Genomic DNA, 55,439 nt, shown 5'->3' with positions numbered 1-55,439 from the left:
GCGCATAAGCAAAGCGACCATATGCCGGGGTTTTTCACCTGTCAACACTCCACCAAGCTCCGGCTTTCCTCTTTCTGCAACGATTCTGATGCGCTTAAGTTCACTATTGACAGTTTCCTCGATGTCACCGCATAGTGACGGCCACGTGAACACGGCTCTCCCCCGAACGGAGCTCCCATGCGAGAACGACTTCCGGGCCTGCTCACCGGCTGCGCGAGCGCCGCCCTCGCCGTCGCGGCGGCCGCGGGATGCGCGGCCGGACCCGCCGAACCCGCCTCCGAGAAAATCAAGATCACCGTCGCCGACATGCCCCCGACCACCCAGGAGAACGTGCGGCGGCAGTTCCTGGAGCAGGTGGCGGCGTTCGAGAAGGCCAACCCGACGATCGACGTCGAGCCCAGCGAGTCCAAGTGGGAGGCCAAGACCTTCGCCGCCAGGCTGGCCGGAGGCCGGCTGGAGACGGTCTTCCAGGTCCCGCTCACCGAGCCCGCCGGCCTGGTCAAGCGGCGCCAGCTCGCCGACATCACCGAGGAGGTGAAGAAACTGCCGCACGCCGCCGAGTTCGACGAGCGCGCGCTCGCCCCGGCCAAGGACCCGACCGGCCGCGTCTACGGGCTGCCCGTCAGCGAGTTCGCCCTCGGCCTCGTCTACAACCGGGAGCTGTTCGCCAAGGCCGGGCTCGACCCGGAACAGCCCCCGTCGAGCTGGGATGACGTCCGCGCGGCGGCCAAGGCGATCACCGCGAAGACCGGGGTGCCCGGCTTCGCCGTGCCCGCCACCAACAACACCGGCGGCTGGATCTTCACCGCGATGACGTACACCTACGGTGGCCGGCTCCAGAAGGAGGAGGGCGGGAAGGTCGTCGCCACCTTCGACACCGAGCAGTCCCGGGCGGTCCTCGGCCTGCTGAAGGCGATGCGCTGGCAGGACGACTCGATGGGGACCCAGCACCTGCGCAACGCGGCGGACCTGGCCAAGGACTTCGCCGCGGGCAAGATCGGGATGATGATCGCGACGCCGAGTTCCTACACCGAGTTCGCCACCCAGTTCGGCGGCTCCCCGGAGGCGTTCGGCATGGGGGCCCTGCCCTCGGCCGGCACGCCCGCCACCCTGCTCGGCGGGAAGGTGGCGGTGGTCAGCCCCAAGGCCACCCCGGCCCAGCGCGCCGCCGCGGTCAAGTGGATCGACTTCTTCCACCTCAAGCCCAGATACGACGCGGCGTTCGCCGGCCGGACCGCGGCGGCCCGGGCCGCCGACAAGGTGCCGGTGGGCTTCCCCTACGTCTCGCTGTACGGCCCGGCGGTCGCCGGTCCGGTCCTCGCGGCCGAGCGCGAGCACGCCAACGTCCCGGTCGCCCATTTCAAGCCGTACGAGACCGGGGTGGCCGCCCAGCAGTTCGTCACCGAGCCCGCGGTCGCCGGCCAGGACGTGTACGCGGCGCTGGACACCGCGGTGCAGGCGATCCTCACCCGCGAGGACGCCGACCCGGCCGAGGAACTGGGCAAGGCGGAGGACAAGGTCACCGCCGCGCTGGACCGGGCCCAGCGGTGACCGGCGGACGAGGGTGCCGCCGATGACGACGCTGCACCGGCACGACGTCTCCGGCCGGCCCGCCACCGAGGCGGCCGGCCGGGCCCCGCGACGCCCCCTGCCACCGCTCCGCTCCCTCGCCCCCCTCCGCTCCCCCCGGCGACGGGGGATCGGCGCGACCGGGTGGGCGTTCCTGCTCCCCACGATCCTGGTCTTCGGCTACTTCGCCTGGTGGCCGATCGCCCGCAGCGTGGTGCTGAGCTTCCAGAGCACGAACCTGGTGGATCCGCCGGAGTGGGTCGGGCTGTCGAACTTCGTCCACCTGTTCCAGGACCCGCTGCTGTGGACGACGGTGCGCAACACCGTGTGGTTCGTGCTGCTGGCCCTGGTGCTCGGCTTCCCGCTGCCCGTCCTGCTGGCCGTGGTGATGTCGGAGCTGCGCCGGTTCGGCGGCCTGTTCCGGGTCCTCGTCTACCTGCCGGTGGCGGTGCCCCCGGTGGTGGCCGTGCTGATGTGGAAATGGTTCTACGACCCGGACTTCGGCCTGTTCAACCAGGTTCTCGGCCTGGTGGGGCTGGGCCCCCTGCCCTGGCTGCAGGACACCGCCACGGCCATGCCGAGCCTCGTGCTGGAGGCCACCTGGGCGGCCGCCGGATCGACGGTGCTGATCTACCTGGCCGCGCTGACCTCGGTGCCCTCCGAGCTGTACGAGGCGGCGGAGATCGACGGGGCCTCGATCTGGCGCAAGTTCTGGCACGTGACCCTGCCCCACCTGCGCGGCGTGCTGCTGATCATGCTCCTGTTGCAGATCATCGGTACGTTCCGGGTGTTCACCGAGCCGTTCGTGCTCACCGACGGCGGCCCGGAGGACTCGACCGTGACGATCCTGCTGCTGATCTACCGTTACGCCTTCGTCCACGGCGACTACGGCATGGCCGCCGCCCTGGGCGTCCTGCTGGCGGCGGCGCTCGGCGTCGTGTCGGGGGTCTACCTGCGCGTGACGAGGAGGTGGAGCAACGCATGAACGACGACGACCGCGGTCGCGGGCTGGTCTCCGACGTCGACCGGCGTCGCGTCGGCGTACGATGGTCGCTGCGCCTGACGCAGGGCACGCTGCTGCTCGCGACGCTGCTGGCCGGGCTGGGCCCGATCCTGTGGACCGCCAAGGGGGCGCTCTCCCCCACCCAGGACCTGCTGCGCGAGCCGCTGCGGCTGTGGCCCTCCTCGGTGCAGTGGCAGAACCTCTCGGCGGCCTGGTCGGAGCTGCAGATCGGCCGCTACCTGCTCAACACCGTCGTCCTGGTCGGCGGGTCCTGGGCCGTGCAGCTCCTGGTGGCGGCCACGGGCGCGTTCGCCCTGTCGGTGCTCCGCCCCCGGTACGGGCGGGTGGTCTACGGCGCGATCCTGGCGACGCTGTTCGTCCCGGGAACCGTGTCGCTGGTCGCCCTCTACCTCACGGTGCTCGACCTGCCGATCACCGGCGGGTCGATCGCCGACACCCCGTGGGCGGTGTGGCTGCCCGCGGGAGCGCACGCCTTCAACGTGCTGATCATGAAGCAGTTCTTCGACGCGCTGCCCCGGGAGCTCTACCAGGCCGCCCAGGTCGACGGGGCGGGGCCGGTACGGCTGTTCTGGCAGATCGTCATGCCGATGTCCCGGCCCATCCTGGCGGTCGTGTCGCTGCTGGCGGTCATGGACGCGTGGAAGGACTTCCTCTGGCCGATGGTCGCCATCTCCGACACCGAGGCGCAACCGCTGGCCGTCGCGCTGCCGCGCCTGGCCGAGACGGCGGAGCAGAACCAGGTCATCGCGGGCATGCTTGTCGCGATCATCCCCCCGCTCCTGCTCTTCCTGGTCTTCCAGCGCCACATCGTCCGGGGCATCGGCTTCACCGGGCTCAAGGGCTGAGCCCGGCCTGGGAACGGCGCCGCGGACGGCGGCGCCTCAAGGGATAGGAGGATAGGACAAGCGTGAACCATCCTGTACGGCGGGCCCCTCGCGGGCCCGCCGCCCCGTTTTCCGGCGGACGCTCCCCCGCGTCCCACTGTGCGGGTAAGGTGCGCTCGTGAAGAGGGCGACCATCGCGGACATCGCGCAGCGTGCGGGGGTCTCCCAGGGTGCCGTCTCCTATGCGCTCAACGGCCGCCCGGGCGTCTCCGAGTCCACCCGCGCTCGCGTCCTGGCCGTCGCGAACGAGCTCGGCTGGCGGCCCAGCGCCGCCGCGCGGGCCCTGACCGGCGCGCACGCGGGCGTGATCGGCCTGGTGCTGTGCCGCCCGCCCAGCATCCTCGGGGCCGAGCCGTTCTTCATGGAGCTGTTCAGCGGCATCGAGGCGGAGCTGAAGCCCCGCTCGTGCGCGCTGATGCTCCAGATGGCCGACGACCAGGACTCCGAGATCGAGGTCTACCGCCGCTGGCGGGCGGAAGGGCGCGTCGACGGCGTCATCGTGGTCGAGGTGGACGTCGCCGACCGGCGGATCCCCGCCCTGGAGGAGCTCGGCATGCCGGCCGTCGTGATCGGCGGGCCGCCGGGCACGGGCTCGCTGGCCTCGGTGCGCTCCGACGAGAGCGTCCCCGTCCACGAGACCGTGGAGTACCTGGCGGCGCTGGGCCACCGCCGGATCGCGCGCGTCGCGGGCCTGCCGCACCTGGTGCACACCGCGGTGCGCGACGAGGCGTTCGCCGCGGCCTGCACCCGGCTGGACCTGCCCGGATGCGCCACCCTGCACACCGACTACACCGGTGAGGAGGGGGCGCGGGCCACGCGGAGGCTGCTCAGCTCTCCGGCCCGGCCCACCGCGATCGTCTACGACAACGACATCATGGCCGTCGCGGGCCTGTCCGTCGCGCAGGAGATGCGTCTCCGCGTCCCGGACGAGCTGTCCCTGGTCGCGTGGGACGACTCGCAGCTCGCGCAGGTGGTGCGGCCGGCGCTGACCGCGCTGCGCCGCGACGTCCCGGCCATGGGCGCCGCCGCCGCCCGGCATCTGCTCTCTCTCGTCCACGGTGAGCGGCCGCCCGATGTGGAGACCGAGCCGGCCAGGCTCACCCCTCGCGGAAGCACCGGTCCCGTGTCCGGATCCCGCTGAGCGACGACCTCGCGGGAGGGCGGTTCCACGGAACGACGGGCCCCGCGGACGGAACGTCCGCGGGGCCCGTCGCCGTCCCGCGTCAGCGGGTCGCCGGGGCGGCGCCGTTCAGGTGGACCTCCTCGATCGTCTTGTTCGTCTCGCGCATGATGTCGGTCATCTCCGTGTAGGGCTGGTCCTGCTGGTTCAGCAGGCCGAAGTTGTAGTTCTCCCCGTCGCCGGGCCGTCCCGTGACGGCCTGGTCGTAGTAGACGAACCAGCCGGATCCCACGAACACCGGGCTCTTGGCCTGCTCCTGGAGGAAGGACCGGTACTTCTCACCGCGGTTCGCCACGCTCGTGCACTTCACCGCCGTGTTGATCGCGCGCATGCCCCGCTCGTGGCAGTTGAAGGAGTACTCCAGGTTCAGCACGGGCTTGTCGTAGGGCTCGAAGTCGGCGAGGTAGGCGGCGCTGTCGCTGTAGACATCCAGCGAGATCGCGTCGAGGTGCTCGGCCCCGCCGACGATCCACTCGGTGCTGGAGCGCCAGCCGGGCACGAGGGCCGAGCCGAGGAACAGGTGGTGCGGATCCTCCTCCCTGATCGCCTGGCGGACCGCCGCGTAGTACCGGTCGGAGGCGAGCTTGATGAACGCGCTGAGGTCACCCGCCGGCACCCGGTTGACGTCGATCTTCGTGGCCGTGAGCTCGGCGAAGGACGCGGCGCTCGTGCCGAGGATCTCGTTGACCCTGCCGAGGTCCTGCCCGTAGGTCGCGGACATGTGGTCGGTGAAGGCGCGCTTGGCCGGCAGGGACGCGTCCTTGCTCAGCGCCTCGGCCACGACGTCCTTGTTCCAGCCGCGCTCGTTGTCGAAGAAGTAGCCGATCAGCCAGTGGTGGTGGCGGAAGCGCCGCACGTCGACGTGCCTGCTCAGCTTCGCCTGGAACTCGGGGTCGAAGGGGTCGAGCGCCCACAGGATGCGGATCGCGTCGGCCGGCGCGGTCACCTGCTGGATGTAGGGGCCCTGGATCTCCTCGTCGCGGGTCCACTTGCTGTACGCGTTGAACCCCCAGTCGATCATCCGCTTCCTGGTGACCTCACGCCAGGCGTCCTTGTAGTCGGCGCCGTACTTGCGCGCCAGGTTGGCCTTGAGCAGGCTCACCACCCCGCCGTGCTGGGAGGTGCCGTAGGCGTCCGGGTGGACCGCCGGGTCGGGGAGCTCCTCGAAGACGTCGCGGAGGCTGCCGTCGGGGTTCTTGTAGAGGGTGCCGTACCCCCACTCCTCGTCGGAGGCCGAGTCCACTCCCTTGAGGAAGAACAGGTGGCCGTGCGGGGTCACGAACCACCAGCGGCCGTTCACCTTCTCCAGCCGGAAGTAGCCGGTGGCCCGGTACTTGCCCAGCGCGCGCACGCCGCCGTACAGGTCGTACTTGCCCCAGTCCCAGCGGACCTTGGCCAGGCGGGCGGCCTCGGCCGTCGCGTCGTCCTTGAGCTGCTGGTCGGAGGTGACCTTGCCCGGCCAGTCCTGGTAGAGGTACTGGCCGTAGCGGTCCACCATGCGGGTGTACCGGGCGAGCTCGGCGCGCATCTGCTCGACGGTCAGCGGCGGCGCGGGGTCCTGGCCCGGCTCACCGGCGCCCACGTGGAACTCGATCTCGTTGAGCGGGATGTGCAGGTACTGGTTCCTGCGGTAGAGGTCGATCCGGACGAACCGCGCCCGGGCGTTCTTCATCGGGACCGCCAGCTGGTAGTCGGTCTCCGTCCTGGCTCTGGTGCCCGTGTGGGCGATCGCGTACGTCGCCCGGGACTCGGGGCGGTAGGTCACGGTGATCTCGTCGAACCCCCAGTACTGGTTCGGCGACCTGCTGAAGATCTTGATCGTGTCGAGCGGGACGTCCCGGAGCAGGTCGAAGACGATCGAGACGCTCTTCTTGGCGTCCGCGCTGCCGCGCCAGCCGACGGCGTTCCCGGCCTGGTCGCGGTCGAACAGCGCGCCGTACGGGAAGGACACGAGCCCTCCCGACCGGTCGGGGACGCCGTCGTCCGGGGTGATCCCGTGGTGGTAGTTGCCGGCGTCGACCATGCCGGGCCGGGGGATCTGCCGGACCGGCTTGCCGATCTCGGCCCGCAGCTCGTCGGCGGAGAGCGGGGGCGCGGGGTTCTGGCCGGGCTCGCCGGCGGCGGGATGGAAGGAGACCTCGTTGAGGGCCATGTGCTGGTACTCGTGCAGCCGCACGATTTTCACGATCACGTAGCGGGCCGTCCGGCCGGCCAGGTCGACGTCGAGGGAGTTGGCCAGCGGCACGCCCTCCGGCAGCGGGCTGGCCGTGCCGTACCAGGTCCGGGAGAGGACCGAGGTGTAGTCCGGCTCGGCCTCCGCCCGGGCCCTGACGGAGACGGACTTGATGCCGTAGAACCGGTTCGGGGCGTTGGCGACGATCCTGATGCGGTCCAGCGGATGGTCGCGCAGCAGGTCGAAGACGACCGAGACCTCCTTGTACTTGATCGTCGCGCCCCCGTTCCACTGGGCGTTCGCGGTCACCGCCGCGTCGGCGAGAACGCCCTGGCCGAAGGCGAGCAGCCCGGTCTGCCCGGCGTCGGAGGCGGCGCCGGCGTTCGGCGCCTGGTCATAGGCGTAGTTGCCCGCGGTGAGCGCGGGCTGCGGGTTGCCCCACGCGGGGGTGACGGCCAGGAGCGGCAGGAGCATCAGGAGGATGGCGGCGAGGGAGAGGCGATGGCGCCCAGGTGACATCGAGAAAAACCCCTTCAGTTCGGTGGAGCGCCACCGGAACCCCATCAAGAAAACGGCAGGACTCTCCCCCGAAGAACTCCTCATTCCCTCCGCAGCCCGGCGTCTTCGCTGGACATGCTGGTGGAGTCACCGAAGCGCACCCCATCGAGGTCTACTTCTTCTTGAAGACACAATTACGAAACACGGACGTCATGTCAACGGCTTGGGAGAATCTTTCTTAAGCGCTAAAGTTACGTGGACCGGAGGTGCCGGGCGACCCTGGCGAGATGCGACGACGTGCCGGATCCCGGAGATCCGCGCTCGCGGGCGCGGGTCCCGCGGGGAACACCCGCCCGCCCCCGGTTCGGGGCTCCCCGGCCTCCGACCGACATCCGAGAGGACCCGCCATGAACGATCGGCTCCAGGTGACGCACGCTCCGGACGAGGTCGTCGTGTCCGTGGACGGCACCGACCTCGTCCGGTACGTCTACCGGCCCGAGACCGCGCCGGCCGAGTCACCCAAGCCCTACATCCATCCCCTGCGCACGCTCGCCGGGGACGTGGTCTCCGTGTACCGGCCGCACGACCACCGCTGGCACCGGGGGCTGCAGATGACGGCCTCCCACCTGTCGGGGGAGAACTTCTGGGGCGGCGGCACCTACGTCCACCGGGAGGGCGGGTACGTCCAGCTCGACAACAACGGGAGCGTCCTGCACGAGTCGTTCGACCGCCTCGACGCCGCCGGCGGGCGGCTGGACCTGGTGGAGAGGCTGGCCTGGATCAGCTCCGGCGGGGAGAGATGGCTGGACGAGCTACGGGAGATCACCGTGCACCGGGTCGATCCCGCCGCCGGTTCCTGGGAGCTCGGCTGGACCACGACCCTCACCGGCCGACGCGGGGAACCCCTCCGCTTCGGGAGCCCGACCACCCACGGCAGGCCGATGGCGGGATACAGCGGCCTGTTCTGGCGCGGGCCGCGCTCGTTCACCGGCGGGCAGGTGCTCGGCCCCGGCGACCGGGGCGGCGAGGCCATGATGGGAACCCGGGCCGCCTGGCTGGCCTTCGTCGGGCTGCACGACGAGGTGGACCGCGCCTCGACGCTGGTGTTCACCGGCCCCGCCGACCACCACTGGTTCGTGCGGAGCGGCGAGTTCGCGGCCGTCAACCCGTCCTGGGCCTTCCACCGGGAGTTCGAACTCGCCCCCGGCGAGACCAGGACGTGGCGCTACCGCGTCGTCGTGGCCACCGGCGCGTGGGACCGGGACGCCGTCGAAGGCTACCTGAAGGAGCACCCGTGGTGACGCCCTCCCCCGGCTCCCCTGGTCTCCCCGACTCCCCCGGCTTCCCCGGCCTTCCGGCCGGGGATCGGGGTCAGGAGGACTTCGCGGGCCAGTACTCGTCGCGGAGCAGGCGCTTGTAGAGCTTGCCCGTGGGGTGGCGGGGAAGCTCCTCGCGGAAGTCGACCGACCGGGGGCACTTGTACGCCGCGAGCCGGGAGCGGCAGTACTCGATCAGCTCCGCCTCCAGCCCCGGGCCCGCCAGGTCCATGGAGACCGGCTGGACGACGGCCTTGACCTGCTCGCCCATCTCCTCGTCGGGTACGCCGAAGACCGCCACGTCCGCCACCTTCGGATGGATGGCCAGGACGTTCTCGGCCTCCTGCGGGTAGATGTTGACCCCACCGGAGATGATCATGTAGGAGCGGCGGTCGGTGAGGTAGAGGAAACCGTCCTCGTCGACGTAGCCGATGTCGCCCAGGGTGGTCCAGCCCCGGCCCAGCGGGTCGCGGGAGGCCCTCGTCTTGTCCTCGTCGCCGTGGTAGACGAACTCGGGGCCGTCGGAGAAGTAGACGGTGCCGTGCTCGCCCGGTGGCAGCTCGGTGCCGTCCTCGTCGCAGATGTGCACGACCCCGAGCAGGGGGCGGCCGACCGTGCCCCGGTGCCGGAGCCAGTCCTCCGAGCCGACGTAGAGGAAGCCGTTGCCCTCGGTCCCGGCGTAGTACTCGTGGATGACGGGACCCCACCAGGCGATCATCTGCTCCTTGACCGGGACCGGGCAGGGGGCGGCGGCGTGGATGGCGCACGTCAGCGAGGAGAGGTCGTACCGCGCGCGGGTCTCCTCGGGCAGCTTGAGCATCTTGATGAACATGGTCGGCACCCACTGCGAGTGCGTGACGCGGTGCTTCTCGATGAGCGCGAGCGCCTGCTCGGGGTCGAACCGCTCCATGACGACGATCGTGGCGCCCAGGCGCTGGAAGCTCAGGCAGTAGCGCAGCGGGGCCGCGTGGTAGAGCGGCGCCGGGGAGAGGTAGACGCTGTCGGCCGAGGGCGCGAAGAGGAACTGGATGAGCTGGAGCAGCGGTCCCGGCGTGTCCAGCGGCGCCTTGGACAGCGCGGGCTTGACGCCCTTGGGCCGCCCGGTGGTGCCGGAGGAGTAGAGCATGTCCACGCCCTGGCACTCGTCGTCGATGGGCGTGGCGGGATGGGCCGCGACGGCCTTCTCGTAGGAGTCGAAACCGGGGGCGGCGCCGTCCAGCATGAGCCTGAGTTCGACGCCCGGGGTGGCGTCCGTGATGGAGGTGGCCACGTCGGCCAGGGCGGCCGAGGAGATGAAGACCCTGGCCTCGCAGTTGTCGACGATGTAGGCGAGCTCGTCGGCCTTCAGGCGCGAGCTGATGGCGGTGTAGTACAGGCCCGAGCGGTGCGCCGCCCACGCGACCGCCAGGAACAACGGGTGGTTCTCCAGCATGAAGGCGATGTGGTCGCCCGGGCGGAGCCCGGCGGCGCGGAGGAGATGGGCGAGGCGGTTGGACTCCTCGTCCAGCTCACGGTAGGTCACGACCCGCCCGGAGCCCGCCATGATCACAGCGGGCTTGTCCGGCGAAACTGCTGCGATGGCTCCCGGGTGCATGAAACCGAACGTTACTCGGTTTGGTGTGCGCTGAGAAGTGCCCACTTATCCGGCGGGTCCGCGCCCGCGGCCGCCCGCCCGGCGGGCCGCACCCCGCCGGGAACCGAGGCCACACCGCGATCACTTTCCGGATCGATCCGGAGATGCCGTAACCGATCAGTGGTGTGGCCCTCGGACGCCGGATGTCAGCCGACCGCGGAGACGACCGCGCCCTTGTAGGTCTGCTCGATGAACTGCTTCACCTCGGGCCCGGAGAGCAGCTCGGCGAGCTTGACCACGCGCGGGTCCTTCTCGTTGCCCGCGGCCACGACCAGGCCGTTGGCGTACGGGTTGCCCTCGGCCTTCTCCAGCACCAGCGCGTCGGAGGCCGGATTCAGGCCGCCCTCCAGGGCGTAGTTGCCGTTGATCACCGCGGCGTCCACGTCCTGCAGCGAGCGGGGCAGCTGCGCGGCCTCCAGCGGCTGGAACTTCAGGCCCTTGGGGTTGCCGGTCACGTCACGCTCGGTGGCCGCGGTGCCGACGCCGTCCTTCAGCGTGATCAGCGAGTTGTCGGCCAGCAGCTTCAGCGCCCGGCCCAGGTTCGTGGCGTCGTTCGGCACGGCCACGGTCGCCCCCTGGCCAAGCGCGGCGACCTCGGTGACCTTCTTGGAGTACAGCCCCAGCGGCTCCAGGTGCACCGGCTGGACGAAGGTCAGCTTGGTGCCCTTGGAGGCGTTGAAGTCGTCCAGGTACGGCTTGTGCTGGAAGTAGTTGGCCCCGAGTTGCCCCTCGTCGAGCTGCACGTTCGGCTGGACGTAGTCGGTGAACTCGACGATCTCCAGGTTCAGGCCCGCCTTGGCGGCGAGCTTGTCCTTGACGAACGTGAGGATCTCCGCGTGCGGAACCGGGCTGGCGCCGACCTTGAGCGCCTCCCCGGCCGGGGCGGCGCTCGCGCCGGTCGTACCGGTGGAGGCGGGCTCGCCCGATCCGCAGGCGCCGAGCGCCAGGACCAGCGCGGTCACGATGGACGCGACAGCCGACAATCTACGCATGATGCGCTCCTTATGGGTGTGAGAAACCGCGGGACCGCGCTTGTGGCCCGGTCCCGGGGGGAAGGAAGGGGAAGATCAGTTACGCGCGAGGCGGCGGGCGACGGCGTCGCCCAGGGTCTGCACCAGCTGGACGACGACCACCAGCACCACGACCGTGACGATCATGAGCGTGGTCTCGAAGCGGTGGTAGCCGTAGCGGATGGCCAGGTCCCCGAGCCCGCCCCCGCCGATCGCCCCGGCCATCGCCGAGTACGAGATCAGCGCGACCACGGTGACGGTGAGCCCCGCGACCAGGCCGGGCATGGCCTCGGGCAGCAGGACCTTGGCCACGATGGTCGGGCGGCCGGCGCCCATGGCCTGAGCCGCCTGCACCTTGTCCCTGCCCACCTCGCGCAGCGCGGTCTCCACCAGGCGGGCGAAGAACGGCGCGGCGCCCAGCGTCAGCGGGACCACCGAGGCGGTGGCGCCGATGGTCGTGCCCACGATCAGCCTGGTCAGCGGGATCACCGCGATCATGAGGATGATGAACGGCAGCGAGCGGCCGACGTTGACGACGAGCCCGAGCACCCGGTTGAGCACGGGCGAGGGGAACAGCCCGCCCCGGTCGGTGGCGACCAGCGCCACCCCGAGCGGGAGCCCCAGGATCAGGGTGAACAGGGTCGACCACAGGACCATCCCGACGGTCTGGCCGGTCGACTCCAGCAGCAGCGGAAGCATATCGTCCCAGGTCATCACGCCTCCTGAACCAGCAGGCCGCGATCGGCCAGGTAGGTGAGCGCGGCGGCGCGCTCGTCACCGGTGAGGCGCAGGCGCAGGCGCCCGGCGGAGACGCCGGCCACCTCCTCCAGCGCCCCGCCGAGGATGTTGACGTCGACGTCGAACTTGCGGACCATCTGGGAGACCACCGGCTCGTCGGCCTGCCCGGTGAAGGTGATCGTGACGGTGCCGGGTTCCGGCTCCGGGAGCGGGAACAGCTCGGCGGTGAGCCGGGATCCGGGCCTGGCGATCAGTTCGGGGATGGTCCCGGACTCCTGGATGAGGCCGTCACGCATGATGGCGGCCGAGTCGCAGATCGCCTTGACGACGGACATCTCGTGGGTGATCAGCAGGATCGTCAGGCCGAGCTCGCGGTTGAGGCGCTTGAGCAGGGCCAGGATCGACTGCGTGGTGCCCGGGTCGAGCGCCGAGGTGGCCTCGTCCGAGAGCAGGACGGCGGGGTTGCCGGCCAGCGCGCGGGCGATGCCCACCCGCTGCTTCTGCCCGCCGGACAGCTGCCCGGGGTGCGCTCCGGCCTTGTCGGCGAGCCCGACCAGCTCCAGCAGCTCGGCGACGCGCCGGGTGCGCTCGGCCTTGCCGACCTTCATGACCTCCAGCGGGAACGCCACGTTGCCGGCGACCGTCCGGGAGGAGAGGAGGGCGAAGTGCTGGTGGATCATGCCGATCCGCCGGCGGGCCGCGCGCAGGTCCTTCTCGCCCAGCGCGGTCAGGTCCTGCCCGGCCACCGCGACGGTGCCGGCGGTGGGCCGTTCGAGAAGGTTCACGCAGCGCAGCAGCGTGCTCTTGCCCGCGCCGCTCTGCCCGAGCACGCCGAAGATCTCCCCCTTGCGGACGCGCAGGTCGACGCCGCCGAGGGCGACCACCTCCCGGCCCCTGTCCTGATAGACCTTCCGCAGGCCTGACACTTCGATCACTGCTGTCTTCCCAACATCGACGACATCGACGGACTCTCGGCATGGTTTCCGGCAGGCGGGGGCCTACCGGGTGCCGGGGGGAAACGGCAGGTGGCTCAGGCGTCGCAGGACGAGGTGGTCCGCGGGGCAGGTCATCGGTCTCGGGCCTTCGTGGGGAGGGAACGGGCGGTGGCGGGACTCAGCGCGGGGGACACGCGCGGGTCATGGCGCGCATGCCGGGCATCTCCGAGCAACGGCACATGCACATGCGACGGCCCACGACCCGGCCCTGCGGGGTCATGGAGATGTCGTGTGCCACGTTCACGCCTTGCCTCAACACGGTCCTCCTTCCCCCTATTCCCGACACTTTATATGGCATAGATCACTTTTCCCTCATGGACCGTCACCAGCGGGAGGGGTGGGGGCTCCTGTCTTTCGTACGTTCGCAGAAGAGCTCCGCTGAGATCTTCCAGCGGGCGCAGGATCACTACTTCCGCACGGAATGCGAGATCAGCCTGGACATCGAGACACACGTCTACCGCAAGCCGGCCGGGGCGGAGTAGGGACGCCCCTTCGCCTCCCCGTACCGGTGGACGGCCCGCGCCCGGAGAACCGGGGGCGGGCCGTCGTCGCGGGTGGCCCGGGTCAGGCGGCGGTGCGCTCGGCGACCTTGGCCGGGGTGAGCGCGATCTCCAGGACCTCGCGCACGTCGCTCACCGTGTGGATGGTGAGCTCGTCGCGGACGGACTGCGGCACGTCGTCCAGGTCGGGCTCGTTGCGCGCCGGGATCAGCACGGTCGTGATGCCCGCCCGGTGGGCGGCCAGCAGCTTCTGCTTCACCCCGCCGATCGGCAGCACCCGGCCGGTGAGGGAGACCTCGCCGGTCATGGCCACGTCACTGCGGACCTGACGGCCGGAGAGCAGCGAGGCCAGGGCCGTGGTCAGCGTCACGCCCGCGGACGGGCCGTCCTTGGGGACGGCGCCGGCCGGGAAGTGGATGTGCACCGAGCGGTCCTTGAGGGAACCGACGGGCAGCTCCAGCTCCGCGCCCCGCGAGCGCAGGTAGGAGAGCGCGATCTTGGCCGACTCCTTCATGACGTCGCCGAGCTGGCCGGTGAGCGTCAGGCCGGTGTCGCCGGTCTCCGGGTCGGCCAGGGACGCCTCCACGTACAGGACGTCGCCGCCCGCCCCGGTGACCGCCAGGCCGGTCGCCACGCCGGGCACCGCGGTGCGCTGGCGCGACTCGGGCAGCGAGGACTCCGGCACGTGCCGGGGACGGCCCAGGTAGGGGACGAGGTCGTCCACCGTCACGGGCAGCTCCGCCTCGCCCAGCGCGACGTTCGCGGTGACCTTGCGCAGGATCCTGGCGATCGAGCGCTCCAGGGACCGGACGCCGGCCTCGCGGGTGTACTCGCCGGCGAGCTTGCGCAGCGCGTCCTCCCCGAGGACGACGTCCTCGGCGGTGAGGCCGGCCTTGTCGAGCTGGCGCGGGAGCAGGTGGTCGCGGGCGATGGCGACCTTCTCGTCCTCGGTGTAGCCGTCGAGCGTCACGACCTCCATGCGGTCCAGCAGCGGGCCGGGGATGGCCTCCAGCACGTTGGCGGTCGCCAGGAAGAGCACGTCGCTCAGGTCGAGCTCGACCTCCAGGTAGTGGTCGCGGAAGGTGTGGTTCTGCGCCGGGTCGAGCACCTCCAGCAGGGCGGCCGTCGGGTCGCCGCGGTAGTCGGAGCCGACCTTGTCGACCTCGTCGAGCAGCACGACCGGGTTCATCGACCCGGCCTCGCGGATGGCGCGGACGATGCGGCCGGGCAGCGCGCCGACGTAGGTGCGCCGGTGCCCGCGGATCTCGGCCTCGTCCCGGACGCCGCCGAGGGCGACGCGGACGAACTTGCGGCCCATGGCGCGGGCCACGGACTCGCCGAGCGAGGTCTTGCCGACCCCGGGAGGACCGGCCAGCGCGAGGACCGCGCCGCTGCGGCGGCCGCCGACCACGCCGAGGCCCTTCTCGGCCCTGCGTCCGCGGACGGCCAGGTATTCGATGATGCGGTCCTTGACGTCGTCGAGGCCGGTGTGGTCGGCGTCGAGGACCTCGCGGGCCGCGGCGATGTCGTAGGAGTCCTCGGTCCGCTCGTTCCACGGGATGTCGAGGACGGTGTCGAGCCAGGTGCGGATCCAGCCGGTCTCGGGCGACTGGTCGGAGGTCCGCTCCAGCTTGTCGACCTCCTTGAGGGCCGCCTCGCGCACCTTCGGCGGCAGGTCGGCGGCCTCGACGCGGGAACGGTAGTCCTCCTCCTCGGAGGCGGAGGTGTCACCGTTCAGCTCGGCGAGCTCCTTGCGGACCGCGGCGAGCTGCTGGCGGAGCAGGAACTCGCGCTGCTGCTTCTCCATGCCCTCCTGGACGTCCTTGCGGATCGTCTCGGCCACGTCGAGCTCGGCCAGGTGCTCGCGCGACCACTCGACCAGCTTCTCCAGCCGGTCGGCCGGGTCGGGGGTCTCGAGGATCTCGGCCTTGCGCCGCGTGGTCAGCCAGGGGGCGTACCCGGAGTTGTCGGCGAGGATCGACGGGTCGTTCATCTGGTTGACCGCGTCGACGACCTGCCACGCGCCGCGCTTCTGCAGGATCGTGGTGGCCAGCGCCTTGTACTCCTTGGCGAGCTCGTGGGCGCGCTCGCCGGCGGCGACGGGCGTGATGCGGGTGGCCTGCACCCACAGGGCCGCGCCGGGACCGGTCGTGCCGGTGCCCACGCGGACGCGGTCGACGCCGCGCACGACGGCGGCGGGCTCGCCGCCGGGCAGCCTGCCCACCTGCTCGACCACCGCCCTGACGCCCACCGGGCCGTACTTGCCGTCGATGCGGGGAACGAGGAGCACCGCGGGCTTGTTGTCAGCGAGAGCCTGAGCCGCGTCGATCGCGGCCCGGACCTCGGTCTCGGACAGGTCAAGCGGTACCACCATGCCCGGCAGCACGACCTCGTCGTCGAGCGGCAGGACCGGGAGGATCAAGCTCTCACTCATGTGCACTCCAAGGGTTGAGTTGTACAGACTCAATTAACAGGAGTCCCAGATTGTTCCCAGGCTTGAGCGTGTTCGCTGTGAGCGATCGTAATTGTGTAATTCACCTGGTGGGCCACCTCCACGCGACACCGGCCCGCCCCGGCGCCCGGTGGCGGCTCCACGCCGCGACCCGCCCGTCTCCGGGCACAGCGACTACTTCGAGCCGGGCAGCCGGTCGCTGCGCAACCCCGCCCTGGCCGCCCTCGGCCGCGCCGGACGAACCCGCCCGGCTTCCGCGCCGGCCGGCCTGGCTCCCGCTGTTCGCCAGCTGCCGGCATCGGTGTGGCTTCCCGGACGCGCCCGAGGCGGCCGGCGCGCGTCGCAGGTCGACGCCGGAGCACTCCGATGACGTTTAATGACAGGGTGTCGTCATCAGCTTGACGAGGTGCCGCCCCCTTTGTGACACTGTGTCATGAAAGGCCCCCTCGTCGCGGAGTGATCATGAGTGATTCGCCGTTCTCCGAAGTCCTCAGGAACGCCACCTGGGGCGAGCACGAGTCCGCCGAGGACGACGGCTACCTCAAGGCACTGATGGCGGGCCGGCTCAGCCCCGAGGCGTACGGCGAGATGGTCGCCCAGCACTACTTCGCCTACGTCGCCCTGGAGAGCGCCTCCCGCGCGCTCGCCACCGACCCCGTCGCCGCGCCTTTCGTCTTCCCCGAGCTCTACCGGGAGGAGGCGCTGGTCCGTGACCTGGAGACGATCTACGGGTCCGGCTGGCGGTCCCGGATCGAGCCGTCCAAGCCGACGCTGACCCTGGTCGCCCGCATCAACCAGGTCGCCGATTGGCCGGCGGGCTACATCGCCCACCACTACACCCGCTACATGGGCGACCTGTCCGGGGGCCAGTTCATCCGGATGGAGCTGCAGAAGATCTACGGTTACCGGCCGGGCGGCGGCGTCGACTTCTATCTCTTCGACGGGATCGGCAGCCTGCCCCGCTTCAAGAACGAGTACCGTGCCCGGCTGGACGCGCTGCCCCTCGACGAGGCCGAGAAGCGGCGGCTGGTCCGCGAGACCAAGCTCGCCTACCTTCTCAACACCGAGGTCCTGGCCGAACTCGGCCGGGTGGCACGGGCCGAGCTCGCCGCCTGAGACCGGGGAACCCCTTCCGCGATCCCCGCTCCCGCGGCACGCGACGCTCCGGTGCGCCATGGCGCGCCGGAGCGTTCCCGCGTGTCCGGCACCGGGGCGCGGCGACCGGTCACCGCCCCGCGGGTACCGGTCCGCGCGGGTGCGGGCCCGGGCGCTCACGGGTGCGGGCCCGGGCGCTCACAGGCACGAACCCGGGCGCTCACGGGTGCCCGCGAACGCTCACAGCCTGCCCGCGGTGCCGGACACTGTGCGACCATGGGACGATGCCCCGGATTTCGGCCGCGACCATCGGCGAGCACCGCGCCCAGACGCAGGAACGCATCCTGCGGGCGGTCTCGCGCCTCACCCGCGAACAGGGCATCGACACCATCTCGATGACGGACGTGGCGAGCGAGGCCGGCATCACCCGCACCGTCCTGTACAACTACTTCCCCGACAAGGCCGCGCTGCTGCTGGCCTTCACCGAGCGGGTGACCCACTACTTCATCGACAGCTACGAGCGGGAGCTGCCCGAGCGTGCCACCCCCGCCGAACGGCTGCGGGTGTTCGTCAGGCTCCAGCTGGCCGGGCTGCTCGCCCACCCGCATCCCGGCCCCGCCGACCTGTCGGCGGCCCTGGGCCCCGACGCCTACCAGCGCCTGGCCGACCACGTCGAGCCGATGCAGCGCATCCTGACCGGCATCATCGACAGCGGCGTGGCGTCCGGCGACTTCCAGGCCGCCGACGTGGCCGCCACCGCCCGGATCATCCTCGCCGTCATCGGCGCCGAGCGGGTTCCGCTGCTCAGCGGGGCCGTGACCCCGGAGGAGGCCGAGGAGATCGTCTCGGGCTTCGTCCTGCGCGGCCTGGGCTGCCGCGTCCCCGCCTGACCCGCCGGCCGCCCCGTGGCGGCACGGCGACCGCCGCTCCGTGACCGGCGCCGCTAGGAAGGCGCCGGTGCGCCGGGCAGGGGGCGGCGATAGCGGACCTTGGTGATGGGGAAACCGTCGCCACGCTCCTCGACCAGTCCGCCGTCCCCGTCCCACCCCTGTCGCCGGTAGAACTCCCGGGCCCGGTGATTGCCCTCCAGCACCCAGAGGGTGGCCTGGGAGTATCCGGCCCCGGCCAGGGTGTCGACGACTCCGGCCATGAGCGCCTTGCCGGCACCCGTGCCCCAGACCTCGGGCAGCGTGTACATGGAACCGATCATGCCCACGACCGCCGGATCGTCGTCGGTGTCGTCGGTGGGGTAGAAGCGCGAGTAACCGACGACCCGGCCGGCTTCCTCGGCCACCAACGTGCCCGACGACGGCCACCGGGATTCGGTGATCCTGTCGTCCCACGCTGCCCGGAACGCCTCGGTGTCGAGGCTCGCCAGGTATTCCTCCGGCATGAGCCCGCGGAACGCCTCCCGCCAGGAGGCTGTCTGGACGGCCGCGAGAACCGAGGCGTCCCGCGGAGCCGCCCGTCGGACTTGTAACGGCAAGGTATCCACTCCGGTGGGTCGAATCTGCTGTGCGTACGTTTCGGTAGACGTTACGGGCGGACCGGGACCGGCACCAGATCTTCTCCGCCCCGGGCCGCCCGCCGCGTCAGGAGCCGGAATGAGGCGGGCGCGTCCGCCTCATCGGAGGGTGATCCGCACGGGCAGGCTCTCCAGCCCGTTGACGACGATCGACCGCGGGGGGACGGCCGGGGCCGTCTGTTCGATGTGCCTCACCGAGTCGAGCAGTTCGGTGAGCAGGATCCGCATCTCGGTGCTGGCGAGCATGCCGCCCAGGCAGAAGTGTTCGCCGACGCCCAGCGCCAGGTGGCGGTTGGGGCGACGGGCGATGCCGAAACGATCCGGATCGGCGAAGACCCGCTCGCCGCGGTTGGCCGACGGAATCCACATGACCACGCGGTCAGCCGAAGACGCGGGCGTCGCGGTAGACGGACTTGATGTCCTCGTAACGGGTCAGCGACCAGAAGCCCGGATACTCCCCCGGCGGATGCCGGTGCACCGGGTCATGGTCGCGCATCCACCGCCACAGCGGGAACGGGTCGCCGGTGGCGAGGAATTCGGGGTCGACGAGGCTGGTGGCCTCGGGGGCGAGTGCGGTCACGGCCGGGCTCCTTGCGGCTCGGGCAGGGATCGACCCGCCGGATGTCCGGCAGGCGCTGTCCGGGCCCGCCCGCATGACGATCGTCCGGACGCCGCTCGCCGGGGCGGCGTGCCCCGCCGCCGTGCGCGCTGCGCGGGGAACCGGGAAATGTCGGTGGGGACGAATAGCTTTCGATCACCCCGACCCGAGGAGCCAGCGAGATGTACCGCCAGGGAGACATCCTGATCGTCCCCGTCGCCGAGGAGGCCGTGCCCGTCCCGGTGCGGTCCGCGCCGTCCGTGCCGCGTGACGCCCGCGGCCGCCTGGTGCTCGCCCTGGGCGAGGCCACCGGCCACGCGCACGCGGTGGTCGGTCCGGGCACACTGGTGCGCGGCCTGCGTCCCATGGACCCCGACTTCCTGCACGTGCCCTCGGGGGGCCGCGTGGTCCACGAGGAGCACAGCGCGATCCCCCTCCCCAGGGGGTGGTACCGCGTGCAGCGCCAGCGCGAGTACGTCCCCGGCGCCTTCCGCGTCGTCGCCGACTGAGACCCGCCGGCCGCCGCCGCGCCGTCCACGCCCGCGGTCCGCCGCCGCGCCGGCCACGGCCGGGTTCCCCGCCGCCCCGCGTGCGGGTGATTCCCCCACCGGGGCGCCGGAGCGGCAAGCGCCGTCCCGCCCTCCCGTCGTCCCGCCGTCCCAGGAGCAGACCACATGACCGTCACCACCGAGACGACCGTCACCGCCGAACTCGCCGACGCCCTGACCGCCGCCGCGCTCCGCTGGGAGGAGGTGGCCTTCCGCTCCGGACCGGCCGATCGCGCCGCGGCCGAGGAAGGTGTGCGGCTGGCCTACCGGACCGGCGGGCTGCCCGAGCCCGAGGAGATCGTCTGGGCCGAGTCCCCCGCCGCGGGGGTGGGGGCGATCGCCGCGCTCGGCGCCGGCAGGTCGGTCCGTGACGAGGTGCGGACCCGGCCGTGGGAGCGGGCCAGGGCCGACGTGCACGCCTGGCTCGGCCCCGCGGCGTGGCCGCTGGCCTGGTCGCTGACCGGCGACCGTCTGTGGCGCCCGGTGAACCGGCTGGTCACCCAGATCCGCCGGGCCGTCGCGGCCTCGGCGGAGTCCGAGGCCGCCGGGGCCGAGCTGCGCTCCTCGACGCTCGACGCGGTGCTGGGCCAGCACGACGCGCCGTGGCTGTCGCTGTTCGACGCGCTGGACCGGCCCGAGGTGGCGGGGCTGGCCCGGGTGGCGGAGTCGGCGGGCTGGTGGTGGCCGTTCGAGCGGGTCGCGCTCGTCTGCGAGCGCCCGGCCGGGCTGCACCGCGACGACGTGGGCCGCCTCCACCGGGGCGACGGCCCCGCCCTGGTCTTCCCCGACGGCTTCGCGGTGCACGCCTGGCACGGCATGCCGGTCCCGGCCGACTTCGGCGCCTCCATCGCGAACCTGACCCCCGAGCGCATCCGCACCGAGGAGAACGCCGAGCTGCGCCGGGTCATGCTGGAACACTTCGGCTACGACCGCTACCTCGCCGAGTCCGGCGCGACCCCCGTGCACCGCGACGAGACCGGCGTCCTGTGGCGCATCGACCTGGACGACGACGAGCCGGTGGTGATGGTGGAGGTGGTCAACGCGACCGCCGAGCCCGACGGCACGTTCAACCGCTACTGGCTGCGCGTCCCGCCGGCCACCCGCACCGCCCGCGAGGGTGTGGCCTGGACCTTCCAGCTCTCCGAGGCCGACTACCGTCCCGAGCGGGAGACCTGACGGGCCGCCCGGCGACCCGCTCGTGGCCGGGACGGGCGGCGGGGGCGCGGACGGTCACCGGGAGAGCCGGGCCGGGATCCGCTCCAGGATCCCCCCGGCGAAGACGTCGTAGAGGCCGGTCGGCTCCAGGTGCACGTAGCCGATGTGGCAGTCGCACATCGCCGCCGGGCACGGCATGGCCCTGGGGTGGAAGGTGCCGTCGTACAGGTTGCCGAGCACGTCCGGGACGAAGTGGCAGCGCCGCACGGTGCCGTCGCCGTCGACGGAGACGACGCTCTCCCCGGTGCGGCAGGGCAGACCGGCGCTGCGGTGCGGGGTCCGGCTGTAGTGGAACAGCGGGTCGATCGCCGTCCAGGCGTCCGCCTCCTCGTCGGTGTAGAGCAGGCCCTCGGCGGCGTTCACCCAGAGGTAGACCTCCTCCGGCAGGTCGGCCCGCAGGCGCCGGGCGTGCTCCAGGTGCTCGGGCAGCCCGACGACGCCGACGCTGAAGCGCACCCCGCGTGCCGCCAGGTCGCGGCAGCGGGCGAGGAAACGCCCGCGGGCGACCTGGCCCGGGTGGTAGGTGGCCCACAGGGCGAGCGTGTCCAGGTCGGCCTCGGCCAGCCAGCCGGTCCGGCAGCTGAGGTTGGTCTGGATGGCGACGCGCCGCACCCGGGGCAGGTGGCTGAGCTCGACCATCGCCCGGCGATACCAGGAGCGGACGAGCCCTTCACCCCACGGGGTGAACAGCACCGAGACCGGGTGGTCCCGCCCGGCCACCCAGCCGGTGAACCGCTCCAGCGCCGCCCGGTCCCGCCGCAGCGCCTCCGGGCTGTCGCGGCGCTTGGCGAACGGGCAGTAGGGGCAGTCGTAGTCGCAGCTCGCCAGCGGCCCCCGGTAGAGGATCGTCAGGTGGTCGCGCTCCCCCGGACCGCGGAGGATCGGGACGGCGAGCGCGCCGGGCGCGCCCGGGGCCCCGGACGCGGCGACGCCCGAGGTGCTCGGGGCGCCGGGAGCGCCGGACGCGGCGACGGCGGAGGCGCCGGGAGCGTCAGGGGCGACAGGGGTCTCGGAGGCGAGGAGGGTGCCGGGGGTGCCGGTCAACGGTCTCAGCGCTCCTCGTAGGCGGCCATCAGCGCGCGGACCCGGCCGGAGAACAGGGCCGGGCCGATCGCGTCGGAATGGGCCAGCCCCTCGGCGGTGAGCCTGAGCCAGCCGGGCCGGGGAGCCCCGCCGCCGGGTGGCGGAGCGTCGCGTTCCAGCCAGCCCCGCGCGGCCAGGCGTTCCAGGTCACCGCCGAAGTCGGTCTCCGGCCCGGTGCCGAAGCGGTCGCGGTAGAGGGCCGGGTCGAGGCCCTCGGCCTGGAGCAGCGACTGGATCAGGTGGCGGCGGCGCCGCTCCTCCCCGTCCAGCCGGAACCCCACGTTGGCCACGGTGAACTCCTCGCGGGCGAGGCGCACGTAGCCGTCGATGATGGCGCGCACCTGGCCGGCGGCGACGGCGTACTCGTAGGAGTAGTGCAGATCGGAGGTGTAGGAGCGGGCACCGCAGCCGAGGCCGACCATGCCGTCGCGCTGGCAGGTGTACTCGGTCGGGGACGACCGGCCGGGCAGCCGGAACATGCGCATGGAGACCTGCTCGTATCCCGCCGCCAGCAGGTGGTCGCGGCCCTGGCGGTAGAGGGTGAGCCGGTGGTCGTCCCAGTCACGGGCGCGGCGGGCGAGGCCGGTGAGCGGCCGGACGTACAGCGGGTAGAGGTACACCTCCTCGGGTTTCCAGGTGAGCGCCGCGTCCAGCGAGCGCCGCCAGGACTCCTCGGTCTGCCCGTCGATCCCGTAGATCAGGTCGATGTTGAGCGTGTCGAACCCGGCCTCGCGGATCCGGCCGAGTGCCGCCTCGACCTGTCGCCGCCGCTGCGGCCGGACCGCCGCGCGGGCCTCGGCGTCGACGAAGCTCTGCACCCCGATCGAGATCCGGGTCGTGCCCCGCTCGGCCAGGACGGCGAGCCGGTCGGTCGTCGCGGTCGCCGGGGAGGTCTCCACCGACATGGGGATGGTCGTCAGGTCGGTGCCCATGATCCGCTCGGTGAGGTCGAACATGCGGGTGAGCTCGGCGGCGCTGAGGTAGGTCGGCGTGCCGCCGCCGACCGCGGCGGCGGCGAAGCGCGGGCCGTCCAGGGCGTCGCGTACGGCACCCGCCTGGCGCTCCAGCGCGTCGAGGTAGGCGGCGACGAGCTCTTCGGGGGCGCCGGTCCGGGTGAACAGGTTGCAGAAGCCGCAGCGCATCTCGCAGAACGGGATGTGCAGGTAGAGGAAGAGGTGCCGGAGCGGCTCGCCCGCCCACACGTCGGCCAGCGAGGGGCGCGGGTCCAGGGGACGGTAGGCCGTCTTGTGCGGGTAGGCGTAGACGTATCCCTGGTAGGGGCCCGAGCCGGCGGCACCGGCGGCCGGCTGCGCCGGGGCCCCGGAGAGACCCGGAAGCACCGGGAGCACCGGGGACGCGGAGCGCGGGGAGGGCGCGGGAGACGCCGAAGGCGTGGCTTCCGTGCCGTGCGCGGCCCGGGGCGCCCGGCCGGGAATCGACGTCACCGCCACTGCCCCCGTTCCATCACGAACTCCCCGTACGGCACGGTCCAGACGACCTCGTGCCCGATCCGGTGCCCGACGTACCCGTCTTCGCCGTAGGCGGTGCCGTGGTCGGAGCAGACGATCGCGTATCCCGGGCGCCGCTCGCTCACCAGCGCGAACAGCCTGCCGATGTGGCGGTCGACGTATTCGAGCGCGGCGGCGTGACTGGCCGGGCTGTCGCCGTCCTCGCGGGTGGCCCCCGGCAGGTGGAACCAGTTGGGCTGGTGCAGCGCGGAGACGTTGACGAACAGGAAGACCGGGCCGTCCGTCCCCGCCACGGCCCGCTCGGCGCAGGCGATCTGCGCTTCGAACGAGACGGGCGAGGTGACCCCGAACTCCGGCTTCCAGTGGCTCTCGGCGAACAGCGAGGGGAGGGCGGACCCCAGCGGGGTGAGCTTGTTGAAGAACCCCACTCCGCCGACGCAGATCGTGTGGTATCCCGCCTTGGCGAGCCCGCCGGGCAGGTCGGGCGCGTCGAAGACCCACGTGCCCGGGGCCGTGGTCTCGCTGCCGGGGAAGGCCGCGGCGAACGGCCGGGGGTGCGGCCCGGGCGCGGCGGGGGTCGGCAGGAAGCCGGCGAGGATCGCGGCGTGGGCGGCGTAGGTGAAGCTCCCGGGGCTGTGCCGGCGCTCCCAGCGCCCGCCGGGCAGCGCCCGCGCCAGGGTGGGCAGCCGCCCGGCCGCCAGCGACTCCTCGGCCACGTCGTAGCGGAGCGTGTCGAGTGTCACCAGCAGCAGGTCGTGGCCGCCCACGACCTCGTTCATGTCGAGCACCGGTTCCCCCTCCCGGCTTCCGAGCCGTCCGTCATACCGGTCCTCCCGTCGTCGTCCCCGGTCTCCCGGGGTCCACCGGCACGTGCCGGACTCCGGCGCCCACCGGCACGTGCCGGGCCCCGGCGCCCACCGGGGCGTACCGGGCGAGGATCGCGCGGACCTGGGCGCCGTAGGTGTCGAGCCCTTCGGCGCCGCTGCCCGGCAGGCCCTCCAGCCGGGGCAACAGGTCACCGAACGCGTTCACCTCGGCCACCGCGAGGCCCCGCCAGTCGGCCCCGATCATCAGGTCGACCCCGACGGCCAGGCTCCCGGGGAAGCAGGCCGCCGCCCGCGCGCACACCGCGAGCGCCCGCGCCCAGCCGTCGGGCCCGAGGTGGGCCGTGACCGCGCCGAGGTCGCCCCGGCCGCCGCCGAGATGCAGGTTGGTCATGGGGGACCGGCCGGCGCGGACCACCGCGTGGGTGGGCGTGCCGTCCACGACGACCACCCGCAGGTCGATCACGCGTCCGGCGAGGCTCGCCTTGGGGAACCAGCGCTCGACGTGGAGTCCGTCGGCGGCCAGCCGGTCGACGATCACCGCCAGGTCGGCCTCGTCCTCGTAGGACCTGACCCGCAGGGAGTTGTACAGCTCGCCGCCGGTCAGCTCCGCCGAGGTCACCGCCTTGACCCGGTCGCCGGAGGCGTGCAGGGCGATGACCCCGGACGCCGACGAGCCGTGGGCCGGTTTGACGAAGACCCGCCCCCAGCGGGCCTCGTCCATCCGGCGGCGCAACTCGGCGTAGTCGCGGACCGGCCCGGGGAGCGCGGGCGGTACCGGCACCCCGGCCGCCGCGAGCCTGGCGTGGCAGAGCCGCTTGTCGAACATCACCGCGATCTCGCCGGGGTCGGCGAGCAGCACCGCCCCGGGTGTACGCCCGACCGCCTCGCGGACGCGCGCCGTCCCGGCGGTGAACGCGGCGTGCCAGCGGGCCCCGCCGCCGACCCGGGACGGCTCCCCTGGCCCGCGCAGCAGCGCGTCGGCCTCGGCGTCCTCCCCGGGGGAGTCGATCCGCACGAGCGTGCCGGGCGCCAGCCGGACCTCCTCGCCGCGCAGCACGGACGTCCACGACACGACCGCGGGCCCGGCCAGGCCGTGCCGGACGCACGCGTCGGCGAACATGGTCACCCGCCGCTCCCCGGGCGTCCCGACGACGGTGAGGGTGGTCATTCGGAGACCGCGACGTAACGCCAGTCGTCGTCGGGCTCCTCCTGCTCGGACACGTCGAGCTCGACGCCCGTGCCGGCGAAGGCGGCCCGGACGCGCTCCAGCATGGCGTCGGTCAGGAAGTGGTGGTGCAGGTCCAGGCGCTTGAGATGGGTCAGCGGCTGGCCGGACAGCAGCGCCTCCGCGCCCTCGTCGGTCAGCACGCCCATGGACTGGGCGAGCGACTCCAGGCGGGCCACCACCGGCGCGGACGCCACCGCCGCGGCGACCTCGTCCTGGATCTCGCTGTCCTGCAGTCCCAGGTGCTTCAACGCGGGCAGCCGGTCGCCGGACAGGATGGGCGCCAGGTCGGCCACGGTGGCGTCGCCGCCGTACTCGGTGACGCCCAGCCACAGCTCCAGGTATTCGAGCGCGGGGAACTCGCTCTCGCCGACCGCCCGGACCACGGCGGCGGGCAGCCCGCCCGACTCGAACCGCAGCACCCGGAGGCGCTCGTGGCGGACCGGCCGGAGCTCCAGCCCGGTGCCACCGCGGACCTCCAGCCGCTCCAGCAGCGGGAACGCCTCCAGCAGGGGGGTGACGTCGCTCTGCTGGATCCAGGAGATCTCGCACTCCTCCGAGGGCATCGCGCCGAGGAAGAGCGAGCGCAGCGCCGGGAAGCGCGGCGCGTTCTCCACCAGGAGCCGGACGGGCACCGACGAGTCGTTCTCATAGGCATCGTTCCAGCCGCCGACGATGAGCGCCCTGACGCCGGTCGTGTCGACGGTCTCGACGAAACGGGCGAAGTGCTCCTCGAAGGTCTCCTTGGCGTCGTAGACGTCGGCCGAGACGCGCCAGGCCGCCTCGCCCGCGGCGGGCATGGGGGCGCCCGGCGGGCGCAGGCCCGTGATGGGCAGGCCGGCGTAGTCTCCGCGGTGGAGACCGTCGACGTCGTCGTTGAACTCGGAGTAGTCCATCGGAGGCTCCCGTCGGGCTTATCGTGACAGGACCCATGTCCTACCAGAGATCGCCGACACTTCCGGCATCGCACCCCCGGTCCGGTGGCCGCCGCCGGACCGCCGGCGGTCGGTCATGATGAGCACTATGGACAACGGTCACATCCGTCTCAATTCCCCGGCGGGGCGCTGGGTGCTCCTCACAACCGTGCTGGGGTCGGGCATCGCCCTGCTGGACGGCACGGTCGTGAACGTGGCCCTGCCCACGCTCGGCGCCGACCTGGACGCCGACGTGGCCGGCCTGCAGTGGACGGTCAACGCCTACACGCTCACGCTGGCCGGCCTGATCCTGCTGGGCGGCTCGCTGGGCGACCGGTACGGCAGGCGCAAGGTCTTCCTGATCGGCGTGGTCTGGTTCGCGCTCGCCTCGGCCCTGTGCGGGCTGGCGCCCAACGTGGAGACGCTCGTGGCGGCCCGCGCGCTCCAGGGCGTCGGCGGGGCGCTGCTCACCCCCGGCTCCCTGGCCATCATCCAGGCGTCCTTCGATCCCGAGGACCGGCCCAGGGCCATCGGGGCCTGGTCGGGGCTGGGCGGGGTGGCCGCGGCCGTCGGCCCGCTGCTCGGCGGGTGGCTGGTGGAGACGGCCGGCTGGCGCTGGGTGTTCCTGATCAACCTGCCGTTGGCCGCGCTCGTGGTGGCGGTCGCCGTACGGCACGTGCCGGAGAGCAGGAACGGCGAGGCCGACGGCCGCTTCGACGTGCTCGGCGCGGTGCTGGCCGCGCTGGCGCTGGCCGGGATCACCTACGGTCTGATCGACCTGCTGCCGGTCCCGCTGACGGTGGGCGCGGTGCTGGGCGCCGCGTTCGTCCTGCTGGAGATCAGGCGCTCGCCCGACGCGCTCGTCCCGGTCGGCGTCTTCGCCTCCCGGGTGTTCACCGCGGTCAACGTCGTCACGTTCATCATGTACGCCGCGATGGGCGTGGTGTTCTTCCTCCTGGTCGTCCAGCTCCAGGTCTCGGCGGGCTTCTCCCCGCTGCTGGCCGGCTCGGCGATGATCCCGGTGACGGTCCTGATGCTGCTGCTGTCGTCACGCGCCGGGGCGGTGGCCGGGCGGATCGGGCCGCGGCTGCCGATGACGGGCGGCATCCTGCTGTGCGCCGCCGCGCTGCTGCTGATGGCGCGGATCGGCCCCGGCTCGTCGTACGCGGTCGACGTGCTGCTCCCGGCGACCCTGTTCGGCCTCGGCCTGTCGGCGGCGGTCGCGCCGCTCACCGCGACCGTGCTGGCCACCGTCGACGATCGCCACGCGGGAGTGGCCAGCGGCGTCAACAACGCCGTCGCCCGGACCGGCGGGCTGCTCGCGGTGGCCGCGATCCCCCCGCTCGTCGGCCTGACCGGCGAGGCCCTCGCCTCCCCCGCGGTGTTCACCGCCGGATTCCGCACGACGATGCTGGTCAGCGCGGCGATGATGGGCGTCTCCGCGCTGATCGCCTTCCTCGGTATCCGGGAGAACGTCCTGGCCCGGCCGGAGCCGGGAACGGGCCGCCCGGTGACGGCGCCCCGGCCGGGCGAGTGATCGGCCCGGCCGGGCGGACGTCAGAAGGCGAACGCCTGGCTGCGGACGCTGTTGTCGAAGTTGGAGACCAGCAGCTCCGGCTCGCCGACCGACCGGATCTCCGGCAGCCGGGTGAACAGCTCCCGGAACATGGTCCTGATCTCCTGGCGGGCGAGGTTGGCGCCCAGGCAGAAGTGGGGGCCGGGGCCGCCGAAGCCCACGTGCGGCTTGGTGTCGCGGGTGATGTCGAACCGGTCGGGGTCGGGGAAGACCTCCTCGTCGCGGTTGGCCGAGCCGTAGAAGAGCACGACCTTGTCACCCGGCTTCAGGTGCAGGCCGCGCAGGTCGTAGTCCTGGGTGACGGTGCGGCGGAACTGCATGATGGGCGAGACGTAGCGGACCATCTCCTCGATCGCGCCGCCGATGTGCGCGTCGAAGTCCTCGACCAGCAGGCGTCGCTGCTCCGGGTTGTCGGTGAGCAGCTTGATGCCGTGCGCCATGGTGTTGCGGGCGGTCTCGTTGCCCGCCACGAGCAGGAGAGTGAAGAACGAGCCCAGTTCGCGGTCGGTCAGCTTCTCCCCGTCGACGTTGGCGGTGACCAGCGCCGAGACGAGGTCGCTGCCCGGTGCCCCGGCGCGCTCCCTGCCGAGGTTGATCACCAGGCGCTGCAGGGCGAGCAGCGCGAGCGTGTTCTGCGCGGCCATCCTGACGGTGTGCGCCAGGCTGGGCCGCACGCCGGAGTAGGCGGTGGAGATGTCGACGTGCCGGTGGACCTGCTCCCGGACGCCGTCGGGGATGCCCATCATGTCGCAGATGACGTGGATGGGCAGCCGGGCGGCCACCTGGCGGACGAAGTCCCGCGGCCCGGAGGCGATCACGTCGTCGACGATCCGCGCGCACGCGGCCTCGATGTCGCCCTGCAGGTTGCTCAGCATCTTCGGGCTGAACGCGCGGGAGACGATGCGACGCAGGCGGGCGTGCCGGGGGTCGTCCATGTTGACCATGGACTCGCCGAACACGTGCTTGACCCAGCCGGGCGGCTCGGGACTGGTCACACCGGGTTCGCTGGAGAACACCTTGGCGTTGCGGCTGGCCTCGACCACGTCGGCGTGCCGGACGAGCGCGTAGAAACCCTTGCCCGAGCGGAGCAGCGGGACGCGTTTCTCCTCGAAGAACACCGGGCGGTCGAGCTCGCGAAGCCGCGCGAACGCCTCGTGCCGCTCCTTGAGCGGCCGCCGCCAGAAATCCAGGTCCGCCAAGTCGATTTCCATGCGTCCAATCCTGGCATGTTCTTTACCCGTACCGTCCACGTGGATTTCACGTTCCGGTGGGCCGCGTGTCCGAATGCCCGGCGACCATCACCGGTATGAGAGCAGCGTTCCTCGCCTCCGCCGTCCTCGCCTCCCTGCTCACCCCGGCCGCACCCGCCGAGGCCGCCTCGACGGGTTCGCCCGGTGCCGCGGGTCCCGCGGGCACGGCGAGCACCGCGGGCACGACCGTGCGGGCCTGCTCCGGCCGGGTCTCCGACTTCGACGGCGACGGGCGGGCCGATCTCGCGGTCGCCGCCCCGTACACGAGGGTCGGCGGTCACGCCCGCGCGGGATCCGTCACCGTGCTGTACGGCACGCGCGCCGGGAAACAGCTCAGTCAGGACAGCCCCGGCGTGCCCGGGGAGGCCGAGACCGGGGACGGGTTCGGCTCGGCCCTGGCGGCCGGTGACTTCGACGGCGACGGCTGCGCGGACCTGGCCGTGGGCGTCTCCGAGGAGGACCGCTCCCGGGTCGGCGCCGACGGCGACGGGATCGTGCAGCTGTTCCACGGCTCCCCGGACGGCCTGCGCCCCGGCAGGACGATCGACGCCGGGGACCTGGGCCGCAAGCGCGGGCCGGCCCGGTTCGGCGCCGCGCTGGCCGCCGGCGACCTGGACGGGGACGGCGACGACGAACTGGTGATCGGTGCCCCGGGGCTGCGCGGCGGCGCGGTCGGGGTGTACGGGCTCAAGGGGCGCAGACCGTACATGGTCACGCAGGAGACCGGCTGGGTCGGCCAGAACGAGCGGGAGACCGACCAGTTCGGCGCGGTGCTCGCCACCGGGGACTTCGACGGCGACGGCCGCGCCGAGATCGCCGCCGGCGCGCCCGCGGACACGATCCTGAAGAACGGCCAGGGCTCGGTCACCGTGCTCGACGTCCGCCGCAGGAAGGCCGCCCTGCTCACCCAGGACAGCCCGTGGATCACCGGGCGCGCCGAGGCGTGGGACTCCTTCGGCGGCGCCCTGGCCACCGGCGACTTCAACGCCGACGGCCGCGACGACCTGGCGATCGGGGTGCCGGGCGAGGGCCTGACCGACAACCAGCGGGCGATGGAGTACGGCGACGGCACGGTGGACGTGGTGTACGGCTCCCGCGGCGGGCTGCGGACGGCGACCTCGGAGGCCTGGTCGCAGCGGGCGCTCAAGGGCGAGCCGCGCTACTTCGACCGGTTCGGCGCCGCCCTGGCCGCCGGGGACCTCAACGGCGACGGGGACGACGAGCTGGTGATCGGCGTGCCGGGTGAGAACGCGGTGCAGGTGCTCGCCGGCACCCGGTCCGGCGGCCTGACGAAGAACCACAACCTGCTGTTCACCGGGAAGGGCGGCCACTTCGGCGGGGCGCTCGCCACGGTCGCCGGCCGCGGGCTGGTCGTCGCCGCCCCCGGCGACGGCAGACTCACTCTTCTGCGGACGTCCGTCAGGAAGGGCTCGTACCCGGGTGTGCGGCCGTCGACGGCGAAGACCCTGGCCACCGCGCGGGAAGGCACCCTCTTCGGCTACGCCCTCGCCCGCTGACCGCTACGCCCTCGCCCGCTGACCCTCGTCCGGCCGGGCCCCCGTCCGGCCGGGCGGGGGGCGCTAGCTCGCGAGCAGCTCCGAGGGCGCCGTCTCGAAGAAGATCGCGTTGGCCCGCACGGCGGAATGCCGCAGTGCCTTCAGCTCCTGGTACTCGGGCGCGTCGTACCAGCGGTGCGCCGCGGCCAGGTCGGGGAACTCGATGAGCACCGGATAGGTCAGCGAGCGGTCGCCCTCCACCACGTCGACCTGGCCGCCGACGGCCAGGTACCGGCCCTGGTACTGCTCGACGACCGCACGGACCCGCCGGGCGTACTCGGCGAGCTTGCCGGGGTCGTTGATCTCCACGTTGTCGAACAGGCAGTACGCGGTCATGGGGTGTTCCTTCCTTCCAACAGCGGTACATCCACGATGTGCTGACCCCCGAGGAGGTCGACGCGATGAGCCGCATCATGGGCAAGCTGCGCGCCGCCGCGGCCCCCGGCCCCGGGCCCCCCGGGGCCCCCCCCCGGGGCGGGGGGCGGAGGCCGGGGCCGGGGCCGGGACAGGCGCCGTCGAATTTGAGAAACCATTTCCCGGGCCGCCGATATCGCTCCTTCGCGATCCGGGTACCAGCGGGATGTCCGACTCCAGCGGACGAGAGGAGTCCACGATGCCGGTCCGCGAAATGATCGACACCTATCCGGCGGACATCAACCTCGATCGCGGCCTGATCGCCGACGCGGTGCAGGCGCTGATCGACTGCGCCCAGACCTGCACCGCCTGCGCGGACGCCTGCCTGAGCGAGCAGCAGGTCGACGGCCTGCGCAAGTGCATCCGCACCGACCTGGACTGCGCCGACATCTGCGCCACCACGGCCCGGGTACTGTCGCGCCACACCGGCTACGACGCCAACATCACCCGCGCCCAACTGCAGTCGTGCATCCAGGCGTGCACCTCGTGCGCCGACGAATGCGCCCGGCACGCCGGCATGCACGAGCACTGCCGGATCTGCGCCGAGACCTGCCGGGCCTGCGCCGAGGCCTGCCAAGCCCTGCTGGCGAAGATCAACTGAGCCGCGGGCCGGAGCGGCGGGGAGTACGTCCGCTCGGGGACCACGACGCTGTTCGCCGCCCGGGACGCGGCCTCGGGCAAGGTGATCGGCCCACTCCGACCGGCACGCAGCCCTGGCCCAGGTGCTCCTCGTCGCGGTCGGGGCCATCAAGGCCGGCTGATCCCGGCCCCCGTCCGCCACAGGTTGTACGCCATCCAGAGCCCGCCCACGGCGAGCAGCGCGCCATGGGTGATGCGGAGCGCGGGCGTACCGTAAAACTGCGGGATGAACAGGGCGAACCCAACCGACAGTGGGACGCCGCTCCACCGCTGAAGGGCGCCGGAGCGCCAGACCCCCACCGCGGCCGTGATGACGCCGATCGCGAGCAGCGCCAGGCCGATCAAGAACATGGTGACCGCCACGGGCGCGAAGCGGAACTGCTCGGCCAGCTCCAGCAGGGTGGCGTCCTGGTCCCGTACGGCGCGCGCGCCGATCACGTTGAGCCCGAACGTCTCGGCGCCATAGTAGGGCAGCGCCAGCCCTGCGCCGATCCACGCCACAACCGCCCCGGGAAGGGTGAGGCGCGCGCCGAGCGCCAGGTGCAGGCCGAGTAGTCCCAATGTGGCAAGGATGAACCCCGCCGATGCGGCCAGATGGGCGGTCACCCATGCGGGGGAGGCCATGGCTGCGGCCCCCTCCAGGGCGGTCTCGTCGGCGTAGGGCCGGACGGACTGGTAGAGCAGGAAGAGGATCCCGCCGACGGCGAAAGACAGGGCGGCAAGCCGGACACGGTTCATGAGGGGACTCCGAACAACAGGGGATGAGCTCTGCTCCAGAGAATGAGCTTTGCTTCATTTCGAGAGCAATGCTCTCATCAGGGATTGGCGATTTCAAGAGCAGCGCTCTCGAACATGTCCTCCGCTCTGCGGGGCGCGGGCAAGCATCCCTGAGACGATCGGCCGGCTCCGCCACCGGGCCACTGATCGCTTACCACCACCGAGCAGCCCGCTCTGGGCCGTCGCGTGCCTGCGGGGCCAGGCCCCGGCCGATCGCCTCGCCGATCAGATCAACGGCCGGCCGCCACTTCTCCCGGTGTCTGACCTCATCCGGCATCCCGGTCCCGGCACGGCGCTCGGCGTCGTCGTCCCACTCCTCGGCCACGAACGCGACCGCTCACCCCGCAGCCACTCGATCTCCCCCAAGTCCACGGGAGCGGCATGCCGAACCCGATACCCAGGATCAAGTCAACCCGACGAAGTGCCACTAGCGGATCCGCGTGCTGGCCTTGATGGTGGGGCGGGCCTCCTTGGCGAGCTTGCGGAAGTCGGCCTTCGGGTCGTCGGTGACGATCGCGCCGAACCGGACGGTGGCCGTGCCACGACGGGAGCCGGCCCAGGCACGGACCCGCACCGTCGTCGAGTCACCCCGGTCCAGGGAGGTGATCCAGCACGACAGGTCGAGGCGCTTGACCCCGCACTTCACGCTGCGCGGCTTGGAGACGACCTTGATCTTGCGGAAGCGACCGGGGAAGTCGCCGACGAGCGCCACGTAGTGCTGGCCGCGGGCCTTGCGGTTACGGATCTTGACGGTGAAGACGAGGGACTGACCGCGGCGGACGTGCTTGGGGAAGGAGATCTCGTAGCGGAAGTCGGCGGGGGCCGCGGTCCGGACGGCGGACCCGGCCGCGGCGGGGGTCGCCGCCCCGGCGGGGGACGCGACCGCCGCGAGGGGCGCGGTCGCGGCGGCCGGGGTGGGATTCTGGACGAGGACGGTGCCGCCCATCGCGGCGGCGACGGCCGCGGCGGTGAGCCTCATGGCGAAAGGACTCATAAGCCGCATCATCCAACAACTATCGCGAAATTCCTCTGCGGTTCAGGTCAGAGCCGACTGGCCGGCGGGGATGGTGAACCTGGCGCCCGTCTTCGCCGGGGCGCCACGGCGGCTGATGTAGTCCAGCGTCCGGAAGTCGGCCCGCAGTTCCTCGGTGTCGAGGCGGCAGACCAGGTAGCCGCGACGCTGGTCGAGATAGGAGATGTGCGGGTTCTCCGCGATCGTCTCGGCGACACGCGCCTCGTCCCGGTAGCCGTCACCGTCGCTGGCGATCGACGAGGTGACCAGCTCCACCGCCACCCGGGGCGAGTCGGGGTCGTCGAAGTCGAGCTTGAGGTCGGCGGCGTGGTGCATGTGCGCGTCACCGGTCAGCACGACCGGGTTGGCCGCGCCGGAGTCGCGGAACCCGGTGAGCAGGCGAGTGCGCTCGGCGGCGTAGCCGTCCCAGGAGTCCATGTTGACCTCGGTACCCGGACCGGCCTTGGCGTCGCGCTGGGCCATCAGGATCTGCTGGCCGACCAGGTTCCAGCGGGCGTCGGACCGGGCGAGCCCGTCGAGCAGCCAGCCCCGCTGGTCCTCCCCCAGCAGGGTCCGCCCGCTGTCGAGACGGTCGTCGCAGCCCGCCCTGATCCCGTCCTCGCACGCCTGGTCGTCACGGAACTGCCGGGTGTCGAGCAGGTGGAAACGGGCCAGCGGCCCCCAGTCCACCCGCCGGTGGACCCGCATCGAGGTCCCGCCGGGCACGCTGGAGCGGCGCAGCGGCATGTTCTCGTAGTAGGCCTGGAAGGCGTTGGCCCTGCGCCGGGCGAAGGACGGCGCGCCGGTGCTGGAGACGTCGCCGGCCCAGTTGTTCTCGATCTCGTGGTCGTCGAAGGCGACCAGCCACGGCGCGACCGCGTGCGCCGCCTGCAGGTCCGCGTCGCTCTTGTACTGCGCGTGCCGCATCCGGTAGTCGGCCAGCGTGGCGCACTTCCCCCAGGTGTGCCGGCGGACGCTGCCGCCCGGCGCGGTGTACCCCCGGGGCGCGTACTCGTAGATGTAGTCGCCCAGGTGCACGACCAGGTCGGGCTCCTGCTCGGCCAGCCTCCGGTACGCCGTGTAGTAACCGTGCTCGTAGTGGGCGCAGGCGGCGACGGCGAAGGTCAGCGGGGACAGCGCGGCCGGCGCGGTGCGGGTGCGGCCGACCGGCGACAGGTGGCCTTCGGCGCGGAAGCGGTAGAAGTACTCCCGGCCCGGCTCCAGCCCCTCCAGCTCGACGTGGACGCTGTGCGCCCGCTTCCAGCGCGCGGTCTCGGTGCCCCTGCGGACCACCGTGGCGAACCGTTCGTCGGTGGCGAGCTGCCACTGGACCTCCACGTCCCGGACCGGCATCCCGCCCCGGCCGTTCAGCCCGAGCGGGTCGAGGGCGAGGCGGGTCCACAGCACCACCCCGTCCCCGGACGGGTCACCGGAGGCGATGCCGAGGGTGAACGGGTCGCGGGCCAGGGTCCTGCTCGGGCCGAGCCCCGCCCCGGTCAGCAACAGACCGCCCGCACCGGCGGCGGCAGCGGAAAGGAACACTCTGCGTGACGGCGTCTGCTCCACACCGACAGTGCAGCCGTCCGAGCTTTCCCCGTCGTAGCCTGCGCATCAAGGCGGGGTGAACAACCGCTGCACGGGCAAGCGCATTACCCACCGTGATTGAACACCACCCGACCGGCGGACGACATCCCGGCGAAGGACCGCCCTCCGCACGGTGGCCGCCCGGCGGGCGGGCCGGAGCGAGGCCCGGACCGGCAGGACACGCCGGACCGGGCAGGGAACGGGGACCACGCGGCGCCGCACGGCCACCACACGGCGCCATACGGCCACCACACGACACCGCACCGCACAGCACGGCACAGCACCGCACGGCCACCACACGGCCACCGCCGGGCCGGGGGCCCGGCCCCGGCGGAAGGCGTGCCCCCGGCCGTCAGCTCAGGTACGGCGTGAGATGGGGGGTGAGGGCACCGCAGCCCAGATACTTCTCGGCCGTGTGGAAGTCGATCCAGTCGAGGTCGACGAGCGCCTCCTGGTCGACACCGGTGAAGCAGCCGCGCAGGTTCGGCGGGATGGCCGCGATGTCGTCCTTGTCGGCGATGTTGACCCAGCGCCGGACCCCGGGAGGCCGCCCGCCCCGGCCGCCGACCGGGGCGGGCACCAGACGCTCGAAGATCACATTGCGCATGCCGAGCGGGCTGCCGAGGGTGATCAGCAGGTCCGCCTCCAGATCGGGGTGGGCCCACAGCGTCTCGTACGTCACCACGCTGCCCAGCGAGTGCGCGATGACCACCTTCGGCCGGTTGCGCCGGATCACCTCCGCCACGGCGGCCCGGCACCTCGCGCGGGCGTCGCTTCCGGCCGCCATGTACGCGGCGACCTCGGGGCAGAAGAACCCGGCGAAGCCGGCGGCGCCCGCGTCCAGGCGGTCGAGGAGCCAGCCGGTCACCCGGTGCAGGGCCCCGGTCAGCCCCTCCCCCACCGTGTCGAGCTGCCTGGCCCAGGCGACGAAGACCTCCTGCGCGCCCGCGTCCATGGCCTGCACCGCGCGCGGGGAGTCGTCCTTGCGCTCGCCGAGCAGATGGGCGTAGTAGGCGATCTCGGCGATGTAGCGCTCCCCGGTGTGGGACCTGCCGCCGGTCAGCCCCCGGTGCAGGTAGCGGTCCCACTTGTCGCGCATCGCGGCGGCCGCGCCGGTGACCGAGTTCCCGGCGTCGCGGTAGTACCGGTACTTCCCGATCCCGTGCACGCCCACGATCGCGCCCATGCTCCCCCGCCTCCCGGTTTACGGATGCGCCTGCGTCGCGGGCGCCCGCGGCCCGCCCCGAGCCACTGTGGCGGATGAAGCCCGGTGCCACAAGGCCACGGCGGAACCGGCGGAAACCCCGGCGACGCAGAACTCATCAACGCCCACCAAACGGGCATAAACCATTTGATCAATGCCCGTACCCGCTCGCTACCCTGAGACCGCGCCCGACCAGAGCGCCCCTCCCACGCGAAGGACACCACGATCATGCCCGGCCCGCTCCGGATCAGCGGCTCGATCTCCATTCCCGAGGCCGAGCTCGGCTGGCGTTTCTCCCGCTCGTCGGGACCCGGCGGGCAGGGGGTCAACACCACCGACAGCCGGGTGGAGCTGAGCTTCGACCTGGCCGCCACCGAGGCGCTCGGCCCGGCCCTCAGAGCCCGCGCCCTCGAACGCCTCGGCCCCCGCCTGGTCGACGGGGTGATCACCATCGCCGCCTCGGAGTTCCGCTCCCAGTTGCGCAACCGCGAGGCCGCCGGAATGCGCCTGGCCCAGATCCTGCGCGAGGCCATCGCTCCGCCGCCCAGGAAACGCCGGCCGACCAAGCCCAGCAGGGGCGCCGTCGAGCGGCGGATCGCCGCCAAGAAACACCGCTCCGAGCTCAAGCGCCTGCGCCGGGACCAGCCCTAGTGTCCTGAGTCTTTGATCCGTCGACAATACGAGGCCAGGGCCCGGACTGTCAGGCCCGAAGTGGGACGGATGTCCACGGCGCCTACAGCTTCCTCCTGCCCGACCTCGCCCCCGGCGCCATCCGCGGCCCGGACGCCGCCGAGGACGACGACGAGATCCGACCCCCGTCGGGCGGCGGGACGGGCCTTGACATCCGCGTGTTCCCAGTCAGCGCCACGGCTCTTCAGGGGTGCCGGTTCGCCGGTTGTGGTGATCCAACAGCCTGGACAGCAGCTCGGTCAACTGCTGTCGCTCCTCGGGTGACAACGGAACCAGCAGTTCGTCCTGGCATTCGGCCAGCCGCTCCTCCAATCGCCGCAGCTGCCGCCTGCCCGCTGAGGTCAGCGAGATGATGTTGCGCCGCCGGTCGGAGGGGTCCGGGGCGCGCTCGACCAGTCCGCGATCGGCGAGTTCGTTGATCGTCGCGACCATGTCGCTGAGGTGAATGCCACTACGGCGGCCCAGCGCGGCCTGGCTGGCCGGGCCGGACTCCTCCAGCGTCGCCAGCAGGCGGTAGTGGTAGCCGCGGCCGCCGACGGATGAGAACCCGTCGCCCACCAGGCGGTGCGCGTGGTTGGCGGTCTGGCCGAGCAGCCAGCTGGGCAGGCCCTCCCACCGGGCGGGCGTCTCCTCGGACGGGTTCTCCATGTGACAAGTCTAACGAATCGTTTGGCGCACTAATGATTGTGCTATCGTTCACGGAACAAACGTTAGCGTCCCTAACATTATGTTGACGAATGAATACTCCCGGAGCTGAGGCCATGATCAAGCCGTTCCGCATCGACATCCCCCAGGCCGACCTCGACGACCTGGCCGACCGGCTCGCCCGCACCCGCTGGCCCAACGAGGTCGCCGACGCCGGGTGGGACTACGGCTTCCCGCTGGCGCGGCTCAAGGAGCTCGCCGAACACTGGCGGACCGGGTACGACTGGCGCGAGCACGAGGCCGAGCTCAACGGGCTCCCGCACTTCACCACCGAGATCGAGGGCCAGAACATCCACTTCGTCCACGTCCGGTCCGTGAAGCCGGACGCGCTCGCGCTGATCCTCACCCACGGCTGGCCCGGCTCGTTCCTGGAGTTCCTCGACGTCATCGAGCCGCTGTCACGCGAGTTCCATCTGGTGATCCCATCCATCCCGGGGTACGGCTTCTCCGGGCCGACCCACGAGCGCGGCTGGGACATCGTCCGGATCGCGCGGGCCTGGGCCGAGCTGATGCGCCGTCTTGGGTATGAGCGCTACGGCGCGCAGGGCGGCGACTTCGGCGCGGGCATCTCCCTGGCGCTCGGCGCAGTGGCACCCGAGCGGGTCGTCGGGGTGCACGTCAACTACCTCCCGACCCGGCCTGTCCCGGACGCCGACCTCGAGCTGTCCGAAACGGACGAGGCCCGGTTGGACAAGGTCAGGCAGCTGATGGCGAACCGTCCGCCGTACCAGGCTCTGCAGGCCCTCACCCCCCAGACCATCGGCTACGCGCTGACCGACTCGCCGGTCGGCCAGCTGGTCTGGATCGCCGAGCGCTTCGCGCATTGGACCGACCCCCGCTCGCACATCAGTGACGAGCGGATGCTCACCGACGTCTCGCTGTACTGGCTGACCGCCACCGCGGCTTCCTCTGCGCGGCTGCACCACGACACCCCGCGGGGGACCGAGCCGTGCCCGGTACCGGTCGGCGTGGCGGTGTTCGCGCACGACATCACGCAGTCGGTGCGACCGCTGGCCGAGCGGCTGTACGACATCAGGCACTGGTCGGAGTTCGAGCGCGGCGGCCACTTCGCCGCGATGGAGGTGCCGGAGCTGTTCTCCGAGGATGTCCAGGACTTCTTCCTCACCTGCCTCAAGCACGACCACCAGGGCGCCACCCGCTAGGTGCCGGGGAGACCCGTCCCGCGCGATTCCGCCCGGGATCAGGTGCGGCGGTCCTCCATCTCCCACAGGTGGTCGACGACGTGCCAGGCGATGCGGCGCGCGGCGTAGCGGGCCGGCCAGCCGCCCTCGACGACCGGCTCGCCCCCGGACGGGCGGGCGAGCACCCCGGCCAGTTCGGCGCGCATCGCCGCCAGGCCGGACGCGTCCCGGAAGGGCCGGTGACGGACGCCGACCTTGCGGGCGTACGCCCGTTCGGCCTCGACCACGTGGGCGACCATCTTGTCGCGGTCCCTGCCGCCGCCGCGCGGGCCCTTGCGCAGCTCCTCCGGCGAGACCGCGGCGGCCTCGCCGAACAGCTCCCACGCCGCCCTGACCAGGGCCACGGTCCGGCCCGCCTCGGCCTCCCCCACCGGCTCGGCGTCCAGCTCCGGGATCGCCTCGATGGCCCCGAAGTCGGTCGTACTGCCGCCCTTCGCCCGTTCGACCACCACCGGGTCGCCCGGCTCGAACACCAGGCCGGCCCGCTCGGCCACCACCCGGTAGCGGGGCGCGTAGGCCTCCAGGGCGTCCAGCGCCTCCTCCTCCGACCTGCCGATCCGGCACCATCCGGGCCACTCCACGGAGCAGGCGAAGACCTTCCTCACACCGATCTCAAGGTAGATACGCGTCATGCCGACAGCCTGGCAGCCGTACCTGACAGCTCGCGTCAGATATCGCCGTCGATCATCGGGATGAGATCGGCGACCGAGTCGACCACCTGGGACGGGCGGAACGGATAGCGGTCGACCTGGTCCTTGCTCACGACCCCGCTCAGCACCAGGATCGTGTGGAGCCCCGCCTCCATGCCGGAGACGATGTCGGTGTCCATCCGGTCGCCGATCATGGCGGTGCTCTCACTGTGCCCGTCGATGGCGCGCAGCGCGCTGCGCATCATCATCGGGTTGGGCTTGCCCACGAAGTAGGGTTCCACCCCGGTCGCCTTGGTGATCATCGCCGCGACCGCACCGCACGCGGGCAGCGACCCCTCGTTCGACGGCCCGACCGGGTCGGGGTTGGTGGCGATGAACCGGGCGCCGCCCTCGATCAGGCGGATGGCGCGGGTGATCTGGGTGAAGCTGTAGGTGCGGGTCTCACCGAGGACCACGTAGTCCGGGTCGATGTCGGTCAGCACGTACCCCACCTCGTGCAGCGCGGTGGTCAGGCCCGCCTCGCCGATCGCGTACGCCGAGCCGCCGGGGCGCTGGCCGTCGAGGAACCTGGCCGTCGCCAGCGCCGAGGTCCAGATCGACTCCGGCGGGATCTCCAGGCCGGCCGCGCGCAGCCGGACGGCCAGGTCGCGCGGGGTGTAGATCGAGTTGTTGGTGAGCACCAGGAACCGCCTGCCGGACTCGCGCAGGCGGCGGATGAACTCGTCGGCACCGGGAACCGGGTGTCCTTCGTGGACGAGCACGCCGTCCATGTCCGACAACCAGCATTCGATCGGCTTGCGCACGTCCACCGTTCTCCCGTCATGAAGCCCGCCAGGTACGGGACAAGGATGACAGGTATCGGATGAACACCGCGCCTTAGCCCCACACATACCGAACTGCCCAGATAAACCTATACACCCCGCAAGATCTTCGTTCCTTCGCATGCCACTTTCAGTGGGACTATTCGGACACCAACCCGCCGGCTACTGCACTGTGCGCCAGGTCTGCTCCTCGATCAGCTCCCTGCTCCGCCAGCCGTACATCGTGCGGACCAGCCGGTGGTGATACCACCCACCGCCCCGGATGAGCCCGGCGGCGTCGGCGGCGACCATGTCCCTCGACGGCGAGAGCGTGTCAGTGAACGAGGCCGTGACCGCCGCCTCGTCCCCGTCGAACCTGACGCTCATCGCCCCGATCAGGTGCTGGCGCCCCGGCCAGGTCGGCAGCACCTCGGCCAGCCACCGCCGCGCCTCGTCCCGCGTGCCCCGGATACCGCCGGCCGAGGTGTAGTCGATCACCGCGTCAGGGGTGAAGACGAGATCGAGCCGCTCCCAGTCTCCGGTGTCCACCGCGTAGGCGTACCGGGCGAGTAACTCGCCGATCTCCAGACGATCCGCTATCTCCCGTTCCCTCATGCACCTATCGAACCAAACGCTTGGTCACGGCGCGAGCGCTTCCAGGGCCTCCTCCGCCCGGCGCATCGACTCCTCGGGGTCGGCGTCGGGCGAGCCGATCTCCGGGTCGAAGTTGAGGTCGTGGAAGACGTCGGTGACCCCCTTGGCCGCGAGCGCGTCCACGTCCCGCCGGATCTCCTCGAACGAGCCGGTCAGCGGGGAGCGCCCGGCCGCCCCCGGCGGGCGGATCCGGGTGACGCCCCGGGTGACGAACCGCAGCGCCCCGGGATCGCGCCCGGCCCCCTCGGCCGCTTCCTTTACAATGTAGATTTTTTCTTCGATCCGCTCGAGGTCCTCGCGGCTGGAGCTGATCCAGCCGTCCGCCAGCCGCCCCGCGCGGCGCAGCGCGACCTCCGCCGACCCGCCGAGCAGGATCGGCGGCGGGGAGAGCGGCTTGGGATCCTGGTGCACGGGCGGCAGCTGGTAGAACTCGCCCCGGTGCTCCACGGTCTCCTCCGACCACAGGCGCCGCAGCAGGTGGATGAACTCCTCCGCGCGCCTCCCGCGCCGCTCCGGCGACACCCCCGAGGCGGCGAACTCCTCCGGCAGCCAGCCGAGCCCCAGCCCGGCGTCCAGCCGCCCGCCGGAGACCGCCTGCAGGCTCGCCAGTTGCTTGGCCATGAGCGCGGGAGAGACGAACGGCATGTTGAGCACGGCCACGCCGAGCCGAATGCGGCCGGTCACCCCCGCCAGGTACGACAGCGTGACCACCGGGTCGTGCACGCTGCGGTAGACCGGGCCCATCGGATGACCACGCGGGTAGAGCAGGCGCTGGAAGGTCCACACCTCGTGGTATCCGAGCTCCTCGGCCCGGCGGGCGACGCGCACCATGTTGGCCGGCGTCGCCCACGACCCCGACACCGGCACCGCGAATCCGATCCTCATGTCCCGCACCCTACGCGGCCCGCGGCGGCACCGTGGATCACCGGTTCACGCGCCGGGCGGACTCGGTGGTTCACTTACCGGATGGACAGCGACGATCTGATCGACGGGCTGAACCGGATCGGACTCCGGTACGGCGGCACCCCCGGCACCGTGTTACCGACCAGACCGGACGTGGTCATCCTGCGGGCCGGTCCCGTGGTGGTCAAGGCGCACTCCCCCGGGGCTGAGCCGGAGGCGCTGGCCGAGCGGGTGCGCGCCACCGCGCACCCGTCCCTGCGCGGGATCATGCTGCAGCCGGTGACCGAGGAGGTCATGACCGTCGCGGACCGGCTGGTCACCGTCTGGCCGGCCGGGACTCCGGTCGACCACGCCGACCCGGACGCGGCCCCCTGGGAGGAGTCCGCCCGGCTGCTGGCCCGGCTGCACGCCGTACCGGCCGGTGACCTCCCCCCGCTGCGGGCGGCGGGCGGCCCCGCGCGCGTGGCCTCGACCGTGGCCCGGCTGGACGGCGACTCCGCCGCCGGATCGGCCGTGCGCCGCGCCTTCGCCACCCTGCCCGAGCCCGGCCCCACCGGCGGGGATGCCCCCGGCACCCTCGCCCACGGTGACTGGCACATGGGCCAGCTGGTCCGCGCGCCCGAGGAGTGGATCCTCATCGACGTCGACGACCTGGGCCTCGGCGACCCGGCGTGGGACCTGGCGCGGCCGGCCGCCTGGTTCGCCGCCGGCCTGCTCGAACCGGCGGTATGGCACCGCTTCCTGGCGGCCTACCGCGCCGCGGGCGGGATCGCCGTCCCGCCGTCCGGCGACCCGTGGGGGCGGCTCGAAATCCCGGCGCAGGCGATGACCGTGCAGCTCACGGCGGCGGCGGTGGCCACGGCGGAGCGGGAGGGGCGCCCGCTGGACGAGGTCGAGCAGATCCTCGTGGAGGCGTGTCTCAGAATTGTCCAGTTCCGAAGCGCCTGCCATAGTGTGCCCACGCAGTAGGTTGTGGTTACGTCGGTAACCATGTCCGAGCAAGGAGACCAACCACATGCAGTGCCCGAAGTGTCGGGGCGCCATGCGCACGTACGAGCGCAACGGCGTTCACATCGACCAGTGCGAGAGCTGTCGCGGAATCTTCCTGGACTACGGCGAGCTTGAGACGCTGACCCGTATCGAGAGCCAGTTCCACGCCGCTCCCCCGCCCCCGCCGCCGCCGCCGGTGCACGGCGCTCCCGCCTGGGGCGCTCCGCACCACGGCCACTACGGCCACCACCGCCAGCGCAGCTGGGTGGGCATGCTCTTCTCGACCTGATCCGAGCTCGGGGGGACGACCCGGACCGCGATCTCGTCGAGAGATCGCGGTCTTCGTTTTCCCGTGTCGTCCCCGGGCGCCCGGCCGGCGCCAGGGGACGACACGGTCAGGCGGGGAAGTCGCCCGGCTTGACCGTCTTGGGCCGCACGTTGCCGCCCGTGGCGGAGCGCAGCGTGATCGTCCAGTTGTCCCAGGAGATCTGCGTCCCGACCTGCCTGGTCTTGAACCGGAGAGGTTCGCCGAACTGCTCGAAGGAGCACGTCCGGGTGAAGGTGCGGGCCCTGGAGTCCCAGTCTTCGCCGGTGGAGTAGTAGACCTTGTAGTTGCCGTCCCGGACCCCCTGGATCCTGAACTTCGACTTCCCGCGGACGTACACGGTCACGGCCTTCTTACTGCCGCGGACGAGCACGATCACGGCGTCCTGCTTGCCGCCGTTCTTCACCTCCAGGTAGGCCCGTCCCGGGAGGCCCTCGGAGGTGATGAGCCTGCCGTTGGGCAGGCGGCGCTTGCGCTCCCCGGCCACCTTGACCGAGATGACGCCCGCCGGGTATCCGGCCAGCGTCTCCGCGGCCTTCTCCACGTCGGCCAGCTCGCCCGCCTTGCCCATCCTGCTCAGCGCGGCCGGGCCGGTGCACACATGCTGCGCCTCGGCGTCCTGCCGGGCGCTGCCGAAGGCGACCGAGAGGCCGCGCAGCGCCTCCACGTAGGCGTCGTGCTGCGCCTTCACCTCGGCCGGCGGGGCCAGCGCCGCCAGCCGCTCGACGGCGCCGTCGATCGCGGTGGCGGTCTCGCCCAGCCGCTTGCCGAGGTTCGTCAGCTTGGTGGTCCCGGCCAGCCTCTTGACCGCTTTCCGCACCGGTCCGCGCGCCTCCTCCAGCTCCGCCCGGTACTGGTCGGGCGTCAGCGCCGCGGCGCTGGGGGGCGCCGAGTTCTGCCCGTCGCCGGAACGGTTCGCTCCGGCGACACCTCCCGCGACGGGCGGGCCGACCACGGGGTCGTCCACGGTGGAGGTGCAGGCGGTGAGGGTCAGCAGGGTGACCATGGTGAGGGTGAGGGTACGAGGGGCAGTCACTTGTCCAACTATTTCGGTATCGATCACTGTCCGTCAAACAAAGGCATGGGCTCAGAGCCCTCGACCAGGATGCCCTGTCTCTCCATGAGCAGCCACCGGGTTATCCCGACGGGCCGCAGGAACGGCAGTGACCGGCCACGAGAGGGGTCAGCCGGGCCGGACGATGGCCCAGACCGCCCGGGTCACCTCCTCCCGGGCGAGATCCAGGTCGAAGGAGCCGGGCGCGGCCAGGTAGCGGCGCGCGCACTCGTGGGCCGGGCCCATGACGACCGCGTCGAGTGCCCAGACCGGGACGGCCCTGACCTCCCCCGCGGCGGCGCGGGCGCCGAACCAGGCCGCCAGCGGCGCCATGACCTCGGCCTTGAACGCGGCCGGCCCCTCGCCCCCGGGTACCCCCCGGGCGGAGGCCAGGTAGACGAAGCCGCCCCTGACCGGGTTGGCCCGGATCCAGTCGAGGAAGCGGCCGGCGAGCTCGGGAACGACGACCTCGGCCGGGCGCCCGTCGAGGGCGGGCGTCATGGCGCCGACGAGATCGGCGAAGCTCTCCCGGTAGAGCTCTCCGACGACCCCGCCCCGGCTGCCGAAGTGATGGTAGATGCTCCCGTTGGACGCCCCCGAGACCTCCGAGAGACGGCCGACCGTCAGAGCGTCCAGCCCGGACTCGGCCACGATCCTCAGGGCCGCCGCCAGGATCGCGCGCCGCGTCTCCCCCCTTGCCACAGTCCTCCCCGGTTCTCAGAGTGCCGCTCCGGAGTTCCACTCCGGCAGAGGTGTGCGAGACGAGCGTCGGCCAGGTGGAAACGCTTCCCGCATCGCCACGGGATCGGATCCGAGCGACACCGTACACGGAGGCCCCGCACCGCCCGGTGGCGGGCGGGCGTCGCCCGCCCGGCCCGCGGCCGGGGGCGGGGGCGGGGGCGGGGCTCAGCCGCCCGGACGGATCACGAGCAGCGAGCGGGGGCGCTTGGTGAACTCGACCTCGCCGTACGCGCCGAACGTCTCACCGTCGCGGGCCAGGGTCAGCCGGCCCGACGGCGACGAGATCCGCAACGTGTCGGCCTGCCACTGCTGGTAGTGGCGCGACAGTTTCACCCGGCCGGCGAACAGGCTGAGGAAGACGCGCAACCGGGGCAGCCGGTCCGCGGCGGCGAGCACGCGGATGTCCAGCAGGCCGTCCTCCAGGCGCTGGCGCCGGGTCGGCGCGGCGCCACGCGCCTCGTAGCGGCAGTTGCCGACGACGACCATCCAGACCCGCCGGGGCACGCCGTCCACGACCAGCTCGACGGGCTGCGCACCGCCCGAGCCGAGCACCTCCGCCATGGCCCAGAGCAGGGCCGGCCACTTGCCGATACGGCCCTGCCGGCGCTCCCTGCGCTCCACCACCGCGGGGTAGACGCCCAGGCTCGCGGTGTTGACGAAGGTCCGGCCGGCCGCCTCGGCGACGTCGACGGCCACGAGGTCGCCACGCCGGTAGGCGTCCACGGCCTCCTCCACGCTCTCCACGCCGAGCGTGCGGGCGAAACGGGCGTTCGCGTCCGTGGGGACGACCAGCAGCGGGGTCGCCCCGCCCGCCGTCTCCTGGGCGGCGAGGTTCACCACGGCGTCCCCGCCCGCCGCGGCGAGCACCTTGGCGCGTGAGGCGGCCCGGCGCACCGCGGCGGCCAGGTCCGCGCCCGGCTCCACCTCGACGATCTCCGCGTTCGGCAGGGCGGCCCGGAGCGTCCCGGTGGCGGCCGTGGCGTCGCCCGTGGAGCCGTCGACCACGGCGACCACCCCCTCGCCCTCCGGGTCGAGCCGCACGGAGGGCGCCGTGAGGGCGGCCCGGGCGTGCCCGGCCTCGGCGGCGTCGGGCCAGATGCGCCGGGTGATCAGCCCGGCGGCCAGGCCGATCCCGGCTCCGGCGAGCACATCGCCCGGATAGTGCACCCCGGTGTGGACCCGGGAGAAACAGACGGCCGCGGCGAGAAGCGCCACGGGGGCCGCGACGACGCGGGGCGCCTCCAGGGCCACGGCGGTGGCGAAGGCGGCGGCCGACGCCGAGTGGCCCGAGGGGAACGACGCCGAGACGGGCATCCTGACCAGCCGGGGCAGCGGAAGCCCGTCCACCGACGGCCGGTTCCGGCCGAACGCCTGCTTGCCGACAAGGTTGACCAGCGGGCTGGCCAGGCTGATCGCGAGCAGGCCCCGGGTCGCCGCGCGGCGCAGCGGCCGGCGGCCGCTGACCGCCAGCGCCCCGGCCAGCCCCGCCCACAGGAGCGAGTTGTCGGCCGCGCGCGACAGCACGGGCACGGCCCGTTCGAGGCCGTGCAGCCTCGCGCCCGCCACCCTGGCGAACAGCCGCCGGTCCAGCCCGCTCAGCCACGACCTCATGCGCATGCGCCGCACCCTCCTGAATGACGAGCGAATGAACAGCCCCCTAATTCTGTCGCCTACCCGGATAAGCAGCGCACGTGCCTTTCCCGGCGATCTCATAATTCCCCCCATAGGGGCTTTGCACGGGATAAGGAGTGTGATGAAAAGGCCGATCGGCATCGCTCTCGCGCTCCTGCTCGGCGCCGCCGTCGTGGCCGCGGTCGTGCTGGGCGGCCGGGACGGGGACGGTGGGCGGCGCGCCGGACCCGCCGTGGTGCGAGGCGTCATCGGCTCGGAGAAGAAAGCGTTCTTCGACGACCCCCGGGTGCGCGCCGCGTTCGAGAAGCACGGGCTCCGGGTCCAGGTGGACACCGCCGGATCGCGGCAGATCGCGACCGAGGTCACGCTGGACGACTACGCGTTCGCGTTCCCCTCCAGCCTCCCGGCGGCCGAGAAGATCAAGCGTGACAGGAAGGTCGCGCAGACCTTCTCCCCCTTCTACTCCCCCATGGCGATCGCGACGTTCCAGCCGATCGCCGAGGTGCTGACCGGGGCGGGGCTGGTGCGCGACTCGGGCCGCGGCCACCAGGTGCTCGACATGGGCGAATACCTGAAGCTGGTGGCCAAGGGCACCCGCTGGGACCGGCTGCCCGGCAACACCGCCTACCCGGCGCGCAAGCGGATGCTGCTGACCACCACCGATGTCAGGACCTCCAACTCCGCCGCGATGTACCTGGCGATGGCCTCCTACGTGGCCAACGGCGACGACGTGGTCGCCTCCTCGGCCCGGGTCCCCGAGGTGGCCGAGGCGGTCGCGCCGCTCTTCCTCGACCAGGGCTACTCGCAGTCGTCGACCGAGGCGCCGTTCACCGACTACCTGGCGATGGGGTCGGGCAAGACGCCGATGGTCATGATCTACGAGGCCCAGTACCTGTCGCGGGTGTTCGCGGGCGACGGCTCGATCCGCCCGGAGATGCGGCTGATCTACCCCGCGCCGACCGTGCTGAGCAAGCACACCCTGGTGCCGTTCACCCCCCGGGCCGCCGAGGTCGGACGGCTGCTGACCGACGACCCGGAGCTGCGGGCGCTCGCCGCCCGGCACGGGTTCCGCACCGCCGACCCCGGGGCCTTCGCCGCCCTGGTCGCCGGGCACCGGGCGCCGGCCGCCCGCGACCTCGTGGACGTGGTCGAACCGCCCACGTACGAGCACCTGGAGGAACTCGTCGCCCACATCGAGCGCCGTTACGCGGACGGCGCCGTACCGCAGGCCGAAGGAGGATCCTGACGTGGCCGAGAGCGACCTGACGCTCACCCCGCCCGCTCCCGTCGCCGCCGTCCCGGCCGAGAAGGCGGCCACCATGCTCCCGCTCTCCGGGGAACGCGAGGCCGAACTGGACGCGAAGGCCCGGGAGTTCGCCGCGGAGCTGGCCGCGACGGACCACCGGGCGCCCGGCTTCACCCGCAAGGTGCACGACATCTCCTCGATGGGCGACGGTGAGATCCGCGCCGCCTCACAGGTGGCCGGCCGGATGCTGAAACGCCCGGTGGCGGCGCTCGCCTCGGCCCGGGGAGAGGCCGCCGACGCCCAGAGCCGGGTGGCGGGGCAGCTGGTCGCGCTCCGCCGCACCGTGGTCGACCTCGACCCGAAGCAGGCGGCGAGCGGCCCGCGCAGGCTGCTCGGGCTGATCCCCTTCGGCGACCGGTTGCGCGACTACTTCGCCAGATACCAGTCGGCCCAGAAGCACCTGGACGACATCATCAGGGCGCTGCGCTCCGGCCAGGACGAGCTGCTGCGGGACAACGCCGCGATCGAGGGCGAGAAGGCGAACCTGTGGGAGGCGATGACCCGCCTGCAGGAGTACGCCGTGCTGGCCGCCACGCTTGACGCCGCGCTGGAGGAGCGCCTGCTGACCCTGGACGTCACCGACCCGGACAGGGCCACCGCGCTCCGCTCGGACGCCCTGTTCGCCGTGCGGCAGAAGCACCAGGACATCCTGACCCAGCTGGCGGTCTCCGTGCAGGGTTACCTCGCGCTCGACCTGATCCGCAAGAACAACCTGGAGCTCAGCAAGGGCGTCGACCGGGCCGCCACCACGACCGTCGCGGCGCTGCGCACCGCGGTGACCGTGGCGCAGGCCCTGGCCGACCAGAAGCTGGTGCTCGACCAGATCTCCGCGCTGAACGCCACCACCGGCGACCTCATCCAGGCGACCGGCGAGATGCTGCGCACCCAGGCGGGCGCCGTCCAGACCCGGGCCGCCTCGACCGCCGTGGACATGGAATCGCTGCGCAAGGCCTTCGACGACGTCTACGCCACCATGGACATGATCGACTCCTTCCGCGCGAAGGCCGTGGAGAGCATGGCCACGACCGTGGACAGCCTGAGCGTCGAACTGGACCACGCCAGGACGTACCTGGAGCGCTCCCGCCGGGAGGACACGCCGTGAGCGGGCCGGACGCCCCGGGAGCCGCGCACCCGGACGGGAGCGCGGCGCCGGGAGGACACGGGGAGCCGGTGGGGCCCGGGGGCCGCCGCCCGCGCCGGACCGCGGCGGCGCTCGCGCTGCTGGCGGCCCTGGCGCTGGCCGCGTGCTCCGCCCCCGGAGGCTCCGGGGAGGCCGAGGACGGCCCCGACGTGCTGCGGGTGCTGGCCGGCAGCGAGGTCAAGGACATGGAGCCGCTGCTGCGGCGGTCCGGGGTGAAGGTCAGGGTCTCCTACGCCGGCACGCTGGACGGCGCCGAGCAGGTGGCGAGCGGCGGCGCGGACGGCGCCTACGACGCCGTCTGGTTCTCCTCCAACCGCTACCTGTCGCTGGTCGACGGCGCGGCCGCCCGGCTCTCGACCGAGACCAAGATCATGGCCTCTCCGGTGGTGCTGGGCCTGAAGACCGCCAAGGCGCGGGAGCTCGGCTGGACCGGTGGGGGCGTCACCTGGGAGCGGATCGCGACCGCGGCCCGGGAGGGACGCTTCACCTTCGGCATGACCAGCCCCGCCTCCTCCAACTCGGGCTTCTCCGCGCTGGTCGGGGTGGCCGCCGCGCTGTCCGACGCCGACGGGGCGCTGACCGCCGAGCAGATCTCCGCGGTCACGCCGAAGCTGAAGGAGTTCTTCTCCGCCCAGCGGCTCACCTCCGGCTCCTCCGGCTGGCTGGCAGACGCCTACGCGAAGGAGGGCGGGGTGGACGGCATCGTGAACTACGAGTCGGTGCTGCTCGGCCTCGACGGCCTGACCCTGGTGTACCCGAGCGACGGCGTGGTCACCGCGGACTACCCGCTGACCCTGCTGGCCGCCGCCGAGCCCGGCAAGAAGGAGCTGTACGACAGGCTGGCCTCCTGGCTGCGCACGCCCGGCGTGCAGCGGGAGATCATGACCGTCACCCACCGGCGGCCGATCGTGCCCGAGGTCCGCCCCGGCCCCGAGTTCGGCTCGGCGCCGCTGCTGGAGCTGCCGTTCCCCAACCGCAGGAGCGCCGCCGACGGGCTGATCACCGCCTACCTGGACGAGGTGCGGGTCCCGGCCCGGGCTCTGTTCGTCCTGGACACCTCGGGGTCGATGAGCGGCGAGCGGATCGACGCGCTCCGGCGGGCGCTGGTCACGCTCACCGGCGCCGACACCTCGGCCTCCGGCGTGTTCTCGCGGTTCCGCAGCCGGGAGAACGTGGTGATGATCCCCTTCAACGACGGCGCCGGGCCGCCGCGGACGTTCCTCCTGCCGGAGCGGGATCCGCAGCCGGTGCTGGCGGAGATCAGGTCCTACGCCGAAGGGCTCCGGGCCAGCGGCGGGACCGCCATCTACGACGGGCTGAAGTCCGCCTACGTCCAGGCGCCCTCGGGCGGCCTGGACCACTACACCTCGATCGTGCTCATGACCGACGGCGAGAACACCGACGGCGCCTCCTACGAGGACTTCGAGGAGTTCTACCGGACCCTGCCCGAGGCGCTGCGGCGGGTGCGGACATTCGTCGTGCTGTTCGGCGAGAGCGACGTCGAGGAGATGACCAAGGTCGCCACCCTGACCCGGGGCGCCGTCTTCGACGCCCGCACCGGGTCGCTGGCCGCGGCGTTCAAGGAGATCCGTGGCTACCAGTGACCGGGACGCGGCGCACCGGGCGGGGACGGGCGCGCCGGCCCCGGTCCCGCGGCGGGCGCGCGGCGGGGGCCGTCGTGTCCGGTGAGCGGGTGCTGAGGTACCTCGGCTCAACCCGGAACATCGCCGGGTGCGCGCTGGCGCTGGCCGGTCTGGCGGCGCACTTCCTCGGCCTGGCGGGGGCGTACTGGCCGGTGGTGGTGGCCGGGCTGTACGGGGTCGGCGCGCTGCTCGCCCCGCCGGACCGGGTGCGCCTCCGCGTCTCCCACGCCGAGGTCGAGACCGCCGGCCTCCGGGCCGACCTCGACGCGCTGCTGCGTAAGGTGGAGGGCGCGCAACGGTTCCCCGACGACGTGCGGGCCAGGCTGGGCGACCTGGCCGGCGTGCTCGGTGGCATCCTGGACCGGGCCGAGGTGCTCACCGCCTCCCCCGACCACCTCCATATCGTCTCGCAGACGATCCGCGCCTACCTGCCGGCCGGTCTGGAGGCGTACGCGAACCTGCCCCGCGGCTACGCGCTCACCCGGCGGGCCGGCCGCGAGCGCAGCGCCCACGAGGAGCTGCTCTCCCAGCTCGACCTGCTGGACGCCAAGCTCCGCGAGGTCGCCCAGGCCGTGCACCACGGCGACGAGCAGGCCCTGCGCGACCACGGCCGCTTCCTGCGCGACCGCTTCGGCCGCTCGGACCTGGACCTCTGACCCGCTCCCGGCATCGGTCCCGGGCTCCCCGGACGTCGCCGCGGGAGCCCTGTACCGCACCGGCGGATGTTCGCGCTGCTCTCCTTCGGCTGTGTCGGCTACTTCGTCGCCTCCGCGCGGGCCTCGCTCGGGGTGAGGCCGAACCTGGCGCGGAAGAGGCGGGCGAAGTGGGCCTGGCTGGAGAACCCCCACCGGTGCGCGACGTCGGCGATCGTGGTCTTGCGCGCCGCGGGTCCGGTGAGCTCCTGATGCGCCCTGGCCAAACGCCGTTCCATGATGTGCCGCGCCGGAGACCTGCCGGTCGACTCGAAGATCCGCGCCAGGTGCCGCACCGAGATGCCCATGACCCCGGCCACCTGGGCGGCTCCGAGGCAGGGGTCGTGCAGGTGCCGCTCGATGTAGTCCTCGGCCACGATGAGCTGCGACCGGTAGGCGTCGGGTCCCGGCCGCCCGCCCGTACGCTCCTCGGCGAGCTGCCTGAGCAGGTCGAGCACGGCCCGCTCGGCGTCGGCGGGCTCGTGCCCGCCGCGCAACGCGGCCAGCCCGCCGAGCAGGGAGCTCAGCGCGGCGACGAGCGCGCCCTCTCGCGCCGCGCCCCGTCCGACCGAGGACGGCGACGGTTTCTCCGGGGCGGATCCCGGCCCGGCGCACCGCGTGCAGGGCGACGGCGGCCGGCTCGAACACCGCCGCCGACCTCGCAGAGGGTTCCGCAGAACTCGTGCCCCAGGACGAGCGGCGCGGCCACCCCGGACTCCGGGTGCGGGTCCCCCACGGGGATGGCGTGCGGCCCGTCGGCGTACTCGTGCAGGTCGCTGCCGCAGATCCCGCAGTAGGCCACCTGGATCGTCACCTCGCCGGGGCCGGGCGGCGTCACCGGCACGTCCTCGACGCGGATGTCCTTGGCCCCGTACCAGACCGCCGCCCTCATACGGCCGCCCCGGCCTCGGCCCCCGTGGCAGCCGCGCGGCGGCGCAGCACGGCGGGAGCCGTCTCCTTCAGCGCGAAGCAGAGCGCCACCACGACCAGCGCGCCGCCCGCGGCGATGAACATCGCGGCCTGCAGCCCCCACTGGTCGGACGCCCAGCCCGCGATCATCGGCCCGAGGAAACCCCCGGCCAGCTCGCCCACACCCATGATCACGCCGAGCGCCGTGGCCAGTGCCGCGCGCGGCACCGTCTCGGCCGGGATCGTGGCCATGAACAGCGTGAAGCAGCCGAGCCCGGTGTAGGTGACCACCATGATCGCGCCGAGCAGCACGGGGCTCTCGACGTAGACCACGGCGAGCGGGCAGCACACCGCCAGCGCCGTGAACCCGATCAGCGCCGGCTTACGCCCGATCCGGTCGGAGATGGCTGGAGTCGCGAACCCCCACAACACCCACGCCACACCCAGGCAAGTCATGACCCCGCTCATCGTGCCGGGGCTGAATCGGTCGCCTTCGGGGACGTGCACCGTGGCGCGCAGCGTCCGCCTCTGGTGCTGGAACTCGTGTGCGTGGATCACCGGGTCGCCCTTCCGGGCACGCATCGGAAGACGTGACGTCCCGCCCCCACGTCGACGGCGGTGTCCGGATCGGTGGGCAGGTGGACGGCGGCCGTGGTGTTCGCGGGCACGACGACGGCCAGCGTCAGCTCTTCCCCGGTGCGTTCCCAGCTGACCTCGGCCCGGCCGTACGGGGTGTCGAGGCGGGCGCGGGCGTGGGTGAGACCGCCGCCGGGACGGGGACGGACGACGAGCCGCCGGTAGCCGGGCTTGGCCGGGGCGAGCCCGGCGATGGTGCGGTGCATCCAGTCGGCGACCGCGCCGAGCGCGTAGTGGTTGAAGGAGGTCATCTCGCCGGGGTTGATCGCGCCGTCGGGGAGCATGCTGTCCCAGCGTTCCCAGATGGTGGTGGCGCCCATGGTGACGGCGTACAACCAGGACGGGCACTCGGTCTGCAGCAGCAGCCGGTAGGCGTCCTCGACGGCGCCGGCGTCGGTGAGGGCGTCGCAGATGAGCGGGGTGCCGACGAAGCCGGTGCCGATGCGGTGGCCGTTCGCCCGCACGAGTTCGGCCAGGCGCTCGCCGGCGCGGGCGCGGCGCTCCTCACCGGCGAGGAGCCCGAATCGCAGGGCGAGGGCGTAGGCGGTCTGCGAGTCACCGGTCACCTTGCCTTCCGACGTGGCGTATGCGGCGTCGAACGCGGCCCGGACCCGCTCGGCCAGCTCGCGATAGCGGGCGGCGTCGGCCGTGCGGCCGAGCAGTGCGGCGGTCTCGGCGACCAGGCCGGCGGAGTACGTCAGGTAGGCGGTGGCGACCAGGGACGGGTCGGTCCGCGCTTCGAAGGGCCGCTCGGGCGGCGCGGTCGGGTCGAGCCAGTCGCCGAGCTGCGGCCCGGTGTCCCACAAGAAGCTCTCCCCCGCCAGGCCCGCGACCTGGTCCACCCACGCGCTCATGCTCGGGTACTGCTCCCGCAGCAGGCCGAGGTCGCCGGTGCGCTGGTAGAGGGTCCACGGCACCACGACCGCCGCATCACCCCAGGCGGCAGTCGGCAGTACGTCGGGGACGGGTTCGAGTGGGATCCAGGGGACGAAGACCGGGACGGTGCCGTGACGGCGGTGCTCGGCGCCGAGGTCGGCCAGCCAGGACGTCAGCGGTCCGGCACAGTCGTAGAGGAAGGCCGCGGTGGGAGCGAAGACCTGGATGTCGCCGGTCCAGCCGAGGCGTTCGTCGCGTTGCGGGCAGTCGGTGGGCAGGTCGACGTAGTTGCCGCGCATGCTCCAGCGGACGTTGGCGTGCAGCCGGTTCAGCAGCGGATCGGAGCAGTCGAAGTCCCCGACGGGGCGCATGTCGGTGTGGCAGACGACTGCCACGATGTCCCCCGGCTGTGGCTCCCCCGGCCAGCCGTCGATCTGCGCGTAGCGGAAGCCGTGGACCGTGAAGCGCGGTTCCCAGGTCTCGGGTTCGGCGTCGCCGCGCAGGATGTAGCGGTCGTGCGCCGCGGCGTGCCGCAGCGGCCGCAGCGCCAGGGCGCCGTTGTCCAGGACTTCGGCGTGGCGGAGCGAGACGGTGTGCCCGGCCGGGCCCTGCACGCGGATGCGCAGCCGTCCGGCGATGTTCTGCCCGAAGTCGAGGATGGTCTCGCCGTCCGGGCCGGTGAGGACGCCGACCGGGTGCAGGATCTCGGTGCGGCGGACGGGCGGCCCGGTCGGCGCGACCAGAAGAGCCGGGTCGTGATGCAGGACCTCGGCGGGCAGCCAGGTGGAGGCGTCGAAGCCGGGCCGTGACCAGCCGTCGGGGAGCAGGCGGGCGTCGTGGGTCTCGCCGTCGTAGAGGCTCGCGGCCGTGACCGGGCCGGGCGCGCAGCGCCAGGCGCTGTCGGTGGCGACGGTGTCCGTTGTGCCGTCGGCGTAGGTGATCTCCAGCTGGGCGATCAGCGCGGTGCGATCACCGTAGACGGCGGACCTGCCGCCGGCGAAGCCGATGCGGCCGCGCCACCAGCCGTCGGCGAGGGTGGCGCCGATCGTGTTGACACCCTCGCGCAGCAGGGCGGTGACGTCGTGGGTGCGGTAGCGCAGGCGATGGTGGTAGCTGGTCCAGCCGGGGGCGAGCACGTCGTCGCCGACGACCTGGCCGTTGATCTCGGCCTCGTACGTGCCGTGCGCGGTGATGTACAGGCGAGCACGCTCGACGGGCCCGCGCAGGGTGAAGTCCCGGCGCAGCAACGACGCCGGGCCGTCGGTGTCGGCGAGCAGGTCCCACGGCGGCGCTGCTGCCCTCGCCTGCCAGTCGGCCGCCTCCAGCAGCCCCGCCTCCGCCCACGACCATGCGCTCCAGTCGCTGGCCGAGCCGTCGCGGCCGTGCACGCGCACCCGCGCCCCGCGC

The 55,439-nt window shown here is 72.5% G+C and carries 53 protein-coding genes and 1 pseudogene; 21 read left to right on the top strand and 33 right to left on the bottom strand.

The window, feature by feature from the left end:
- Positions 1–177 precede the first annotated feature (177 nt).
- The 4 genes from ABD841_RS06805 (at position 178) to ABD841_RS06790 (ending at position 4,618) form a co-directional block, all read left to right on the top strand.
- Positions 178–1,551, top strand: a complete 1,374-nt coding sequence (locus ABD841_RS06805; protein WP_344968953.1) for an ABC transporter substrate-binding protein — start codon at positions 178–180, stop codon at positions 1,549–1,551.
- Positions 1,552–1,573: 22 nt separating this feature from the next.
- Positions 1,574–2,554 (top strand): carbohydrate ABC transporter permease, encoded by a 981-nt coding sequence (locus tag ABD841_RS06800; RefSeq protein ID WP_344968951.1) that lies wholly within the window; start codon positions 1,574–1,576, stop codon positions 2,552–2,554.
- Positions 2,551–3,438 carry a carbohydrate ABC transporter permease gene (locus ABD841_RS06795; RefSeq protein WP_344968949.1) on the top strand — a complete coding sequence of 296 codons (888 nt, stop codon included), beginning with the start codon at positions 2,551–2,553 and terminating at the stop codon, positions 3,436–3,438. Before ABD841_RS06800 ends, ABD841_RS06795 begins: the two co-directional genes overlap by 4 nt.
- Before the next feature lie 157 nt (positions 3,439–3,595).
- A complete protein-coding gene (locus ABD841_RS06790) occupies positions 3,596–4,618 on the top strand; it encodes a LacI family DNA-binding transcriptional regulator (RefSeq protein WP_344968947.1) in 1,023 nt (340 codons plus the stop codon).
- A gap of 82 nt (positions 4,619–4,700) precedes the next feature.
- Here the strand turns inward: ABD841_RS06790 and ABD841_RS06785 are convergent, their stop codons facing one another.
- Positions 4,701–7,349, bottom strand: a complete 2,649-nt coding sequence (locus tag ABD841_RS06785; RefSeq protein ID WP_344968945.1) for a hypothetical protein — start codon at positions 7,347–7,349, stop codon at positions 4,701–4,703.
- A gap of 386 nt (positions 7,350–7,735) precedes the next feature.
- On the opposite strand from ABD841_RS06785, the gene ABD841_RS06780 reads away from it, so the two are divergent.
- Positions 7,736–8,629, top strand: a complete 894-nt coding sequence (locus ABD841_RS06780; RefSeq protein WP_344968943.1) for a DUF6807 domain-containing protein — start codon at positions 7,736–7,738, stop codon at positions 8,627–8,629.
- Positions 8,630–8,699: 70 nt separating this feature from the next.
- On the opposite strand, the gene ABD841_RS06775 is transcribed toward ABD841_RS06780, so the two are convergent.
- The 4 genes from ABD841_RS06775 to ABD841_RS06760 form a co-directional block, all read right to left on the bottom strand.
- Positions 8,700–10,238 (bottom strand): acyl-CoA synthetase, encoded by a 1,539-nt coding sequence (locus ABD841_RS06775; protein WP_344968941.1) that lies wholly within the window; start codon positions 10,236–10,238, stop codon positions 8,700–8,702.
- A 185-nt stretch (positions 10,239–10,423) separates the two neighbouring features.
- Positions 10,424–11,269, bottom strand: a complete 846-nt coding sequence (locus ABD841_RS06770; RefSeq protein ID WP_344968939.1) for a MetQ/NlpA family ABC transporter substrate-binding protein — start codon at positions 11,267–11,269, stop codon at positions 10,424–10,426.
- Positions 11,270–11,344: 75 nt separating this feature from the next.
- A complete protein-coding gene (locus ABD841_RS06765; RefSeq protein WP_344968938.1) occupies positions 11,345–12,001 on the bottom strand; it encodes a methionine ABC transporter permease in 657 nt (218 codons plus the stop codon).
- A complete protein-coding gene (locus ABD841_RS06760; RefSeq protein WP_344968936.1) occupies positions 12,001–12,960 on the bottom strand; it encodes a methionine ABC transporter ATP-binding protein in 960 nt (319 codons plus the stop codon). The genes ABD841_RS06765 and ABD841_RS06760 overlap by 1 nt, the downstream gene beginning before the upstream one ends.
- A gap of 374 nt (positions 12,961–13,334) precedes the next feature.
- Here ABD841_RS06760 and ABD841_RS06755 point away from each other — a divergent pair, with 374 nt between their 5' ends.
- Positions 13,335–13,502 (top strand): hypothetical protein, encoded by a 168-nt coding sequence (locus tag ABD841_RS06755; RefSeq protein ID WP_344968934.1) that lies wholly within the window; start codon positions 13,335–13,337, stop codon positions 13,500–13,502.
- Positions 13,503–13,584: 82 nt separating this feature from the next.
- Here the strand turns inward: ABD841_RS06755 and lon are convergent, their stop codons facing one another.
- Positions 13,585–15,954, bottom strand: coding sequence for an endopeptidase La (lon, locus tag ABD841_RS06750; RefSeq protein WP_344968932.1), 2,370 nt, complete (start codon positions 15,952–15,954; stop codon positions 13,585–13,587).
- 480 nt (positions 15,955–16,434) lie between these two features.
- Here lon and ABD841_RS06745 point away from each other — a divergent pair, with 480 nt between their 5' ends.
- Complete coding sequence (locus tag ABD841_RS06745; protein ID WP_344968930.1) at positions 16,435–17,088, top strand: biliverdin-producing heme oxygenase; 654 nt, start codon at positions 16,435–16,437, stop codon at positions 17,086–17,088.
- Between the two features lie 263 nt (positions 17,089–17,351).
- Positions 17,352–17,957, top strand: coding sequence for a TetR/AcrR family transcriptional regulator (locus tag ABD841_RS06740; protein WP_344968928.1), 606 nt, complete (start codon positions 17,352–17,354; stop codon positions 17,955–17,957).
- Positions 17,958–18,010: 53 nt separating this feature from the next.
- On the opposite strand, the gene ABD841_RS06735 is transcribed toward ABD841_RS06740, so the two are convergent.
- The 3 genes from ABD841_RS06735 to ABD841_RS06725 form a co-directional block, all read right to left on the bottom strand.
- On the bottom strand, positions 18,011–18,460 hold the full coding sequence (locus ABD841_RS06735) for a GNAT family N-acetyltransferase (RefSeq protein ID WP_344968926.1): 450 nt from the start codon (positions 18,458–18,460) through the stop codon (positions 18,011–18,013).
- 231 nt (positions 18,461–18,691) lie between these two features.
- A complete protein-coding gene (locus tag ABD841_RS06730; RefSeq protein WP_344969114.1) occupies positions 18,692–18,961 on the bottom strand; it encodes a cytochrome P450 in 270 nt (89 codons plus the stop codon).
- A gap of 10 nt (positions 18,962–18,971) precedes the next feature.
- Positions 18,972–19,172: a hypothetical protein gene (locus ABD841_RS06725; RefSeq protein WP_344968924.1), complete on the bottom strand. Its 201-nt coding sequence runs from the start codon at positions 19,170–19,172 to the stop codon at positions 18,972–18,974.
- Positions 19,173–19,372: 200 nt separating this feature from the next.
- Here ABD841_RS06725 and ABD841_RS06720 point away from each other — a divergent pair, with 200 nt between their 5' ends.
- Both ABD841_RS06720 and ABD841_RS06715 read left to right on the top strand, forming a co-directional pair.
- Entirely contained in the window at positions 19,373–19,699 is a 327-nt protein-coding gene (locus ABD841_RS06720) for a hypothetical protein (protein WP_344968923.1), read from the top strand.
- Positions 19,700–19,864: 165 nt separating this feature from the next.
- Complete coding sequence (locus ABD841_RS06715) at positions 19,865–20,914, top strand: DUF6745 domain-containing protein (protein ID WP_344968921.1); 1,050 nt, start codon at positions 19,865–19,867, stop codon at positions 20,912–20,914.
- A 54-nt stretch (positions 20,915–20,968) separates the two neighbouring features.
- Here the strand turns inward: ABD841_RS06715 and ABD841_RS06710 are convergent, their stop codons facing one another.
- The 5 genes from ABD841_RS06710 to ABD841_RS06690 form a co-directional block, all read right to left on the bottom strand.
- A complete protein-coding gene (locus ABD841_RS06710; RefSeq protein ID WP_344969113.1) occupies positions 20,969–21,835 on the bottom strand; it encodes an STM4011 family radical SAM protein in 867 nt (288 codons plus the stop codon).
- 167 nt (positions 21,836–22,002) lie between these two features.
- Positions 22,003–23,376 carry an STM4012 family radical SAM protein gene (locus ABD841_RS06705; RefSeq protein ID WP_344968920.1) on the bottom strand — a complete coding sequence of 458 codons (1,374 nt, stop codon included), beginning with the start codon at positions 23,374–23,376 and terminating at the stop codon, positions 22,003–22,005.
- Between the two features lie 101 nt (positions 23,377–23,477).
- A complete protein-coding gene (locus ABD841_RS06700; RefSeq protein ID WP_344969112.1) occupies positions 23,478–24,284 on the bottom strand; it encodes an STM4013/SEN3800 family hydrolase in 807 nt (268 codons plus the stop codon).
- A 40-nt stretch (positions 24,285–24,324) separates the two neighbouring features.
- Positions 24,325–25,500 (bottom strand): STM4014 family protein, encoded by a 1,176-nt coding sequence (locus ABD841_RS06695; protein ID WP_344968918.1) that lies wholly within the window; start codon positions 25,498–25,500, stop codon positions 24,325–24,327.
- Positions 25,497–26,453 carry an STM4015 family protein gene (locus tag ABD841_RS06690; protein ID WP_344968916.1) on the bottom strand — a complete coding sequence of 319 codons (957 nt, stop codon included), beginning with the start codon at positions 26,451–26,453 and terminating at the stop codon, positions 25,497–25,499. Before ABD841_RS06690 ends, ABD841_RS06695 begins: the two co-directional genes overlap by 4 nt.
- A gap of 127 nt (positions 26,454–26,580) precedes the next feature.
- On the opposite strand from ABD841_RS06690, the gene ABD841_RS06685 reads away from it, so the two are divergent.
- Positions 26,581–28,008 (top strand): MFS transporter, encoded by a 1,428-nt coding sequence (locus ABD841_RS06685; RefSeq protein WP_344968914.1) that lies wholly within the window; start codon positions 26,581–26,583, stop codon positions 28,006–28,008.
- A 20-nt stretch (positions 28,009–28,028) separates the two neighbouring features.
- On the opposite strand, the gene ABD841_RS06680 is transcribed toward ABD841_RS06685, so the two are convergent.
- Positions 28,029–29,258, bottom strand: coding sequence for a cytochrome P450 (locus tag ABD841_RS06680; RefSeq protein WP_344968912.1), 1,230 nt, complete (start codon positions 29,256–29,258; stop codon positions 28,029–28,031).
- Between the two features lie 95 nt (positions 29,259–29,353).
- On the opposite strand from ABD841_RS06680, the gene ABD841_RS06675 reads away from it, so the two are divergent.
- On the top strand, positions 29,354–30,814 hold the full coding sequence (locus ABD841_RS06675) for an FG-GAP-like repeat-containing protein (protein WP_344968910.1): 1,461 nt from the start codon (positions 29,354–29,356) through the stop codon (positions 30,812–30,814).
- 63 nt (positions 30,815–30,877) lie between these two features.
- Here ABD841_RS06675 and ABD841_RS06670 read toward each other — a convergent pair whose 3' ends face one another.
- Entirely contained in the window at positions 30,878–31,189 is a 312-nt protein-coding gene (locus tag ABD841_RS06670; RefSeq protein WP_344968909.1) for a DUF1330 domain-containing protein, read from the bottom strand.
- Between the two features lie 277 nt (positions 31,190–31,466).
- Here ABD841_RS06670 and ABD841_RS06665 point away from each other — a divergent pair, with 277 nt between their 5' ends.
- Complete coding sequence (locus ABD841_RS06665; protein WP_344968907.1) at positions 31,467–31,868, top strand: four-helix bundle copper-binding protein; 402 nt, start codon at positions 31,467–31,469, stop codon at positions 31,866–31,868.
- A gap of 146 nt (positions 31,869–32,014) precedes the next feature.
- Here ABD841_RS06665 and ABD841_RS06660 read toward each other — a convergent pair whose 3' ends face one another.
- The 5 genes from ABD841_RS06660 to ABD841_RS06640 form a co-directional block, all read right to left on the bottom strand.
- Positions 32,015–32,644: a hypothetical protein gene (locus ABD841_RS06660; RefSeq protein ID WP_344968905.1), complete on the bottom strand. Its 630-nt coding sequence runs from the start codon at positions 32,642–32,644 to the stop codon at positions 32,015–32,017.
- A gap of 190 nt (positions 32,645–32,834) precedes the next feature.
- A complete protein-coding gene (locus tag ABD841_RS06655) occupies positions 32,835–33,008 on the bottom strand; it encodes a transposase (protein ID WP_425581953.1) in 174 nt (57 codons plus the stop codon).
- Between the two features lie 102 nt (positions 33,009–33,110).
- Positions 33,111–33,677 carry a hypothetical protein gene (locus tag ABD841_RS06650; RefSeq protein WP_344968904.1) on the bottom strand — a complete coding sequence of 189 codons (567 nt, stop codon included), beginning with the start codon at positions 33,675–33,677 and terminating at the stop codon, positions 33,111–33,113.
- 42 nt (positions 33,678–33,719) lie between these two features.
- The gene (locus ABD841_RS06645) at positions 33,720–35,237 is read right to left on the bottom strand and encodes an alkaline phosphatase D family protein (RefSeq protein WP_344968902.1); all 1,518 of its coding nucleotides are present in this window, start codon (positions 35,235–35,237) and stop codon (positions 33,720–33,722) included.
- A gap of 394 nt (positions 35,238–35,631) precedes the next feature.
- The gene (locus ABD841_RS06640) at positions 35,632–36,465 is read right to left on the bottom strand and encodes a hypothetical protein (protein WP_344968901.1); all 834 of its coding nucleotides are present in this window, start codon (positions 36,463–36,465) and stop codon (positions 35,632–35,634) included.
- A 276-nt stretch (positions 36,466–36,741) separates the two neighbouring features.
- Between ABD841_RS06640 and arfB the strand changes: the two are divergent.
- Positions 36,742–37,134 (top strand): annotated as a pseudogene (arfB, locus tag ABD841_RS06635) (alternative ribosome rescue aminoacyl-tRNA hydrolase ArfB); the annotation flags it as partial.
- Between the two features lie 207 nt (positions 37,135–37,341).
- Here arfB and ABD841_RS06630 read toward each other — a convergent pair.
- Positions 37,342–37,821 (bottom strand): MarR family winged helix-turn-helix transcriptional regulator, encoded by a 480-nt coding sequence (locus ABD841_RS06630; protein WP_344968897.1) that lies wholly within the window; start codon positions 37,819–37,821, stop codon positions 37,342–37,344.
- A gap of 113 nt (positions 37,822–37,934) precedes the next feature.
- Here ABD841_RS06630 and ABD841_RS06625 point away from each other — a divergent pair, with 113 nt between their 5' ends.
- Complete coding sequence (locus ABD841_RS06625) at positions 37,935–39,041, top strand: epoxide hydrolase family protein (protein WP_344968896.1); 1,107 nt, start codon at positions 37,935–37,937, stop codon at positions 39,039–39,041.
- A gap of 38 nt (positions 39,042–39,079) precedes the next feature.
- Here the strand turns inward: ABD841_RS06625 and ABD841_RS06620 are convergent, their stop codons facing one another.
- From ABD841_RS06620 to ABD841_RS06605, 4 genes are all read right to left on the bottom strand, one after another.
- Positions 39,080–39,712 (bottom strand): hypothetical protein, encoded by a 633-nt coding sequence (locus tag ABD841_RS06620; protein WP_344968894.1) that lies wholly within the window; start codon positions 39,710–39,712, stop codon positions 39,080–39,082.
- A gap of 35 nt (positions 39,713–39,747) precedes the next feature.
- On the bottom strand, positions 39,748–40,539 hold the full coding sequence (locus ABD841_RS06615; protein WP_344968893.1) for an HAD-IIA family hydrolase: 792 nt from the start codon (positions 40,537–40,539) through the stop codon (positions 39,748–39,750).
- Between the two features lie 174 nt (positions 40,540–40,713).
- A complete protein-coding gene (locus tag ABD841_RS06610; RefSeq protein ID WP_344968891.1) occupies positions 40,714–41,145 on the bottom strand; it encodes a nuclear transport factor 2 family protein in 432 nt (143 codons plus the stop codon).
- Positions 41,146–41,169: 24 nt separating this feature from the next.
- The gene (locus ABD841_RS06605; RefSeq protein ID WP_344968890.1) at positions 41,170–42,069 is read right to left on the bottom strand and encodes a TIGR03619 family F420-dependent LLM class oxidoreductase; all 900 of its coding nucleotides are present in this window, start codon (positions 42,067–42,069) and stop codon (positions 41,170–41,172) included.
- Between the two features lie 81 nt (positions 42,070–42,150).
- Here ABD841_RS06605 and ABD841_RS06600 point away from each other — a divergent pair, with 81 nt between their 5' ends.
- Positions 42,151–43,056 carry a phosphotransferase family protein gene (locus tag ABD841_RS06600; RefSeq protein WP_344968888.1) on the top strand — a complete coding sequence of 302 codons (906 nt, stop codon included), beginning with the start codon at positions 42,151–42,153 and terminating at the stop codon, positions 43,054–43,056.
- A 46-nt stretch (positions 43,057–43,102) separates the two neighbouring features.
- Positions 43,103–43,366, top strand: coding sequence for a TFIIB-type zinc ribbon-containing protein (locus tag ABD841_RS06595; protein WP_344968887.1), 264 nt, complete (start codon positions 43,103–43,105; stop codon positions 43,364–43,366).
- Between the two features lie 106 nt (positions 43,367–43,472).
- On the opposite strand, the gene ABD841_RS06590 is transcribed toward ABD841_RS06595, so the two are convergent.
- The 3 genes from ABD841_RS06590 to ABD841_RS06580 all read right to left on the bottom strand — a co-directional run bounded on the left by ABD841_RS06590 (position 43,473) and on the right by ABD841_RS06580 (position 46,814).
- Positions 43,473–44,438, bottom strand: a complete 966-nt coding sequence (locus tag ABD841_RS06590; protein ID WP_344968885.1) for a hypothetical protein — start codon at positions 44,436–44,438, stop codon at positions 43,473–43,475.
- A 147-nt stretch (positions 44,439–44,585) separates the two neighbouring features.
- On the bottom strand, positions 44,586–45,158 hold the full coding sequence (locus ABD841_RS06585) for a TetR/AcrR family transcriptional regulator (protein WP_344968884.1): 573 nt from the start codon (positions 45,156–45,158) through the stop codon (positions 44,586–44,588).
- 204 nt (positions 45,159–45,362) lie between these two features.
- Positions 45,363–46,814, bottom strand: coding sequence for a bifunctional phosphatase PAP2/diacylglycerol kinase family protein (locus ABD841_RS06580; RefSeq protein WP_344968882.1), 1,452 nt, complete (start codon positions 46,812–46,814; stop codon positions 45,363–45,365).
- 136 nt (positions 46,815–46,950) lie between these two features.
- Here ABD841_RS06580 and ABD841_RS06575 point away from each other — a divergent pair, with 136 nt between their 5' ends.
- The 4 genes from ABD841_RS06575 to ABD841_RS06560 all read left to right on the top strand — a co-directional run bounded on the left by ABD841_RS06575 (position 46,951) and on the right by ABD841_RS06560 (position 51,575).
- On the top strand, positions 46,951–48,075 hold the full coding sequence (locus ABD841_RS06575; RefSeq protein WP_344968881.1) for a hypothetical protein: 1,125 nt from the start codon (positions 46,951–46,953) through the stop codon (positions 48,073–48,075).
- Between the two features lies 1 nt (position 48,076).
- Positions 48,077–49,237, top strand: a complete 1,161-nt coding sequence (locus ABD841_RS06570; protein WP_344968880.1) for a toxic anion resistance protein — start codon at positions 48,077–48,079, stop codon at positions 49,235–49,237.
- Complete coding sequence (locus ABD841_RS06565) at positions 49,234–50,880, top strand: vWA domain-containing protein (RefSeq protein WP_344968878.1); 1,647 nt, start codon at positions 49,234–49,236, stop codon at positions 50,878–50,880. The genes ABD841_RS06570 and ABD841_RS06565 overlap by 4 nt, the downstream gene beginning before the upstream one ends.
- A gap of 89 nt (positions 50,881–50,969) precedes the next feature.
- Positions 50,970–51,575 (top strand): hypothetical protein, encoded by a 606-nt coding sequence (locus tag ABD841_RS06560; protein WP_344968876.1) that lies wholly within the window; start codon positions 50,970–50,972, stop codon positions 51,573–51,575.
- A 98-nt stretch (positions 51,576–51,673) separates the two neighbouring features.
- Here ABD841_RS06560 and ABD841_RS06555 read toward each other — a convergent pair whose 3' ends face one another.
- From ABD841_RS06555 to ABD841_RS06540, 4 genes are all read right to left on the bottom strand, one after another.
- On the bottom strand, positions 51,674–52,108 hold the full coding sequence (locus ABD841_RS06555; RefSeq protein WP_344968874.1) for a helix-turn-helix domain-containing protein: 435 nt from the start codon (positions 52,106–52,108) through the stop codon (positions 51,674–51,676).
- Positions 52,109–52,134: 26 nt separating this feature from the next.
- Positions 52,135–52,503, bottom strand: a complete 369-nt coding sequence (locus tag ABD841_RS06550) for an alcohol dehydrogenase catalytic domain-containing protein (RefSeq protein ID WP_344968872.1) — start codon at positions 52,501–52,503, stop codon at positions 52,135–52,137.
- The gene (locus ABD841_RS06545; RefSeq protein WP_344968870.1) at positions 52,500–53,102 is read right to left on the bottom strand and encodes an MFS transporter; all 603 of its coding nucleotides are present in this window, start codon (positions 53,100–53,102) and stop codon (positions 52,500–52,502) included. The genes ABD841_RS06550 and ABD841_RS06545 overlap by 4 nt, the downstream gene beginning before the upstream one ends.
- Positions 53,075–55,439, bottom strand: a 2,365-nt coding sequence (locus ABD841_RS06540) for a glycoside hydrolase family 78 protein (protein WP_344968868.1), incomplete at its 5' end; no start/stop codon positions are given. The genes ABD841_RS06540 and ABD841_RS06545, both read right to left, overlap by 28 nt.

This window comes from Streptosporangium fragile (assembly GCF_039534445.1).
Classification (GTDB): domain Bacteria; phylum Actinomycetota; class Actinomycetes; order Streptosporangiales; family Streptosporangiaceae; genus Streptosporangium; species Streptosporangium fragile.
The sequence above is the reverse complement of the archived record's forward strand: the minus strand, read 5'-3'. Positions and strand labels throughout refer to the sequence as shown.

Coding starts and splice junctions, on each gene's coding strand:
- ABD841_RS06805 (WP_344968953.1), top strand. CDS start 178: ATGCGAGAACGACTTCCGGGCCTGCTCACCGGCTGCGCGAGCGCCGCC.
- ABD841_RS06800 (WP_344968951.1), top strand. CDS start 1,574: ATGACGACGCTGCACCGGCACGACGTCTCCGGCCGGCCCGCCACCGAG.
- ABD841_RS06795 (WP_344968949.1), top strand. CDS start 2,551: ATGAACGACGACGACCGCGGTCGCGGGCTGGTCTCCGACGTCGACCGG.
- ABD841_RS06785 (WP_344968945.1), bottom strand. CDS start 7,349: ATGTCACCTGGGCGCCATCGCCTCTCCCTCGCCGCCATCCTCCTGATG.
- ABD841_RS06780 (WP_344968943.1), top strand. CDS start 7,736: ATGAACGATCGGCTCCAGGTGACGCACGCTCCGGACGAGGTCGTCGTG.
- ABD841_RS06775 (WP_344968941.1), bottom strand. CDS start 10,238: ATGCACCCGGGAGCCATCGCAGCAGTTTCGCCGGACAAGCCCGCTGTG.
- ABD841_RS06770 (WP_344968939.1), bottom strand. CDS start 11,269: ATGCGTAGATTGTCGGCTGTCGCGTCCATCGTGACCGCGCTGGTCCTG.
- ABD841_RS06765 (WP_344968938.1), bottom strand. CDS start 12,001: ATGACCTGGGACGATATGCTTCCGCTGCTGCTGGAGTCGACCGGCCAG.
- ABD841_RS06755 (WP_344968934.1), top strand. CDS start 13,335: ATGGACCGTCACCAGCGGGAGGGGTGGGGGCTCCTGTCTTTCGTACGT.
- lon (WP_344968932.1), bottom strand. CDS start 15,954: ATGAGTGAGAGCTTGATCCTCCCGGTCCTGCCGCTCGACGACGAGGTC.
- ABD841_RS06745 (WP_344968930.1), top strand. CDS start 16,435: ATGAGTGATTCGCCGTTCTCCGAAGTCCTCAGGAACGCCACCTGGGGC.
- ABD841_RS06740 (WP_344968928.1), top strand. CDS start 17,352: ATGCCCCGGATTTCGGCCGCGACCATCGGCGAGCACCGCGCCCAGACG.
- ABD841_RS06735 (WP_344968926.1), bottom strand. CDS start 18,460: ATGCCGGAGGAATACCTGGCGAGCCTCGACACCGAGGCGTTCCGGGCA.
- ABD841_RS06730 (WP_344969114.1), bottom strand. CDS start 18,961: ATGTGGATTCCGTCGGCCAACCGCGGCGAGCGGGTCTTCGCCGATCCG.
- ABD841_RS06720 (WP_344968923.1), top strand. CDS start 19,373: ATGTACCGCCAGGGAGACATCCTGATCGTCCCCGTCGCCGAGGAGGCC.
- ABD841_RS06715 (WP_344968921.1), top strand. CDS start 19,865: ATGACCGTCACCACCGAGACGACCGTCACCGCCGAACTCGCCGACGCC.
- ABD841_RS06700 (WP_344969112.1), bottom strand. CDS start 24,284: ATGAACGAGGTCGTGGGCGGCCACGACCTGCTGCTGGTGACACTCGAC.
- ABD841_RS06695 (WP_344968918.1), bottom strand. CDS start 25,500: ATGACCACCCTCACCGTCGTCGGGACGCCCGGGGAGCGGCGGGTGACC.
- ABD841_RS06690 (WP_344968916.1), bottom strand. CDS start 26,453: ATGGACTACTCCGAGTTCAACGACGACGTCGACGGTCTCCACCGCGGA.
- ABD841_RS06685 (WP_344968914.1), top strand. CDS start 26,581: ATGGACAACGGTCACATCCGTCTCAATTCCCCGGCGGGGCGCTGGGTG.
- ABD841_RS06680 (WP_344968912.1), bottom strand. CDS start 29,258: ATGGAAATCGACTTGGCGGACCTGGATTTCTGGCGGCGGCCGCTCAAG.
- ABD841_RS06675 (WP_344968910.1), top strand. CDS start 29,354: ATGAGAGCAGCGTTCCTCGCCTCCGCCGTCCTCGCCTCCCTGCTCACC.
- ABD841_RS06670 (WP_344968909.1), bottom strand. CDS start 31,189: ATGACCGCGTACTGCCTGTTCGACAACGTGGAGATCAACGACCCCGGC.
- ABD841_RS06665 (WP_344968907.1), top strand. CDS start 31,467: ATGCCGGTCCGCGAAATGATCGACACCTATCCGGCGGACATCAACCTC.
- ABD841_RS06660 (WP_344968905.1), bottom strand. CDS start 32,644: ATGAACCGTGTCCGGCTTGCCGCCCTGTCTTTCGCCGTCGGCGGGATC.
- ABD841_RS06650 (WP_344968904.1), bottom strand. CDS start 33,677: ATGAGTCCTTTCGCCATGAGGCTCACCGCCGCGGCCGTCGCCGCCGCG.
- ABD841_RS06640 (WP_344968901.1), bottom strand. CDS start 36,465: ATGGGCGCGATCGTGGGCGTGCACGGGATCGGGAAGTACCGGTACTAC.
- ABD841_RS06630 (WP_344968897.1), bottom strand. CDS start 37,821: ATGGAGAACCCGTCCGAGGAGACGCCCGCCCGGTGGGAGGGCCTGCCC.
- ABD841_RS06625 (WP_344968896.1), top strand. CDS start 37,935: ATGATCAAGCCGTTCCGCATCGACATCCCCCAGGCCGACCTCGACGAC.
- ABD841_RS06620 (WP_344968894.1), bottom strand. CDS start 39,712: ATGACGCGTATCTACCTTGAGATCGGTGTGAGGAAGGTCTTCGCCTGC.
- ABD841_RS06610 (WP_344968891.1), bottom strand. CDS start 41,145: ATGAGGGAACGGGAGATAGCGGATCGTCTGGAGATCGGCGAGTTACTC.
- ABD841_RS06605 (WP_344968890.1), bottom strand. CDS start 42,069: ATGAGGATCGGATTCGCGGTGCCGGTGTCGGGGTCGTGGGCGACGCCG.
- ABD841_RS06600 (WP_344968888.1), top strand. CDS start 42,151: ATGGACAGCGACGATCTGATCGACGGGCTGAACCGGATCGGACTCCGG.
- ABD841_RS06595 (WP_344968887.1), top strand. CDS start 43,103: ATGCAGTGCCCGAAGTGTCGGGGCGCCATGCGCACGTACGAGCGCAAC.
- ABD841_RS06580 (WP_344968882.1), bottom strand. CDS start 46,814: ATGCGCATGAGGTCGTGGCTGAGCGGGCTGGACCGGCGGCTGTTCGCC.
- ABD841_RS06575 (WP_344968881.1), top strand. CDS start 46,951: ATGAAAAGGCCGATCGGCATCGCTCTCGCGCTCCTGCTCGGCGCCGCC.
- ABD841_RS06550 (WP_344968872.1), bottom strand. CDS start 52,503: ATGAGGGCGGCGGTCTGGTACGGGGCCAAGGACATCCGCGTCGAGGAC.
- ABD841_RS06545 (WP_344968870.1), bottom strand. CDS start 53,102: ATGCGTGCCCGGAAGGGCGACCCGGTGATCCACGCACACGAGTTCCAG.